Source organism: Streptomyces sp. 8N706 (genome assembly GCF_052245415.1).
Taxonomy (GTDB): Bacteria; Actinomycetota; Actinomycetes; order Streptomycetales; family Streptomycetaceae; genus Streptomyces.
The window spans coordinates 1-45471 of sequence record NZ_JBQQBW010000056.1; the positions used below are offsets into that span (position 1 = coordinate 1).

General features: G+C 69.9%; 30 protein-coding genes and 1 pseudogene. 15 read left to right on the top strand and 16 right to left on the bottom strand.

The annotated features are described in order from the left end of the window. Positions 1–151: 151 nt before the first annotated feature. Together ACTWQE_RS20910 and ACTWQE_RS20915 are read right to left on the bottom strand one after the other, a co-directional pair. Positions 152–724, bottom strand: a complete 573-nt coding sequence (locus ACTWQE_RS20910; RefSeq protein WP_443330525.1) for a MarR family winged helix-turn-helix transcriptional regulator — start codon at positions 722–724, stop codon at positions 152–154. A 368-nt stretch (positions 725–1092) separates the two neighbouring features. After that, a complete protein-coding gene (locus tag ACTWQE_RS20915) occupies positions 1093–1719 on the bottom strand; it encodes a QsdR family transcriptional regulator (RefSeq protein WP_443330526.1) in 627 nt (208 codons plus the stop codon). A gap of 152 nt (positions 1720–1871) precedes the next feature. Between ACTWQE_RS20915 and ACTWQE_RS20920 the strand changes: the two genes are divergently transcribed. Beyond that, positions 1872–3584, top strand: a complete 1713-nt coding sequence (locus ACTWQE_RS20920) for a carboxylesterase/lipase family protein (RefSeq protein WP_443330527.1) — start codon at positions 1872–1874, stop codon at positions 3582–3584. A 91-nt stretch (positions 3585–3675) separates the two neighbouring features. Further along, a complete protein-coding gene (locus ACTWQE_RS20925; RefSeq protein WP_443330528.1) occupies positions 3676–4347 on the top strand; it encodes a TetR/AcrR family transcriptional regulator in 672 nt (223 codons plus the stop codon). An 88-nt stretch (positions 4348–4435) separates the two neighbouring features. On the opposite strand, the gene ACTWQE_RS20930 is transcribed toward ACTWQE_RS20925, so the two are convergent. Together ACTWQE_RS20930 and ACTWQE_RS20935 are read right to left on the bottom strand one after the other, a co-directional pair. Continuing rightward, positions 4436–5242, bottom strand: coding sequence for an SDR family NAD(P)-dependent oxidoreductase (locus ACTWQE_RS20930; RefSeq protein ID WP_443330529.1), 807 nt, complete (start codon positions 5240–5242; stop codon positions 4436–4438). Continuing rightward, on the bottom strand, positions 5235–5858 hold the full coding sequence (locus ACTWQE_RS20935; protein ID WP_443330530.1) for a carboxymuconolactone decarboxylase family protein: 624 nt from the start codon (positions 5856–5858) through the stop codon (positions 5235–5237). The genes ACTWQE_RS20930 and ACTWQE_RS20935 overlap by 8 nt, the downstream gene beginning before the upstream one ends. Positions 5859–6038: 180 nt before the next feature. Between ACTWQE_RS20935 and ACTWQE_RS20940 the strand changes: the two genes are divergently transcribed. Further along, a complete protein-coding gene (locus ACTWQE_RS20940; protein WP_443330531.1) occupies positions 6039–6983 on the top strand; it encodes an MBL fold metallo-hydrolase in 945 nt (314 codons plus the stop codon). A 78-nt stretch (positions 6984–7061) separates the two neighbouring features. Here the strand turns inward: ACTWQE_RS20940 and ACTWQE_RS20945 are convergent, their stop codons facing one another. Beyond that, entirely contained in the window at positions 7062–7838 is a 777-nt protein-coding gene (locus ACTWQE_RS20945) for a TylF/MycF/NovP-related O-methyltransferase (RefSeq protein ID WP_443330532.1), read from the bottom strand. 336 nt (positions 7839–8174) lie between these two features. Here ACTWQE_RS20945 and ACTWQE_RS20950 point away from each other — a divergent pair, with 336 nt between their 5' ends. After that, a complete protein-coding gene (locus ACTWQE_RS20950; RefSeq protein ID WP_443330533.1) occupies positions 8175–8864 on the top strand; it encodes an MFS transporter in 690 nt (229 codons plus the stop codon). A gap of 354 nt (positions 8865–9218) precedes the next feature. Here ACTWQE_RS20950 and ACTWQE_RS20955 read toward each other — a convergent pair whose 3' ends face one another. The 3 genes from ACTWQE_RS20955 to ACTWQE_RS20965 all read right to left on the bottom strand — a co-directional run bounded on the left by ACTWQE_RS20955 (position 9219) and on the right by ACTWQE_RS20965 (position 11161). Further along, complete coding sequence (locus ACTWQE_RS20955; RefSeq protein WP_443330534.1) at positions 9219–9722, bottom strand: TIGR00725 family protein; 504 nt, start codon at positions 9720–9722, stop codon at positions 9219–9221. A 215-nt stretch (positions 9723–9937) separates the two neighbouring features. Continuing rightward, on the bottom strand, positions 9938–10531 hold the full coding sequence (locus tag ACTWQE_RS20960; RefSeq protein ID WP_443330535.1) for a TIGR03086 family metal-binding protein: 594 nt from the start codon (positions 10529–10531) through the stop codon (positions 9938–9940). Positions 10532–10639: 108 nt separating this feature from the next. After that, positions 10640–11161: a hypothetical protein gene (locus ACTWQE_RS20965; RefSeq protein WP_443330536.1), complete on the bottom strand. Its 522-nt coding sequence runs from the start codon at positions 11159–11161 to the stop codon at positions 10640–10642. 1620 nt (positions 11162–12781) lie between these two features. Here ACTWQE_RS20965 and ACTWQE_RS20970 point away from each other — a divergent pair. From ACTWQE_RS20970 to ACTWQE_RS20995, 6 genes are all read left to right on the top strand, one after another. Continuing rightward, complete coding sequence (locus ACTWQE_RS20970) at positions 12782–13672, top strand: sterol desaturase family protein (RefSeq protein WP_443330537.1); 891 nt, start codon at positions 12782–12784, stop codon at positions 13670–13672. Between the two features lie 55 nt (positions 13673–13727). Then, positions 13728–23219: a non-ribosomal peptide synthetase/type I polyketide synthase gene (locus ACTWQE_RS20975; protein WP_443330538.1), complete on the top strand. Its 9492-nt coding sequence runs from the start codon at positions 13728–13730 to the stop codon at positions 23217–23219. Next, complete coding sequence (locus tag ACTWQE_RS20980) at positions 23209–24876, top strand: phytoene desaturase family protein (protein ID WP_443330539.1); 1668 nt, start codon at positions 23209–23211, stop codon at positions 24874–24876. The genes ACTWQE_RS20975 and ACTWQE_RS20980 overlap by 11 nt, the downstream gene beginning before the upstream one ends. Positions 24877–24942: 66 nt before the next feature. Next, complete coding sequence (locus ACTWQE_RS20985) at positions 24943–26640, top strand: phytoene desaturase family protein (RefSeq protein WP_443330540.1); 1698 nt, start codon at positions 24943–24945, stop codon at positions 26638–26640. Further along, entirely contained in the window at positions 26641–27696 is a 1056-nt protein-coding gene (locus ACTWQE_RS20990; protein ID WP_443330541.1) for an MDR family NADP-dependent oxidoreductase, read from the top strand. A 201-nt stretch (positions 27697–27897) separates the two neighbouring features. After that, complete coding sequence (locus tag ACTWQE_RS20995; RefSeq protein WP_443330542.1) at positions 27898–28812, top strand: serine hydrolase; 915 nt, start codon at positions 27898–27900, stop codon at positions 28810–28812. A 28-nt stretch (positions 28813–28840) separates the two neighbouring features. Here ACTWQE_RS20995 and ACTWQE_RS21000 read toward each other — a convergent pair whose 3' ends face one another. From ACTWQE_RS21000 to ACTWQE_RS21015, 4 genes are all read right to left on the bottom strand, one after another. Further along, positions 28841–29263 (bottom strand): YchJ family protein, encoded by a 423-nt coding sequence (locus tag ACTWQE_RS21000; protein ID WP_443330543.1) that lies wholly within the window; start codon positions 29261–29263, stop codon positions 28841–28843. 167 nt (positions 29264–29430) lie between these two features. Continuing rightward, positions 29431–30123 (bottom strand): hypothetical protein, encoded by a 693-nt coding sequence (locus tag ACTWQE_RS21005; RefSeq protein WP_443330544.1) that lies wholly within the window; start codon positions 30121–30123, stop codon positions 29431–29433. Between the two features lie 1148 nt (positions 30124–31271). Further along, on the bottom strand, positions 31272–34514 hold the full coding sequence (locus tag ACTWQE_RS21010) for a carboxyl transferase domain-containing protein (RefSeq protein ID WP_443330545.1): 3243 nt from the start codon (positions 34512–34514) through the stop codon (positions 31272–31274). A gap of 2 nt (positions 34515–34516) precedes the next feature. Continuing rightward, positions 34517–36427, bottom strand: coding sequence for an AMP-binding protein (locus ACTWQE_RS21015; protein WP_443330546.1), 1911 nt, complete (start codon positions 36425–36427; stop codon positions 34517–34519). A gap of 633 nt (positions 36428–37060) precedes the next feature. Here ACTWQE_RS21015 and ACTWQE_RS21020 point away from each other — a divergent pair. Then, on the top strand, positions 37061–37276 hold the full coding sequence (locus tag ACTWQE_RS21020) for a hypothetical protein (protein WP_443330547.1): 216 nt from the start codon (positions 37061–37063) through the stop codon (positions 37274–37276). Positions 37277–37358: 82 nt separating this feature from the next. Continuing rightward, entirely contained in the window at positions 37359–37571 is a 213-nt protein-coding gene (locus ACTWQE_RS21025) for a hypothetical protein (protein ID WP_443330554.1), read from the top strand. Here the strand turns inward: ACTWQE_RS21025 and ACTWQE_RS21030 are convergent. Continuing rightward, a pseudogene (locus ACTWQE_RS21030) lies at positions 37558–37670 on the bottom strand (LysR family transcriptional regulator); the annotation flags it as partial. The gene ACTWQE_RS21025 and the pseudogene ACTWQE_RS21030 overlap by 14 nt on opposite strands. A gap of 217 nt (positions 37671–37887) precedes the next feature. Here ACTWQE_RS21030 and ACTWQE_RS21035 point away from each other — a divergent pair. Next, positions 37888–40083 carry a hypothetical protein gene (locus tag ACTWQE_RS21035; RefSeq protein ID WP_443330548.1) on the top strand — a complete coding sequence of 732 codons (2196 nt, stop codon included), beginning with the start codon at positions 37888–37890 and terminating at the stop codon, positions 40081–40083. An 11-nt stretch (positions 40084–40094) separates the two neighbouring features. After that, positions 40095–41630, top strand: coding sequence for a hypothetical protein (locus ACTWQE_RS21040; RefSeq protein WP_443330549.1), 1536 nt, complete (start codon positions 40095–40097; stop codon positions 41628–41630). Positions 41631–41838: 208 nt separating this feature from the next. On the opposite strand, the gene ACTWQE_RS21045 is transcribed toward ACTWQE_RS21040, so the two are convergent. Together ACTWQE_RS21045 and ACTWQE_RS21050 are read right to left on the bottom strand one after the other, a co-directional pair. Further along, positions 41839–42951 carry a catalase family protein gene (locus tag ACTWQE_RS21045; protein WP_443330550.1) on the bottom strand — a complete coding sequence of 371 codons (1113 nt, stop codon included), beginning with the start codon at positions 42949–42951 and terminating at the stop codon, positions 41839–41841. Between the two features lie 149 nt (positions 42952–43100). Next, positions 43101–43544: a MarR family winged helix-turn-helix transcriptional regulator gene (locus tag ACTWQE_RS21050; protein WP_443330551.1), complete on the bottom strand. Its 444-nt coding sequence runs from the start codon at positions 43542–43544 to the stop codon at positions 43101–43103. A gap of 665 nt (positions 43545–44209) precedes the next feature. Between ACTWQE_RS21050 and ACTWQE_RS21055 the strand changes: the two genes are divergently transcribed. Then, positions 44210–44884 carry a dienelactone hydrolase family protein gene (locus tag ACTWQE_RS21055; RefSeq protein WP_443330552.1) on the top strand — a complete coding sequence of 225 codons (675 nt, stop codon included), beginning with the start codon at positions 44210–44212 and terminating at the stop codon, positions 44882–44884. Positions 44885–45338: 454 nt separating this feature from the next. Here the strand turns inward: ACTWQE_RS21055 and ACTWQE_RS21060 are convergent. After that, a partial coding sequence (locus ACTWQE_RS21060; RefSeq protein WP_443330553.1) for an acetyl-CoA carboxylase biotin carboxyl carrier protein subunit occupies positions 45339–45471 on the bottom strand: 133 nt, incomplete at its 5' end.

Sequence of the window (45471 nt, forward strand, 5' to 3'; positions counted from 1 at the left end):
AGAATCCCGGCGGTCAACGCGCCCGTGGCCACGACCTGGTGCCGGGCACCACTGTCCGCGGTCATCAGGACGAGCAGACCCGCCATGAGTGCGATGACCCCCCACGGCAGCCATGCCCGGCCCCCCGGAGCGCCGTCGGGGCGGGCGGGAGTCATGTCCTCGGGCGTCGGCCACTGCGCCGCGGGACCGGCGGCGCCCCGTCCAGGAGCTGCAGCCGTCTCTCCTCGCCGTGGGTCTCGACCTGCACCACGATGCGGCGCAGCGCGTCGGCGGCCTGTCGGCACTCCTCGTCGCTGAGCTGCTCGGCCACAAAGGCCTCTTCGGCGTTGAACGCCGGGAAGAGGGTGTGCATGAGCGTGTCGCCCTCCGGCGTGAGGCCGAGCAGTACACGCCTGCTGTCAGTGGGGTGATCGGACCGCCTGACCAGCCCGCGTGACTCCAGGGTGCGGGCCACACCGGTCAGGGTCCCCTTCGAGATCCCTGCCTCTTCGGCCACCAGACGGGTCTCCATCTCGCCCCCGATCCACACGACCCACAGCACGACGAATCCGGTCCATGTCAGGTCGGAGCCGCGCAGTACGGAGTTCTCGACGTGCTGACGGACGGCGGCGGCGGCACGGTGGATATTGGCCACCATCGCCATTTGGTCATGCCGGATCGGCGTGTCGCCCAGCTTGGCCTGGACCAGCCTCTCGGTCTCGGTAATGGATCGCCGACCGGGCACGAGGCCTCCTTCGCACGGACAAAGCTGTTCGACCTCGAATTGTACGGGCGCACGACAGGCCGGACGCCCCGAGCTGCAGCCAGGGTCAAGGGGCCCGGCGGACCACGGAATCGCACCTCCAGGACAGGCCACCGCCGGGCGGAGCGGGGCTGCGCCGGCCCGCCCACCGGCCGTGCGGCATGGCCGGCCCGCCGTGTCGGGCGCCCTTGGCGAACCACGCCGCGTCGAGCCGCGCGGGCAGCATCATCGGCCCGTACAAGTCGGTCATACAGGAGTAGACCGGCAGGAAACCGTCGCATGCGTCGTTCTCGGTGGGGCCGACTTCGATGGTGAACTGAGGCCCCGGCCGGTTCAGGACAGAGGCGGTGTCAGGTGATGAGCAGATACAGCACCGCGAGGGCGTTCTCCACGTCGGGCTCGACCGCGGCCACCGTGTCGTTGTAGAGGAACCCCTCGGTCGCCCTGACCATCGCGAACGCCAGGGGGCCGATCTCCGCACGCGGTACGAAGGCTCCGGTCGCCGCCTCCGCGCTCAGCAACTCCGCGACCACGCCCACCATGCGCCCCTGCACGCCCGCGTCGCGACCGGTCAGAACCCGCAGCGCCGCATGGGTTTCCTGGCGCAGGAAGGCGCGCAGCGCCGCGTCGTCCGCCACCACGCGAAGGAAGTGCCGCACCACCGCCATGATCCGGTCAGTTCCGGCCAGCTGCTCCGCGTCCCGGACCGCGGCATTCCAGATGTCCTCGGTGAGCGACCAGATGACATCCGCGAGCAGTTGCTCACGCTGCCCGGTCCACCGGTACAGGGTCGCGCGGGAGACCCCGGTCTGCGCTGCCAGCGCCTGCATGTCCAGGCGGGAGCGGGTGAGGAACATCCTCCTCGCCGCGGCGAACACACCCGCCGGTGTGGCCCGTACCCGTGTCAGGCCGGCCTGCGGCTCCAGCGAGGCGAGATAGGCGGCCGAACCACCGGTGGTGCGCGGCCGCCACGGCACTGATCGGCCACAAGAGGGTTCAGTCGGCGAGTTTCGCGTCACATCCGCAGCGTACAAGAATGGCGTGTGCCTTCCCTGAGACATTATCAGAATCTGTGTTACCGTCGGTCGCGCTCCATTGCCCTTGTGTCCCACGAGCGACCAGGAGAGCGATGCGAACCCACAGCGCGCGCCGCTTGGCGCGCCACACCATCACCCGCACCGCGGCTGTCCTCATCTGCCTGTTGGTGTCGGTCCCCACGTCCCCCACCCCGTCGGCTGCCGCGTCCGCGGAGCGCCGACCCACCGCGCTCACCCCGGGCTCCCTCACCGTCGGCACGGCGTCCGGTACGGTGCGCGGCACGGCCGGACAGGACGGCGGGCGGGTCTTCCACGGCATCCCCTACGCGGCTCCGCCGACCGGTGCCCTGCGCTGGCGGCCACCGCAGCCCGCCCGGGCCTGGTCCGGCGTACGGGACGCCTCCACACCGGCCGACCCCTGCGCGCAGCTCCCGCTGACTCTGCTCCCCGACGGTGGCCCGATCCTGCCCGGAGAGTCCAACCGGACCGGCAGCACCTCGGAGGACTGCCTCTACCTCAATGTGTGGACCCCGCCCCCGACCGCGGCCAGGAACCCGGCCCCCAACCCGGCCCACAGCAACCGCAGAAAGCTGCCGGTCTTCGTCTGGCTGCACGGCGGAGGCAATGTCTACGGCGCCGGCAGCGACTACAACGCGGCGGCGCTCGCTGCCAAGGGCATGGTCGTGGTCACGGTCAACTACCGTCTCGGCGCACTGGGGTTCCTCGCCCACCCGGCCCTGTCGGGCGAGAGCACCGGCGCCGCGTCGGGCGACTACGGCCTGATGGACCAGCAGGCCGCACTGCGCTGGGTCCAGCGCAACGTCGGCGCGTTCGGCGGTGACCGCGACAGGGTCACCCTCGGCGGCCAGTCCGCCGGATCGGTCGACACCTGCCTCCACGTTGCCTCACCCACCGCGAAGGGCCTGTTCCACCGGGCGATCCAGCACAGCGGAAGCTGCGTCTCCGACGGCGCGCTCACCCCGCTCACGCTCCCCGCGGCCGAGAGGAACGGTCAGGACTTCGCGGCCTCGGTCGGTTGCGCCGACCCGGCGAATGCGGCGGCCTGTCTGCGATCCGTGCCCGTCACACGGCTCCTCGGGAGTGCCCAACGGCCGGCGGCGCTCTGGACTCCGAACACCGGGCCGGCCGTACTGCCCCTCCCACCCCGCGAGGCGTGGGCCTCGGGACGGGTGAACGCGGTGCCCGTGCTGGGCGGCAGCACCCATGACGAGTACCGCTACTTCACCGCGGTGTACGTGGACCTGCTCGGAGGCGGCCCGCTCACGCCCGCCACGTACGCGGCGCTGATGCACCAGCAGCAGCCCGACCGGGCGGATGCCATTCTCCGGGAGTACCCCGCCGCCGCGTACCCCTCGGCCGGCCTCGCCTACTCCGCCGCCGCGACCGATCAGCGGTTCGCCTGTCCGGCGCGCGGGGACCGCCGCCTGTACGCCCACCGAGTCCCCGTATATGCCTATGAGTTCAACGATCCGCAGGCACCGCCGTTCATCCCGGCGCCCCATACGCCGCAGGGGGCGTTCCACGCCTCGGAACTGGCGTACCTCTTCCCGACCCGGGCACTGCCGCCCCTGACCGACGCCCAGCTGCGCCTTTCCCGGGCGATGACCGACTACTGGGCGCGGTTCATCGCCACCGGCGACCCCAACGGGCCGGATACGCCGCACTGGCCGCGGTACACCCCAGGCAGCGACCGTATCCAGGTGCTGGCCCCTGACCGCCTCTCCCCCACGACCGGCTTCGCGGCCGACCACCACTGTGGGTTCTGGAAGGCCGACGGCGCCTGACGCGGGCCGGACACGGCGGTCGCCACCTGGTGTGGCGACCGCCCCTTCCCCGCGGCCGGCCGGGCGGGGTCAGTGGCATACTGCGCTGGCGATGAGCGATTCGACAGCGGCGGCCGGACGCCGCCCGACCAGGCGCGACGATCAGCGGGAGGCCTCGCGGCGCAGGCTGCTGGACGCGGCGCTGGAGATCCTCGCCGAGGAGGGCTACCGCGGGCTGACGGTGAAGCAGGTGGGTGACCGCGCCGGGGTCAGCCGCGGCATGGTGAACTACCACTTCACCTCCAAGGCCGGGCTCGTCGAAGCCGTCGTCACCGACATCCGCGAGGTCTTCGTCGACCGGCTGCGCGCTCTCCCCGGGTACGACCGGATGAGCGGACTCGAAGCCGTACTGGCCAAGCTCGACCAGTTCTTCGTACGCCTGGCGGAGCCGGAACCGGCGGTACGGGCGCGGGCCCTGCTGGTCCTTCTCGTCGAGGCCGTGGGCGGGACCGGCGGGACCGGCGAAATGAAGAGCACCATGGCCGGCCATCTCAACCTGGTCCGTACGGCCGTCGAGGACGACATCCGCCGGGGGATGGTGGACGGGAGCATCCGGCCGGATGCCGACGCCGTCGCGCAGGCGTTCCTGGTCGAGAGCATCGCTCGGGGCGTACTGCTCCAGTACCAGCTGGACTCGGCGCGCACCCGGCTGGCGAAGATCGGCCGCGCCGCCCACGAGATGCTGGTCCTCGGGCTCGCTCCCGACAGCGCGGGACCCGGCTGACGCGGCACGGCCCGCCGCGGCCCGCACCGCGGACAGCAGGAACCGCGGAAGGGACCGGGCAGGCCGGATCCGGCGTGGATGCCCGTCGTCAGACCGCGTTGAGGCCCCCGTCCACCACCAGGCTCTGGCCCGTGATGTAGGAAGCGCGGTCGGAGAGCAGGAAGGTGACGGCCTCCGCCACCTCCCAGGCGGTGCCCTGGCGGCCGAGCGGGATTCGCTCGAAGGAGGCGCTCCGGGATGGTCGCCCGGCCGAGGCCTGACGGCCCATCGGCGTATCGATCAGCCCCGGGACCACCAGATTGGCCCGGATCCCGCGCGCCGCGCCCTCCTTCGCGACATGGCGGGTCAGACCGAACAGACCGGCCTTGGAGCTGTCGTAGGCGGGGGAATGGGTGGCGGCGCGCAGTCCGGCCACCGATCCGATGAAGACGATGGCACCACCGTCGTCCATGGCCGGGAGCCCGTACTTGGCGGCGAGGAACGGCGCCCGCAGGTTGAGGGCGAGGACCCGGTCCCAGTCCTCGGGGGAGGAAGCGGCCAGTCCGGCGCCGAGGCCGATGCCGACATTGACCACCAGCGCGTCCAGTCCGCCCAGTTCGCGGGCCGCCTCCTCGACCATGGCTGCCGACTGCCGGGCATCCGTGGCGTCACCCACCACGGTGACGCCCGCACCGCCCTCGCCGGTGACCAGCCCGGTGGTCGCGGCGGCGGCCTCCTCGGCCACATCCGCGCAGGCCACACTCCCGCCCTCCCGGGCGGCGAGAACCGCAATCGCCCTGCCGTTGCCGACGGGCGCCGCCGGATCGCCGTCGGGGCGGGTCCCCGCGCCGATCACCAGTACCCTGCGGCCGGTCAGGCACCGGCCCGACGAACCCGGCTCCGGCCTCTCACCCATGCCTCCGAGCTCCTTCCGTTTGCACGGCATCCACGCCATCCATGGCCTCGAAGCCCGCGTCCAGCTCCACGCCGGCGGTGTTCAGGAAGAACGCCACCATGTGGTACTGGCCCACCAGCATGGTGATTTCGATCAGTTCCGCGGCGCTGTGGTGCACGGCGAGGGCCTGCCAGGTGGAGTCGGACAGCCGGGCATCACGGTTCAGCTCGTCGGCGGCCCGGAGCAGATACCTCTCGGGCTCGGCCCATCCATGAGCTTCCGGGCCGTGCGGAACGCGCTCGATTTCGGTATCCGTGACGCCCGCGGCCCTGGCCAGCGGGACATGGCGCCCCCATTCGTACGCGGCGCCGGTGTTGTACGAGGTACGCAGGATCAGCAGTTCGCGGACCCTCCCCGGCAGCCTGCCCGCGCGGAGCAGCTGCCCTCCGAAGGGCATGAACCGCTCGTACAGCTCGGGATGGCGCACCAGGGTCGTGAAGATGTTGGGCACCCGCCCTCCGGGGTCCCGCGGAGCGTGGGCGAGCAGCTCACGCGTCCGGGTATCCCACTCATCCTCGGACAGCGGCAGAAGCCGGGGGCGGGCGCCGCTGTGTGCGGCGCGGTTTCTCTCGGACATGGAGACCTCCAGCCGCCCACCGTAGAAACTGGCTGAACGCTTGGCAAGCCAAATGGCGAGGTTGTGCCGTGCTCGTCAGAGCCGGCCCGCCCGGGAAGCACAAGTACCGGCCGCCCTTCCCCTTTTCCTGCGGCGCGGGATACCTCTGGAGGCAGGCGTTCACACCGGGAAGGAACCACCATGGAAGACCGTCCGCCCTCCCAGCCGACGGCAGACCGGGACACGGCCCCCGGCGAGACAGGCGCCGGCCAGGAGCACGGCGGCTGGTACGTCGACTCCCGCTGCACGAACTGCGATGTCGCCCGGCAGCTCGCCCCTGAGCTGATACGCGAGGTCGCGGGCCGGTCCGAGATCGTCCGGCAGCCGCGCGACAGCGCGGAGACCGGCCGGCTCCACGCCGCCGCGTTCGCCTGTCCCACCCGGTCGATCCGCCGTCCCGGCCGGCGACTCGACCCCGCCTTCGACCCCTTTCCCCTGGCCCTGGACGACGACGTCCTCCTGTGCGGGCACAACTCCCCCCGCACCGCCGGGGCCAACTCCTACCTGCTGCGCCGGCCGTCCGGCTCCCTGATGATGATCGACACGCCACGCTGGAACAGCGCGCTGGCGGCCCGGTACGAGGCGTCGGGCCCTGTCACCGATGTCCTGCTCACGCACCGCGACCATGCCGCCCACGGCCGCCGTTACGCCGACCGCTTCGGAGCCCGGCTGTGGATTCACGAAGGCGATCTCGAGGCCGCTCCGGACGCCGACCATGTGCTGCGCGGCACGGACCCGTTGGAGATCGCTGACGGCGTGACGGCGCATCCGCTCCCGGGCCACACCCGGGGCAGCGTCCTCTACGTCGCCGACGAACGCTACTGCTTCAGCGGCGACAGCCTGTACTGGTCGCGCACCACAGCGGACGTGGAGGTGGCCGAGAGCGTCACCTGGTACTCCATAGAGGAACTGGGCGCTTCCCTGGCCCGGACGGCCGACCGGCTCCGCTTCGAGTGGCTGCTGCCGGGGCACGGCGACCGCAAGCGGCTCCCCGCCCCGGAGATGACCAGGCGTCTACGGCACCTGACGGCCCGCGTCCGGATGCTCCGGCCCCGCCCCATCGATTTCACCGCCATGCGCTATTAGCCGCTCAGGGCCGCTCATGCCCACGCCGTCAGGCGTTCGCGGTCGTGCGGGCAACTCGGCCTCGCTGCCCTGGCAGGGTCAGGGCTTCACCGCAATGCGGCCCTCGTCCATGCGCAGCAGGAGCAGCCGGGCACCGGTCTTCTCCAGGAACTCGTCGACCGCTTCGCGGGAGCCCTGCCACCAGCCGTAGTCGTCGATGAGGAGAACGCCGCCGCTGACCAGCCGCGGGTAGAGGTACTCCAGTTCATGGCGGGTCGAGGCGTACCAGTCGGTGTCCAGCCGCAGGATCGAGATCTCCTCCGGGGCGCCGTCCGGAATGGTGTCCTCGACCCTGCCCGGGACGAAGTGCAGGCGCTCCTGCGGATAGGGCACCTGCGCGAAGCCCTCCCGGACATCGTCCAGCGTGGCAATGGCCCAGATGGGGGCGTCCTTGCTCCGGCGCGCCAGGAGGTCGGCCGCGCTCTCGCCGTCCCGGCGGCGGTCCTTCTCCGTGGGCGGGGGCATGCCCTCGAACGTGTCGAAGAGATAGAGGTCGCGACTGGTGTCCCCGGCCGACAGCAGTGTGTGGGCAACCGCCTGCATACTGCCGCCCCGCCAGACACCGCACTCGACCACTGCGCCCGGCACGCGGTGCCGACTGACGTAACGGGTGGCGAGGATGAGGGCGTTCAGCCGTTCGGGTGAGGTCATGGTGAACGGCCTGACGGAATGGATGACGTCGCGAGCCTCGTCGTCGTAGTCGGCCGGCAGGCTCCTGCCGCGCGGCGGCGGGGGCGGTGGCGGCGGCAAGGGACGGCGCAGCTCATAGCCCGTCGTCCGCTCCAGGGTTCGGTTCACCATCTTTCTCCAGCCCATACACCTGAAGCTAATGCCACCCTCCGCGACCCGCGCGGGGAAGCGATCGCCTCCTGGCATGAGCCGCGCCGGATCGAGCGGCGGTCCTCACCGGCCCCGCAGGCAGTCCGAGCCCGTCGGGCCCGGTCGCCCGGCCGTCCGCGAGGGGCAGGAGCAGGGGGCCGCGGGCGTCCACCGCCCCGAGCCGGCGGCACGGGCGCTCATCCGGTGATCAGGCGGGTCGGCTTGTGTGCTGGTCCTGTCGTCAGGTGATCCGTTCTTCTGCTGGTGCGCTGATCCGGTGGTGTGGTGGTCCGGTGGTGTGGTGGTCCGGTGGTGTGGTGGTCCGGTCGTCAGGTGGTGGGTTGGTCGGGTCGTCAGGACGATGTGACACCGGAGGGCCAGCGCTGGAGTGCCCGCAAGACGGTCCTCATCCTGATGATCGCGTGGGGGCTGGCCGCGATGCTCTGCGGGCTCGTGCAGACCAAGGCGCAGTTCCATCTCGCGCGGTTCGTGCTTGGGCTTCTTCGAGGGGGCGTGTGGCCGGCCGTGCTGATCCTGCTCGCCTCGTGGTTCCCGCTGCGTGAACAGGCCCGCGCCAACGCGCTGTGGATCGCCTGTCTGCCCATCTCCTCCATCATCATGGCGCCGCTGTCCGGCTGGATGCTGGACCACGCGAGCTGGCGCCGGGTGCTGGTGCTCCAGGGCGTACCGCCGCTGCCGTGGGCCCTCCTGTGGTGGTTCGCCGTCGCCGACCGGCCCGCACAGGCGAAGTGGATCTCGAGCGTGGAGGCGGACCATCTGGGGCCGGCGGCGCGACGCGGGGCCGTACCACTGGTCGTGGGTATCGCGGCACTGCTGCTGGGCCAAGCCGCGGACGGCGCGTTGGTACCGATGGTGCTGTTGTGTGTGACCGCCGTCGCGGTGTGCGCGCCGTACGGGCCGTTCTGGACGATCCCCGGGGAGCCGCTGCGCTTCGAGGCGGTGGCCGTGGCCATGGGGCTGACCAACGCGCTGGGCAATCCGGGCGGATTCGCCGGACCGTAGCTCGTGGGCTGGCTGACGGATGCCACCGGCTCCAGCCTCACGGGCTTCGCCGTCCTGGCCGCTTTCCTGGCGGTGGCGGTGGTCCCGGTGACCGTCGGACTTCGGCCCACCACGACAAATGGCGCCGAGCACGACCCTCACGGCGCCGGAAGGAGTCTGACGACGTCGACCCGCCCGGCGCCTGAAGGACATCGCTGATGTCCCCCTGGTGCATCAGCGGTGCTCCCGTGCTTTCGGTCCATGGAACACGTTACGTGTCATGGTCCGCTGCCACGGACCGGAGCCCACGCAAGGAGCCTGCGGGCTACCGCGCCGTGGTATCGGCCGCCGGTGCCCCTCTTCGACACCTGCCGGTCACGACAGCAGGATGCGTGACAGTGCCTCCGCTACGGCATCCTCGGCGGAGGCCACCTGGACGAAGATCTCCCCCACGGGACCTGTCCGCACGCCCCATCCGTCGATGACGATCGTGGGCTTGCCCGCACGCATGGCCAGCGCCACCTCGCTCAGGGTGCCCCAGCTGCCCCCGACCGAGATCACGGCATCACTGGTGTTGACGATGAGCCCATTGCGGAGCTCTCCCAGACCCGTGGCAACAGCCACCGAGAGGTACGGGTTGCCGACGTGGCGATCGAGTCCCGGCAGCAGGCCGACGGTGGTACCGCCTCGTTGGTGAGCGCCCTCGCAGACGGCTTCCATCACCCCTCCCAGACCGCCGCAGACCACAACGGCACCACGCTCGCCGAGGAGTTCACCGACCCGGCGGGCACAGCGCCTTTGGGGATCCGTGGCGTTCTCAGGGCCGACAACAGCGACGTGGAAGGGACGACGGGCCGAAGACCGGGGGGAGGACGCCATGGCTGCTCCTGGTCCGCTGTTACCAACACCTCGCCCCCTGTGACAAGGTCCCAGTGTCCTGGCAGGAGCCGAGCCTCATGGGACGGCGCGCGGTAGCACATGTGCGGCCCTGGCCGCCGTTCGAACTGGACCGCCATTGACGGCGCGCACTGTCCCGTCGGGACCGCTGTGCGTCGCGACCTGGGTGCATAAGGTACGTAAGGGTCGGGGTGGGCTCAGGTCGAGGTCCACGCGGGGTTGCGTCCGCTGAGACAGATGACGCGGTCGAGGAGCGGGGCGTCGGCCGGGACGTCGACGACCGGGCCGAAGAGCCCTTCCCGCCCTGCCTCCTCCCCCGGCCCGGCCATCAGCGACACGAACTCCATGGAGGCGTCGAGCGCCTGCGGGTCGCAGTCGTACGGCAGGCCGCTGCTGCGGGCGACGTCCCAACCGTGAATGACCAGCTCGTTCAGCGCGATCGTGCCTGCCAAGCCGCCGGGCAACTCGACCCCGCCGGCCCGGGTCATCCCCTCCCAGGCCTGCGGGTCGCGCCAGGCCTCGGCGAGTCCGGAGAGCTGCCCGGCGATACGGGCCCGCCAGTTCTCTCCCAGACGAGCGGCGTCCCAGGAGGGAGCCTGGGAGGAAGCCGGGCCGAGGTCCTTCAGAGCGGCGTCGGTGAAGGCCCGGGACAGCCCGCTCACGTGATCGATGAGGTCCCCGAGGGAGTAGCCCTCACACGGCGTCGGTGCCCCGAGCTGGTCATCGGTGATCCGCTCCAGCAGGTCCGTCATCCGGCGGGCCGCAGGGCCGAGATCGAGCATCGCGTTCATCGGGGCTCCCTTCGGTGCGCACATCGCCCCGACCACACCCTGCCACGAGGGACCGACAGTCCCGTCGCAGGGCGCGTTCCCGCCCGGAAGCGCGTCGCCTATTCGGCCTCAGCCGCCGAGCAGGCTCCCCAGGCCGTCGTCCACGCCGTCCAGCACACCGCTGACGGTGCCGGTGAGCGGGCCCTTGTCACGCGCGTTGTCCTTGTCCGCGGGCTGTGACGGTGTGCTGGTCGGCTCCGCCGACTTCGTCGAAGCCTGCGTCGGGGCCTGGTCGGACGCGGAATCGCCGGAGGTCTGGTCCGGGCGCGCCGGTGCGCTCTCCGGAGCCTGATCCGCGGACGTGGCTGCGGGTCGCGGCGACCGCGCGGTGTCCTCCTGCGAGGGCGCGGCCTGGGAACGGGGCGTGGCCTGGGTGTCCTGTGCGGTCGGGATGACCTTCGGTTCGGCGGAGGACGTGACGGCCAGGCCGCCGTCCTCGGGCTTGTCCGCGTTGCCGGTACTGCCCTGCCCTGAGGCGGTCGATCCGGGGAGATCGGCCGTCGGGTCGTACCGGGAGCCGGACTCCGCCTGTACCGCGGTCTCATCGTCGATGGACTGGAAGGCGAACGCCAAAGCGCCCACCACCCCCATCGCGGCCGCTGTCTTGAATATCGCGGAATATGCGCGACTTATCCGGTGGGGTCGCCTGTGCCTGGCCATTACGACTGCCTCCGAGTCGTTCCGCTTACTGTGCCGCACCATTAAACCTTGGCCGTACGGCCGCACTGACGCCTGATGCCCACTCGTTACGCAGCGATATCAAAATCCGGAACATTTTGCTCGCGAGGTGGTCTCAAAGCGTTGTTTTCGGATGCTTCACGCAACCTGCTCGGCATCCGGTCATATGGCGCCTCCCCACGCGCTCCTCTTGCGACCAGACGCCCCTGCCCCCGTTCTCAGCTGCTGTCGGAGCGGCGGCCATTGGTCTCCTCCACCACCAAAGGGCCTGACCTTGCAGTGTTTATCCTTTTGAGCGGAACTGCCTCTTATTGCGGGATACTGCGGCACGAGGGCGGAGTTCATGTCCGGAATCGATCACCTTGGGTGGCAGTGGCCGAAGCGGAGGGCTCACCCCGTGCCGAGCAGTCCCGACGGATGCGGCCGGGGCCGCCCCGGCTCCTCCGGCAACTCCCTGCGGCGGTTGAACGCCGCCGACGGGGGGACCCCTGCCCGGCGAGCCACCCCCCGACCATGCCCTCCCGCATACCTCGCTGTGCTCGATGACCTCGGGGAGCGGCCGCTCCTTCGATCCGACGTGGCAGGACAGCGTGCCCAAGGCCGGGCGAGGACGGGCGCCGGCCGGCGCGGGGACACGTCGGAGAGTCCTGCCCCCGACGACCTCGCCACCACGACGAACGCGAACAGCTCCCGCTGACGACCGGGGTTCGACTGACGGGTCCCTGCCCGCAAACCGTTGTCCGCAGGGGGCCTTGGGGCATCGGCTCCGCCCTCGAGCAGGCCGGGTACGGACCCTCCTGACCGGTCCCCGGCGGACGGCCGGGGCGCCGCCCGAGAGTCGCTCGGCCTTCTCGCCGCGGACGCCCGAGACCACCGCTCGCGGGAGTCGGCAACCCGTCGGCCAAAAACGTTTCACCGACTCCTGCACTTGGCATTCGGCTGTTTCTTATGCCCGCTCGACCACCGCAAGGGCGCGCGTAAACGTATGCGGCACTTACGAGTGAACATGGTTGCTTTCTGGTGCGCCGAGTAGCGGTGAGCGGCAGTCTTATGCCTGGCTCGTTCGGTTCGTTGGGGGGAGGGCGGCGGACGGTGGCGTTGAACCCGTATCGCTGGTTGGGACATCGGCGTTTTTTCGGATTATTCTATAGGCTGGGGAACTCTTCCATAACCGCTGTCCCCACCGAACTCCCTTGCCGTGAATCGCGGTTAGGGCGTGTTTCACAAGTGGCGGCGTCCGTCCGAAGGGCGGGGTCCGCGGCTCCCCCAGCTACCGCTGGGCGGTGCCCCCAGGTGCGTGCGATCGCAAGGCGGTGGGAATACCCCCGGCCGGAGGCTGGGGGAGGTCGTCCTCGTACTGGGGTCCCCCATACCGAAGGCCAGGGGAGTACTCGGACGAGCCCGACAACGCAGCGTGGGGGCACTCCCCCAGCCTTCGGCCGGGGGGACCCCCACCCGCGGCAGCTGGGGGAGTGCGTGTCAGGCACCGCGGGCCTGGGGGCACCTCCCGGACGGAGTCTGGGGGAGGCACTTGTGAAATCCGCCCCAGGGCCGCTGCGCCTGGTCCTGCGGCGTATCGCCCACCCAGTCCTGCTCGTTGCGGTGGCTTCGGTCATCGCGGCGACGTTGCGTTATGGCTGGGACACCGGCGTGGTCAGCCTTCTCTTCCTGCTGGGCACCTTTGCCTATCTTGCGGTGCTCGAGCGCCTGATCCCCTATGAGCGCGCCTGGCATCCCAGCCCGGGTGAATGGGGCTGGTACGGCGTCTACTTCCTGCTGACCATGGCCGGTGGCGGTCTGGCGCAGCTGGTGGTGACGGCCGTCGTCCGCGTGGTGTCACCGCCCCATCCGGTACTCGGCCTGGGGTCGGAACTTCCGTCGGTCCTGTTGCTCGGCTCTCTGGCCAGCTATCTGGTGCACCGTCTGGGGCACAGCCATCCGTGGCTGTGGCGTCTGCACGGTGTGCACCATGTGCCGGACAAGGTCAACGTGGCCAACAACGGCGTCAATCATGTCTTCGACATTGTGCTGGCCCAGGGCACCGCCCAATTGACGCTGGCGCTGATGGGGTTCTCCAAGGAATCCGTCTTCGCTCTGGGACTGTTCGTCGTGGCACAGGGCTATTTCGTCCATGCCAACATCGATGTCCGCCTCGGCTGGCTCAACCACATTTTCGCGAGCCCCGAACAGCACCGCCTGCATCACAGCACGGACCTGTCGGAAGCCGGCCACTACGGCTCCGATCTGTCGATCTGGGACCGGGCCTTCGGAACCTTCACCTGGCGTCCCGACCGCCATCCGGTTGCGGTCGGGCTGAAGGATCCCGGGTCATTTCCGATAACCGGCGCTGTCGTCGCCAGCTTTCTCCATCCCTGGCGTCGGCAGCGAATGCCGGCCGACAGCCCCCTGGACACACCCAGCTAGCAGCATCTCGCCATCCCCTGCTCGCGCCGCAGCGCCATGACACAAGGATTCGACGTTGACGGACTCATTGAACGCCGCCTCCCGCGACACCGTAGCGATCATCGGGATGGGTTGCCGACTGCCCGGTAGTGCGTCCGACTACCGTGCGTTCTGGCAGAACCTGATCAACGGCAGGGACTGCATCACGCCCACGCCGGCCGACCGTTACGACGTCGCGACCCTCGGCAGCCGGGACAAGGCCAAGCCCGGTCGTCTGGTCGGTGGCCGCGGTGGCTACATCGACGGCTTCGACGAGTTCGATCCCGCCTTCTTCGGTATCAGCCCGCGCGAGGCGGAGCACATGGACCCGCAGCAGCGCAAGCTGCTGGAGGTGTCCTGGGAGGCGCTGGAGGACGGCGGACAGCGCCCCTCGGACCTGGCGGGCCGTGACGTCGGGGTCTTTGTGGGCGCGTTCACGCTGGACTACAAGATTCTGCAGTTCTCCGACCTGAGCTTCGACACGCTCGCCGCACACACCGCGACCGGCACCATGATGACGATGGTGTCGAACCGTATCTCGTACTGCTTCGACTTCCGCGGGCCCAGTGTCTCGATCGACACCGCATGCAGTTCGTCGCTGGTGGCCCTCCACTTGGCGTGCGAGAGCCTGCGTCGTGGCGAGACCGGCCTCGCGCTCGCCGGAGGCACGCTGCTGCACATGGCGCCGCAGTACACCATCGCCGAGACGAAGGGTGGCTTTCTCTCCCCCGAGGGCCGGTCGTGCACCTTCGACGCCTCGGCCAACGGCTATGTGCGGGCCGAGGGCGTGGGCATGGTCGCGCTCAAGCGCCTGGAGGACAGCCTGCGGGACGGCGATCCCATCCACGCGGTGATCGTCGGCAGCGGCGTCAACCAGGACGGCCGTACCAACGGCATCACCGTGCCCAACCCGGACGCCCAGGTCGCCCTGATCGAGCGCGTCTGTGCCGAGGCGGGCATCGAACCCGGCAGCCTGCAGTACGTCGAGGCGCACGGCACCTCGACGCCGGTCGGGGACCCCATCGAGGCAGAAGCCCTCGGCCGCGCCCTGTCGCTCGGACGGAAGCCGGGCGCCAAGTGCTACGTCGGCTCGGTCAAGACGAACATCGGACACACCGAATCGGCTGCCGGCATCGCCGGCTTGATCAAGACCGTGCTGTGCCTCAAGCACCGGAAGATCCCGCCCCATATCAATCTGCGGAAGATCAATCCCGCGATCGACCTGGCGTCGTTGCCGTACGAGATCCCGACCCGGCCGACCGACTGGCCCGAACATGAGGGGCCCGCCCGCGCCGGTGTGAACTCCTTCGGCTTCGGCGGGACCAACGCCCACATCCTGCTGGAGGAAGCGCCCGTCCGCGAAGGGACCACGGCGCCCGCGGAGGCGGAGGCCGCGGCCCAACGCCCCACCCCCCGCGCCGGTTACACGATCCTGCCGCTGACGGCGCGCAACCCGGCCGTCCTCCCCGAGGTGGCCGGAGCCATCCGCCAGGAGCTGGCGGGCGTCGACGGCACGGCCGTACCGCTCTCCGACCTCGGCTTCACGCTGGCCCACCGCCGCCAGCATCTGGAGTCGCGGCTGTCGATCGTGTACGCGTCGCCCGCCGAGCTGGAGGAGGGCCTCGACGCGTATCTGCGGGCCGAGGCACATCCGCATGTGCTGCTCGACCAGCAGCGTGACCGGGAACAGCGGCGTCTGGTCTGGGTCTTCACCGGCATGGGGCCGCAATGGTGGGCGATGGGGCGCGAGCTCTTCGAGACCGAACCGGTCTACCGTGAGGCGGTCGAGCGCTGCGACCACGAGATCGGCAAGCTCACCGGCTGGTCGCTGGTCGAGGAGCTGGCCGCCGACGAAGCCGGTTCGCAGATGAGCGAGACCTGGCTGGCCCAGCCGGCCAACTTCGCCCTGCAGACCGGACTGGCAGCGCTGTGGCGCAGCCGCGGCGTGCGTCCCGACGCCGTGGTCGGACACAGCACCGGCGAGGTCGCCGCGTTCCACGAAGCCGGGGTCTACACCCTGCGGGACGCGGTCAAGGTCGTGGTGCACCGCAGCCGCCTCCAGCAGAAGCTCACCGGCACCGGCACCATGCTGGCGGTGAGCCTCTCGGAGACCGAGGCGGTACGCCGTGTGGAGCCGTACGGCGACCGCGTTTCGGTCGCCGCGGTGAACAGCCCGACCGGGATCACCCTCGCCGGTGACGAGGACGCGCTGGCGCAGCTCGCTGCCGAGCTCCAGGCCGAGCAGATCTTCGCCAAGCCTCTCGCCGTACGGGTGCCCTACCACAGCGCGCGGATGGACCCGATCAAGGAGGAGCTGCTGAAGTCGCTGGCGGGGCTGGCGCCGCGTTCCGCGCGCGTGCCGCTGTACCTCACCGGCGAACAGGGTGTCGCGCACGGCACCGAGCTGGACGCCGGCTACTGGTGGAAGAATGTCCGGGGCAGGGTTCACTTCCGCGCGGCGGTCGACCGACTGGTCGACGACGGCCACAGCGTGTTCCTCGAAATCGGCCCCCACCCCGTACTCGGCCATGCGATCAAGGAATGCCTCGACAGCCGGGGTGCCGAAGGGAGAACGCTTCCGTCACTCCGCCGCCAGGAAGACGAAGCCGAGCGCTTCACCCTGTCATTGGCCGGGCTTCACAACCTGGGAGTCGACATCGACTGGGAGGTGCTGCATCCCGCCGGCAGGCCGGTGCGGCTGCCGCGCTATCCATGGAAGCGGGACCGTTACTGGGTGGAGCCGAAGCCGGTGGAGCAGATCCGGCTCGGCCGGCGCGACCATCCCCTGCTGGGCCGCCGTACCGCTCACGCCGAGCCGACATGGGAGGTGCGGCTCGACGTCGAGACGATGCCGTACCTGGGTGATCACCGGATCCAGGGCAGCGCGCTGTTCCCGGGGGCGGGTTATCTGGAGATGGCGGCGCAAGCGGTCCGGGCGCTGACCGGCGGCACCGAGGTGACGCTGGCCGGCATCGAGCTCCGGAAGGCGCTCTTCCTGCCCGACGGGGAGGCGAGGGCGGTGCAGCTGTCCTTCTCCTCCGAGCGGGCCGCGTTCACCGTGGCGACGGTGCCGGGTGCCACCGAAGAGAGCATCGTGCACGCGAGCGGGGTCGTACGCACCGGTCAGCGGCGCGGGTTCGGCACGACGTTCGACGCCGGGGCGATCCGCGCCCGCTGTGAGCGTCAGCTCGACGGGGCAGGCTGCTACGCGGCTCTGGGAGCCCTGGGCTACCAGTACGGGCCCGCGTTCCAGGGCATCGAGGAGGTGTGGATCGCCCCTCGCGAAGCGCTCGCCCGGATCCGCCCAACGGAGATCATCGGTGAGGACGCCGCCCGCCACCATGTCCATCCGGTACTCCTCGACGCCTGCTTCCAGTCGCTGCTGACGCCCCAGATCCTGCAGGAGAACGGGGACCCGCGGGAGAGCGGTATCCGCCTGCCGCTGTCGATCGACGAGGTGCGCTGTGATCCGGTGGGCGATCAGCCGTTCTGGGCGCACGCGACCGTGTCACAGGACGAGGGGGGCGAGCTGACCGGCGACATCGCCCTGTACTCCGACACCGGCGAGCCGCTGGGCCGCATCAGTGGTTTCCGTGCGGCGGATATCGAGAAGGCGTCGACGGCGGTCGGCCGCAACACCATCGACCACTGGCTGGCCGACATGGCCTGGGTGGAAAAGCCGCTCGAGGCGGGCGGCGGCAATACCGCGGACGGCCCCGTCGCGGACGATGCCCCGGCGCGGGCCGCGGGGGGCGGAGCGGCCGGGAAGTGGCTGGTCTTCGCCGACGCGCAGGGGGTCGCCGACGCGCTGGCGGCGATGGTGGCCGCGCGGGGCGGGCACTGCCACCTGGTGCGCCCGGGCCAGGGCTACCGCCTGGCGTCCGACCGTCGGCAGTCCACGGTCACGCCCGGCTCGACGGCCGAGCTGAGGCGCCTCTTCGCCGAACTGCGCAAGGAGGGCGGCGAGCCGTTCACCACCGTCGTGCACCTGTGGAACCTCGATCTGCCACCGATCGACGCGACAGTCCCGGACGACCTGGGGCGGCACACCGGCGTCGGGGCGTACTCGCTGATCGCGCTCGCCCAGACGCTGCAGTCCGAACAGCCCGGCAGCAGGCTGCATATCGTCACGCGCGAAACGCAGGCCGTGGCCTCCGGCGATACGGTCGAGCCACTGGGTGCGCCGGCCTGGGGCATCGGCCGGGTGCTCTGGTACCAGGAGCTGATGGCCCATCGCGGCAAGCTGATCGACCTCGGACCTGACGGGGGTGACGCGTCGGCGCGCCGGGCCGAGGCCGAGGCCCTGCTGCGCGAGGTGTCGGCCGACGACGAGGACGAGGTCGCCCTGCGGGGCGGCCGCCGCTACACCAGCCGGCTGAAGCCGGCCAGCGGTCTCACCCGCCCGCTGCCGTTGCGCCTGCGCCCCGACGGCAGCTATCTGGTGACCGGCGCCTTCGGTGCCCTCGGAAGGCTGCTGTGCCGCACACTCGTCAAGCGTGGTGCGCGCCGGCTGATCCTCGTGGGCCGTACGAGGATGCCGGAGCGCAGCCGGTGGAGCACCCTGGATCCCGGCACCCCGGCAGGCCGCGCCGTGGGCTTCCTCAAAGAGCTGGAGGCCCTCGGAGCTCAGACGATCCTGGTGCCGCTCGACATCACCGACGAGGCGGCCCTGACGGCGTGGCTGGAGGAGCACCGCGCGCAGGAGCCGCCGCCGATCCGTGGTGTGTTCCACCTCGCCGGCCATGTTCACGACACGCTCCTCCCGGAGATGGACCGTCCGACCTTCGACGCCGTGCACGACCCCAAGGTCGCCGGCGCCTGGCTGCTGCACCGCCATCTGCGGGACGAGCCGCTGGAACACTTCGTCCTGTTCGCCTCGATCGCCTCCCTGCTGACGACCGCCGGCCAGACCAACTACGCCGCCGGCAACGCCTTTCTCGATGCACTGGCGCACCACCGTCGCGCGCAGGGCCTGCCGGCGCTGAGCCTGGACTGGGGGCCGTGGGCGACCGGCATGATCGAAGAGCTCGGGCTGATCGACCACTATCGCAACAGCCGAGGGATGAGCTCGCTGTCGCCGGACGCCGGAATGGCGGTGCTCGAGCGGGTCATCGGTCAGGACCGGGCCCAGCTGCTGGTGGCGACCGTCGTCGACTGGCCGGTCTTTCTGGCCTGGTACGCCTCGCCGCCGCCGCTGGTGAGCGACCTGGTCCTCACCGCCGGCGGCCCGTCGCCCACCGAGAACAGCAGCTTCCTGGACACCTTCCGCGACGCCGGGGCGGAGGACCGCCGACTGCTGCTGGCGGAGCGGTTCGGCGCGCTGGTCGCCGGCGTACTGCGCGTTCGGTCCGACCAGGTCGATCCCGGCGTCAGCCTCCCCGCCCTCGGGCTCGACTCGCTGCTCGCGATGGAGCTGCGGGCCCGGGTCCACACGGAGCTGGGTGTCGCGTTGCCGGTGGTGACCCTGCTGAGCGGCGCTCCCGTCGGTGAGCTGACCGAGCAGCTGCACGACGGCGTGGCCGGACTGGTGGCGGCCGATGCCGGCGCGGGCGCCGACGCCGTGGAGGTCGAGGTCTTCCGTGACGAGCGGCAGCACCCGCTGACCCAGAACCAGAAGGCGTTGTGGTTTCTCAAGCAGCTCAACCCGGAGGGCTTCGCGTACAACATCGGTGGTGCGGTCGAGGTGCGCGCCGAGCTCGAACCCGAGCTGATGTTCGAGGCGTTCCGTGCTCTGACCGAGCGCCATCCCAGCCTGCGCGCCAACTTCGTACTCGGCCCGCAGGGTCAGGCGATGCAGAAGGTCTCTTCCGGGACCGCACAGGACATCGCCCTCTTCGACGTCCAGGGCCAGGAGTGGGACGCCATCCACCGGATGATCGTCCACGAGTACCGCAAGCCCTACGACCTCGAGCGCGACCCGCTGGTCCGGCTGCGCCTGTTCAAGCGGGGCACGGACCGCTGGATCATCATGAAGGCCGTCCACCACATCATTTCGGACGCGATCTCGACGTTCACCTTCATCGAGGAACTACTCGCGCTCTACGAGGGGCTGCGCCAAGGACGCCGTACCGAACTGCCGCCGGTGTCCGGGCGCTACCTGGACTTCCTCAACTGGCAGAACCAGTTCCTCGCCGGCCCCGAGGCGCAGCGGATGCTCGACTACTGGCGGAGCCGTCTGCCGGCCGAAGTACCGGTGCTCAACCTGCCCACCGACAAGGCCCGCCCGCTGGTCCAGACCCACAACGGTGCGTCGGAGTTCTTCGTGCTCGACGCCGAGCTGAGCGCACGGGTCCACGCCCTGGCGCGCGAGCACAACGTCACCGTGTTCATGGTGCTGCTGAGCGCCTACTACCTTTTGCTGCACCGCTATTCCGGGCAGGACGACATCATCGTCGGCAGCCCGGTCACGGGCCGGACGCAGAAGGAGTTCGCCTCGGTCTACGGCTACTTCGTCAATCCGCTGCCGCTGCACGCCGACCTCGCCGGGGGGCCGTCGGTCGCCGAGCTGCTGGGGCAGGTGCGCGGCGTGGTGCTGGGTGGCCTGGACCATCAGGAGTATCCGTTCGTACGGCTGGTCGAGGAGCTGGGCCTCCAGCACGATCCGAGCCGTTCCGCGGTGTTCCAGGCGATGTTCATCCTGCTCGTCCACAAGGTGGCGACCGAGAAGTACGGCTACCGGCTGGAGTACATCGAACTGCCCGAGGAGGAGGGCCAGTTCGACCTCACGCTCTCGGCCTACGAGGACGAGGCGGACCAGCGCTTCCACTGCGTCTTCAAATACAACACCGACCTCTTCCTTCCGGAGACGGTGCGGCGGCTGGCGTCGCACTACGTCAATCTGCTCGACGGGCTGACCAGCGCGCCGTCCACGCAGCCGATCACCCGGCTGGAGATGCTCTCCCCCGAGGAGCGCGAGGGCATCCTCAGTGCATGGAGCGGGGCCCGGCAGGAGCTCGTACGGCCCGGGGGCGCGCCAGGGCCACAGGACCCCGGCGAGGTGCCGGTCCATCAGCTGATCAGCGCCGCCGCTGCCGAGCATCCCGAGGCGACCGCCGTATCGGCCCCGACGGAAGCGGGCGGGACCGTGCGGCTGACCTACGGCGACCTCGAGGACCGCTCCCGCCGGCTGGCGCACCGGCTGCGCGGGCTGGGGGTGCGCGACGGCGCGGTCGTGGCCCTGTGCCTGGACAAGTCGCCCGCACTGATCGTCACCGTGCTGGCGGTGCTCAAGGCCGGTGGCGCCTATCTGCCGCTCGACCCCGAGTACCCGGCCGAGCGCCTGGCCTTCATGGTGCGCAACGCCGGTGCCACGGTCGTGATCGCCGACGGAGCCGGCCGTGAGCAGCTGGCCGGGCTGCCGATCGAGATGCTGGCCCTGGAGGACCTGTACGCGACCGACGCGCCGACCGACGCTCCCGATCCGGCCATGGACGGCCCCGACGGTGATGCCACCGTCGACATGAACGCGCCCGCCTATGTCGTCTACACCTCCGGTTCGACCGGCCGGCCCAAGGGAGTGCAGGTCAGCCACCGCAATCTTGCCTCGGCGTACGGGGCCTGGCGCGAGACGTACCGCCTCGACCACGAGGTGCACACGCATCTGCAGATGGCCGGTTTCCCCTTCGACGTCTTCACCGGTGATCTGGTCCGCGCACTGTGCTCCGGCGGCCATCTCGTGCTGATCAACCGGGAGCTGCTGTTCAACACGGCGCGCCTGTACGAGACGATGCTCGCCGAACGGATCGACTGCGGAGAGTTCGTGCCCGCGGTCGTACGCGGCCTGATGAGCCACTGCGAGAGCCACGGCCTGCGTCTGGACTTCCTGCGCCTGCTCATCGTCGGCTCCGACGCGTGGAAGGTCGAGGAATACCAGCGGCTGCGCGGTCTGTGCGGGCCGCGGACACGCCTGGTCAATTCCTATGGGGTCAGCGAGGCGACCATCGACAGCGCCTACTTCGAAGGGCCGGTCGACGGGCTGGAGCCAAGCCGTATGGTGCCGATCGGACGGCCGTTTCCGAACAGCGCGCTCTATATCCTCGACGACCACGGCGAGCCGGTGCCACCGGGCGTGGCGGGCGAGCTGTGGATCGGCGGCGACGGCGTCGCGACCGGCTACACCGGCGATCCGGAACAGACCGCGCAGCGCTTCGTCACGCTGACGCCGAGCCACGAACCGGGGGCCGCTGCCCTGCGCCTGTACCGCACCGGCGACCTCGCGCGATGGGACTCCCACGGCGGTGTCCATCTGCTCGGACGGACCGACACGCAGGTCAAGGTGCGCGGTCACCGCGTCGAGATCGGCGAGATCGAGTCCCAGTTGGCGGACTGGCCGGGTCTGGCGCAGGCGGTGGTCACCGCCCGCCCGGACGCAGGTGGCGACAGCGTGCTGTGCGCCTACGGCGTTCCGGCCGCCGGTGGCAGCCTGGACTGGCGGGAGCTGCGCCGTCATCTCGCCGGCTCCCTGCCGACGTATCTGATTCCTTCGTACTTCGTCGAACTCCCCGAACTGCCGCTCACACCGAACGGCAAGGTCGATCTGGCCGCACTGCCGGCGCCGCGGTTCGACGGGGGCGAGGAGGGCTACGAGGAGCCGGTGACGCTCTACGAGGTCCGCATGGCCGAGCAGTGGAAATCTCTGCTCGGCCTCGAACAGGTGGGTCTGCACCATGACTTCTTCGAGGTGGGCGGAAGTTCGATCAAACTGATCGAGCTGATCCACCACCTCCAGTCCGAGTTCAACATCACCATTCCCGTCAGCCGGCTGTTCAAGGTGACGACCCTGCACGGTATGGCCCTGACGGTGGAGCACATCATCACCGGTAAAATCGCCGGAGCCCAGCCCTATCTGCGCTTCAACGCCGACAACGAGCAGACTCAGACGATCTTCTGCTTCCCGCCGGCAGGGGGGCACGGCCTGGTCTACCGCCAGTTCGCTGCACATCTGCCGGAGTATCAGTTCGTCGCCTTCAACTATCTGTCCGGCGACGACAAGGTGGCCGGCTATGCCGATCTGATCGAGTCCATCCGGACCGAAGGGCCGTGCATCCTGTTCGGCTATTCGCTCGGCGGCAACCTCGCGTTCGAGGTGGCCAAAGAGCTGGAGCAGCGCGGACGCGAGGTGCCGAACGTGGTCATCATGGACTCGTACCGGATCCATGACTCCTTCGAGCTCGGCAGCGAGCACTTCGAGGCCTTCGAGCGTGAACTCGGCGAGCATCTGCGCAAGCACACGGGCTCGGAGATCGTCGCCCAGGAGACGCTGAACCAGGCCAGGGAGTACATCCACTTCTGCAGCCGTACACCGAACCACGGGGTGATCAGTGCTCCGGTCAGTGTGATCTCCGACGAGGAGAAGGTGGCGCTGTACGCCGCTGAGGAGCGTGGCAGCTGGCACGGCAGTACGACGACCCGTACCGCGGTGTTCCGTGGCTTCGGCACCCACGCCGAAATGCTCGACCAGGAGTACATCGCGCTCAACGCGAACCTGGCACGCATCATCCTGGCCGGAGGTGAGACGCATGTCGCATGAGCCGGGCCCGGACTGGAGCATCCGCGACCGCACTCCCGGTGGCAGCCCCCGCGTGATCATCATCGGCGCGGGCGTGAGCGGCATGGCCACCGGCTGCTATGCGCAGATGAGCGGGATGGAGACCCGCATCCTCGAAAAGCACGTCCTGCCCGGAGGCTGCTGCACGGCGTGGTCACGCGAGGGCTTCATCTTCGACTATTGCATCGAATGGCTGATCGGCACCGGCGCGGGCAACGACGCGAACCAGGTGTGGCGCGAACTCGGCGCGCTCGACGGCAAGACGATGACGAATTTCGAGATGTTCAACCGGGTCGTCGACGAGAACGGCCGGTCGGTGACGTTCTACAACGACCCGGACAGGCTGGAGCGGCATCTGCTGGAGGTCTCGCCGGCCGACGCGCGGCTCATCCGCTCGTTCTGCCGTGACCTGCGGCGCTTCCTCCGGATCGACCTGTATCCCTTCCTCACGCCGTCACCGCTGAAGACACCGCGGGAGAGGCTCCGGACCCTGTTCACGGTCCTGCCGGCGTTCCGTCTGTTCTGGCGGACCGCCGCCACACAGATGCACACCTTCGCCGACAAATTCCAGGATCCGCTGCTGCGCCGGGCGTTCCGCAATATCTTCTTCCAGGATCACGAGGTCTTCCCCCTGCTGCCGTATCTGTTCAACATGGCCGGGGCGTACCACCACAACGCGGGTTTTCCGCAGGGCGGATCGCTGGGACTGTCGCGCTCCATCGAGGAGCGGTACACGTCGCTGGGCGGCAGCATCACCTACCGTGCGCGTGTCGAGAGAATTCTGGTCGAGGACGGCCGTGCCATCGGGGTGGAGCTCAGGGGCGGGAAGCGGCTCTACGCCGACCACATCGTCTCGGCCTGCGACGGTTACACCACCATCTACGGCCTGCTGGGCGGCCGGTACACCGGTCCGCGCATCGACAAGCTCTACGGCTCCCTGCTCACCGAGCCGGGCGTCCTGTACCCGGGCGTGGTCTCGGCCTTCGTCGGCCTCGATGGCGAGGCGGGGGCACAGGACGCCCACAGCACGACGTATCTGCTGTCGCAGGAGCAGAGCCGTCAGCTGCCGGGGGCGTCGCAGAAGAGCCTGGTGGTGCAGCTGCGCTCGCGTTACTCGGACGGCTTCGCGCCGCCCGGCACTTCGGTGATCCACTGCACCTACTTCAGTGACTTCGCCTACTGGACGGCGCTGCGCAGCGCGAATCGCAGAGAGTACTGGGCCCAGAAGCGCAAGGTCGCCGACTTCGTACGGGACTTCCTGGAGTGCCGCTATCCGGGCATCGGTGAGCGTATCCGCGTTGTGGACGTGGCCTCGCCGGCGACCACCAAGCGGTACACCGGCAATTTCAACGGCAGCATTCTCGCGTGGAAGTCCTTCACCGACGCCGATGACCTGGTGACCAAGGTGGTGAACAAGGACCGTATGCGACTGCCGGGGCTGCGCGGTTTCTCGATGGCGGGGCAGTGGGCAGCCGGGGGCGGACTGATCCGTGCCGCGTCGAGCGGCCGCTTCGTCACCCAGTATCTGTGCCAGGAGCTGGGCCTGGAATTCCGCGCCTGGGAGAGCCCGGGCCGTGAGCCCTGGCACCGCGACAAGCTCGGTCCTCTCCCCCAACTCGATGCGTGGCCCGTGCGGTAGAGGACCGCGGGCCCACCTACCGAGGAGGCAGGAAGCATGCCGCGCCCGAAGCGGAACAGAGAATCAATGATCATCATTGGTGCGGGCCTCGGTGGCCTGTCCACCGGCTGCTACGCGCAGATGAACGGGTACCGCACCCGCATTTTCGAGATGCACGACATTCCCGGAGGTTGCTGTACGGCATGGGACCGGGGTGACTTCACACTCGACTGCTGCATCAGCTGGTTGCTCGGCAGTGGTCCGGGTAATGAGATGCACCGGATCTGGCTCGAACTGGGAGCCCTGCAGGGCAAGCAGATGCGCCATTTCGATGTGTTCAACATCGTGCGCGGCGGGGACGGGCGGGCGGTCCACTTCTACTCCGACCCGGACCGGCTCCAGGAACATCTGCTCGGCCTCTCGCCCGCCGACGCCGGACACATCCGGGATTTCTGCAACGGCCTGCGTAAGTTCAGAAAGTGTCTGGCCGTCTACCCTTTCCTCAAACCGGTGGGCCTGATGGGTACGTTCGAGCGCTGGCGCATGCTGGCCTCCTTCGTCCCGTACGTCAATGTCATCCGTCGATCGCTCAGTGTGCTGATGACGGACTACTCCTCGAAGTTCAAGGACCCCCTGCTCCGCGAGGCGTTCAATTTCATCCTCTACGAGAAGCACCCGGCGTTCCCGGTGCTCCCGTTCTATTTCCAGCTGGCCTCGCATGCGAATCTGTCGGCCGGTGTACCCGAAGGCGGTTCGCTCGGCTTGTCCCGGTCCATCGAGCAGCGCTACCGACGCCTCGGCGGTGAGGTCACCTACAACGCCAAGGTCGAGGAAGTGCTGGTCGAGGACGACCGTGCGGTCGGTGTGCGTCTCAGCGACGGGCGCGAGTTCCACGCCGACATCGTGGTCTCGGCCTGCGACGGTCACACCACGATGATGAAGTTTCTCAAAGGCCGGTATCTGGACGTAAAATACCGTCATCTCTACACCAGGACCATCAAAGAGCCGGGCATGGTGTTCCCCGGCTACGTCACCCTCTTTCTCGGTCTCAAACGTCCCTTCCCCGAAGGGGATCCGTGTACGACCTATCTGCTGACCGACGCCGAGGCAGCCGGGCTGACCGGCATTCGCCATCCGAGCATCAACGTTCAGTTCCGCAATCTGCACTACCCCGAGCTGTCTCCGCAGGAGACGACCGTCGTCTACGCCACCTATTTCTGCGACATCGCCCCGTGGCGCGCCCTGAACCAAGGGCCGGAGCAGGCGAGTCGGCTGCGCAGGGGCGAGGAGCTGCATACCCTGCCGGTGCGGCGCGGACGCGACTACTACACCGCCAAGCGCCGAGTGAGAAACGTGCTCACACGATTTCTCGACGCGCGCTTCCCGGGAATGGCGGACGCGATCGCCGTACGCGATGTGTCGAGCCCGCTCACCCAAGTCCGCTACACCGGCAACTACGACGGCACCGTCCTGGGCTGGCAGCCGTTCGTGGAGAGCGGTGAAACCCTGGAAGCACTGGTCAAGAAGCACGGTCCGGGGCTGCCCGGCCTGGAGAACTTCTATCTGTCGGGCGTGTGGGCGACCACGGGCGGACTGATCCGCGCCGCGGCCGCGGGACGACATGTCATGCAGTTCATCTGCCGCGACGACGGCAGGACCTTCACCGCCGGGATCGACGAGACGGGGCCGCCGCCGACGCACGTCGTCATCCCGGTCGGAGCACGTCCGCCGTCCCCCGGCCCGGCCGCCGGGTTTCCTCAACCGTCCTATCGACAGGAGACATGAATGAAAATCCAGAAGTGGGTGGTGCGCGAGCATCTCGACGGTGTTCCCGACGTCCGCAGAATCTACGAGAAGGTGGTGGAGGAGGTGGACGTCGATCTCGAGGACGACGAGATGCTCCTCGAAACCTTGTATGTGTCGGTCGATCCCTATCTGCAGGGCATCGCCCTCGATACGCCACTCGGCCATCACATGGGCGCCGATTCCATCATGGAGGTCGTGGAGGCCGGACCGCGCGCGGCATTCTCGCCCGGCGACCTGGTCCAGGGCTTCGGTGGCTGGCGCAGCCATGTCATCAGTGACGGCGCGCCGATGGCCTGGAAGACCGGGACGTTCCCCATGGTGTTCCCCGCCTATCGCAGGCTGGATCCGCGCCATTACGACGCCGCGCTGCCGCTCTCGACCGCATTGGGCATCATGGGCGGCCCGGGCATGACGGCCTGGGGCACCCTGACGAAGTTCATGACGGTCCGGCCCGGCGACACGGTCGTCATCAGCGGCGCATCGGGCTCCATCGGAACGCTCGTCGGACAGCTGGCCAAGCGCGCCGGCGCTCGCGTCATCGGCACGACCGGTTCTCCGGAGAAGGCGGAGTATCTCACCGGGCTGGGCTTCGACCGGGTCGTCCCCTACCGCCAGGGCGACGACGTGGACTCGGTGCGGCAGGCGCTCCGGGAAGCGGCACCGGACGGCGTCGACAAATACTTCGACAGCATGGGCGGCGCCGTGACGGACGCGGCGTTCTCCCTGCTCAACGTCGGCAGCCAGGTGGCGGTCTGCTGGCAGTGGGCCACTCAGGTCGGCAACGACCACACCGGGCCACGGCTGTTGCCGTACATCATGTTTCCGCGCACCACCATCCGCGGCATTTTCGCGCCGGAGTGGTTCACCGAGCAGAACTGGAACGCGCTCCACGACGAGCTGGGCGGCTTGGTCCGCCGGGGGGAGATCGCCTACGACCAGACCCTCCGCCGCGGTTTCGACGACATCCCGGCCGCCTATCAGAGTCTGTACGTCGACAGAGCGGCGAATCGGGGCAAGGTACTGGTCGAACTGTGAGTCACCTCACCCGCGGCGGAGCGTGGCCCCGCGTGGCATACCTCCGCCCACAGCAAACCCGAACAATACAGATATTTGCACCCTTTCACGACTCGGCGCCCTCACCCGTATCACGTAGAGTCGCCCGGGCCGCCGGTCGCGGAGAGACGGCCGGGCGGAGGGCAGCAGAAGCCGCGGGAACGGAGCTGGACGGAACACGTCATGGAGAGATCGCACGCGTCGAGCCGTCTCCGCCGTACGGTGGCCGCGGTCGCAGCCGCCGGGTCGGTGCTCACCGTGCTCGCGACGGCGGGCCCGGCCGGGGCGAGCACCGCCAGGGCCGCGGTCGGCGATGCGCAGGTCGTCTGCACCTCACGGCAGCCAGGGCTGGCTGCCCGGCTGTCCCAGGACATAGCGGGCTCGCTGCGCGGACGCCAGGGCTCCTCGGCGCTCGCTCTCTACGACCGGCGCACCGCCACCACATGCGACCTGAAGTCGGACACCGCTTTCGACTCGGCCAGTGTGGTGAAGGTCACGGTCCTCGGTGCGCTGCTGCGACAGGCCATGGAGGCTCACCGCGGACTGACACCACGCGAAGTGACCCTGACCACCGCGATGATCACCGAGTCCGACAACGCCTCCACCTCCGCTCTGTGGCGCCAGGTCGGAGACCAGGGCATCAGCCGGTTTCTCTCCCTCGCAGGCATGCGGGACACCGTCCCCGGGGCGGACGGGCGCTGGGGGCTCACCCAGATCACCGCCCGTGACCAGCTGACGCTGCTGCGCCTGCTCACCTCGGACAACGCGGTCCTGGACCGGACGGCCCGCGACTACGCCCTCGGCCTGATGCGGCGGGTCGTCCCGGAGCAGCGGTGGGGCGTACCGGCCGGAGCTCCCGGCGCGGCGGCGGTCCATGTGAAGAACGGCTGGCTGCCGCGCCCGGCCGGCGGCTGGCGGGTGCACAGCATCGGCACGTTCACCTGCCACGACGGCGTCGGCGACTGCGCCGGCGACAGCGACAGCGACGACGGGATCGTCGTCCTCTCCCAGGGCAGCCCCACGATGGAGTACGGGATCGCCACCATCCAGGGCGCTTCCCGCGTACTCCACCGCGACCTGGCCGCGGCCGGCATGTGAGGGTCGTGGGCCGGGGACAGGAACGCACTCACTGCGTGACGAGCGCCTCCACATAGACCCACGCACCCTCGTGACGTACGAAGCGGCTGCGCTCGTGGAGTTCCCCCGGGCGGCCGCCGTGGGTCCAGCGGGCCCGGAAGGTGACGGTCCCCGTGGTGTGGAAGGCGCTTCCCCCGGTGGTGTCCAGGATCTCCAGGCCCAGCCACCGCAGACCGGCGTCGAAGTCGATACGGCGCGGCCTCGTGCCGGGATGCCAGGTCCGCAGCAGATACGTCTCGTCCTGGACGGCGAACGCGCTGAAGCGGGAACGCATCAATGACTCAGCGGTGGGGGCGGAGGTCTGCCCGGCGTGCAGGCGCCCGCAACAGTCGCCGTACGCGGCGGACAGCCCGCAGGGGCAGGCGGAGACGGAGGCCGGTGACGTCTGCGGGTGTGAACGGCGTCGGGACATGACGCCATTGTCTCCCGCGGGAGAGCGGCTGCTCCACGCCCCCGGCAAGGGGGGCGTGGAGCTTCGGAAGCGCGACACCGTGCAGGGCCGTCCGGTGTCGCGCCCGCCTCCGGGCGCCGGTCGCCGATCGGTCGTCGGCTCGTCGGCCCGGTCACCGGTGCGGGTGCCTACTTCTCGCAGTTGGCGACAGACACCAGCTTGACCTGCATCTCGTCCGAGTCGGCGTCGGCCTTCTTGAGTTCGAGCTCCACGTCATCGATCTCGATGTCATCGATGTCGATGACGTTGTTCACCGCGATCTGGCCGAAGGCCGCCTGGAGGTTCTCCAGACCGTTCGTGTCGGACCAGACCTTGGCCAGACTCTCGTTCACCGCAGCCAGTTGTGCGTTCATCTGTCCAAGGTCGGCATTCGGGTTGGCCTTCGCGTATGCCTTGGGCTTCTGCTGGTTGAGGGACTTGACCTTGACCTGCGGAGCTTCGTCACTACCGACCTTGATGCCCTCGATCAGGACACCGGTGTCGCTCGCGGGGATGGCCCGCAGGGCTTCGTCCAGGCTCTGGAGACTGTCCGGCTGTGCCCCGGCCGCGGCCAGCAGGCCGGCCATTTTCCCGTCCAGCTGCGAGAGGCTGAAGGCGCCTCCCTCCTTCGCCTTGGTGACCGCCTTGGTGACGGCCCCGGACGACTGTTCCTCGGCTGATGAGCACTTCTTGGACTGGCCAGGGTTCGCGGCGGCTTCGGACGATTTTCCGCCCTCTCCCGCCATGGCGGCGCCCGTGGCGACCGCCCCCGTGATCAGGGCCGCACTTACCAGTCCGACCCCCAGAACACGACGCTTGTTGGTGCGCCTTGCTCGAGACATGCGTTCACCTCGCAGATGAAGGAAATGAGGACGTGGGAGCCGCGCCTCCGGTCAGCGGTCATGACCCTTCCGCACCGGCACCGTCACCCGTGGGGATGTGCCGCACCTGTCCGTCGGTCTCTCCCGGCTGTGACACCGCGCCGGGCACGGGACCCAAGTAATGCCCGCTGCGGTATCACGCCGATGAGTACGGATCCGACGGGGACATGACTCAGCTCACGACAGACACGTCCGCAACTTCTGTTTTATCCAGCGATGCAGTGACGCACCGATGCCCGGGTCCGGGCCCTGGGAGGAATCACGCCGACGTCCCATCACCACCGTCCAGCTGGGAACGCGACGCCATGAAGGGTGCGGTAGGCGGCAAACGGCGGTGAGGCACCGCGCAGCAGCTGAGGGGTCGACCCGGTGGACCGCCACTCCGATCGGATGGCAGACCTCGAGAGGGGCGTGCGCCCCCTGGCCCCACATCCGTATGGACAGGTCGCGACCGGGCAGGTGGACAGGGCACACAGCGTGTCCCGTTCGAGCGAGGCCGGGCGCTCGGCCGGGCCCGTGGTGTCATCCGCCGCGGGACCGGACGCGGGCCGGTCGGGCCGAAAGCCGGAAATACCGGGGAAGCGCCACGGTGAACGGCGGCTTCAGACGAGCATGTCCAGCAGCATGGCGAAGCAGGCGTCGTCACGCTCGTGCAGGAGCACGGCTCCGCGCCCTCCCCAGGCTGCCAGGGCACCCGGTCATGGACGTTGCCCGGGTGTGGATACGAGATCTTCACGACAGCGGGCGCGAGGTCGTCGCGCCGCACGGGGACGACGATGGCGATCTGTCCGTGCAGCGGCGATGCCACCGGAGTGCAGTTCCAGCGCTGAGAAGCTCCTCGACCAGACCGGGAAGGGCAGCAATCCAGTCACGGCCGCGTTCACCCTCCCGTGCCGCCGTGCTCCGCACCAAGCCCTCGGGTATCTCGATCATGCCGGCACCTCAGCGACGCTGCACATGCCCCCGGACGCACCGGCGCGGACCCGGTGGGGCGTCCGGGGGGGGCGGCGTGCGCGTTGACGTCCCGCGGCGCGGTTCCGGGGGCGGCCTGCTGTTGTGGCCCTCGCCCGAGCGCGCCCGAGGGCTGTGTCAAGGCCGGGGCGGCCGGTTCACCAGGTGTCGACGCAGGGCCGCGATCCGCGGACGTGAGGCGCCGCCTCACGCAGCAACGTACTGATCCAGCGCCGCGAGTCGGCCGGGTCGATCACATCGTCGATCTCGAACACCGAAGCGACGTTGAGGGCCTTGCCCTGTTCATAGGCCGCGGCGACCCGGCGGGCGAACTCGCGCTCGCGCTCCTCCGCGTCCTCCATGGCCTCCAACTCCTTGCGGAAGCCCAGGCGTACGGCGCCCTCCAGGCCCATCGGCCCGAACTCTCCGGTCGGCCAGGCGACCGAGAAACGAGGGACCTTGAACCCGCCTCCGGCCATCGCCTGCGCCCCGAGCCCGTATCCCTTGCGCAGCACGATCACTCCCAGGGGAATCGTCAGCGCAGCGGCGTTGACGAACATACGGCTCACATGCCGGACCGTGGCGGTCCTCTCGGCGTCGGGGCCGACCATGAACCCGGGGGTGTCGCACAGCGAGACCACCGGGAGCCCGAACGCGTCGCACAGTTGCAGAAACCGGCTGGCCTTGTCGGCGGCGTCGGAGTCGATGGCCCCGCCGAGATGCCGCGGATCGTTGGCCACAACGCCGCACGGCCGGCCTTCCACCCGTACCAGCGCGGTGATGATGCCCCGCCCGAAGCTCCGGCGGAGTTCGAGCACGGAGTCCACGTCGGCGAGCGTTTCGATGACGGCCCGTACGTCGTACGCCCGCACCCGGTTCTCGGGTACGAGATGGCGGAGCCGTCGCTGGTCGGGGCACTCCCACGTCTCCGCCGGCCCCTGGAAGTAGGACAGATACCGCTGGGCGAGCCGTACGGCGTCCTCGTCGTCCGCGGCTTCGATGTCGATGACCCCGTTGGCGGTCTGTACCTCGACCGGGCCGATGTCCTCGGGGGCGAACCGGCCCAGACCACCGCCCTCGATCATCGCCGGACCGCCCATGCCGATGTTCGCCTCCGGTGTGGCGATGATGACGTCACAGCAGCCGAGCAGCGCGGCATTGCCGGCGAAGCAGCGTCCCGAGCCGATGCCGACCAGGGGCACCTGCCCGCTGAGCCGGGCGAACAGCCAGAAGGCCATGCAGTCCAGGCCGGAGACCGTGTCCCCGTCCACATCGCCGGGACGGCCGCCGCCGCCTTCGGCGAACAGGACGACGGGCAGCCGGGCCTGTTCGGCGAGTTCGAAGAGCCGGTCCTTCTTACGGTGTCCGTGCAGGCCCTGGGTTCCGGCGAGCACGCTGTAGTCGTAGGACATGGCCACCACACGCGACACGTCCGGGCCGAACCGGTCCGCCCCGACGGTGCCGACTCCGCCGACCAACCCGTCGGCGGGGGTCCGCCGGGCCAGGTCGTCCAGGCTCCGGCGCGAGCGCTGGGCGGCGATGGCCAGACCGCCGTACTCCACGAAGCTGCCCGGGTCGCACAGGCCGAGGATGTTCTCCCGCGCGGTACGCCGTCCCTCGGCATGCCGGCGCTCGACCATCGCGGGACGCTCGGCGTCCGTACCCCATCGCCTGCGCGTCAGCACCTCCTCCAGATCGGGACGCGGCACATCCAGATCCAGCCGCTCCTCGGCCGCGGACTCCCCCGCCGCCGCCTCGACCGCCTCCATCACGACCAACGGCTGTCCGAGTCCGACCAGGCCGCCGGGCTCCACCCTGACGTCGAGGACGACGCCGTCGCACGGCGCCTCGACGAGGTGCTCCATCTTCATGGACTCCAGCACCACCACGGTGCCGCCCGCCCGTACCCGCCGGCCCTCGTCGACGACGACATCGACGACCGTGCCCGGCATGGTGGCCGCGATGGTGAGCGTGTCCCCCGTGGCCGGGACGCCGGAGGCGTCGGGCACCGGATCGTGCGCGGGCACCAGCCCCGGCAGCAACTCCTCGAGCAGCCCGGTGTGCAGCCGCCCGGCGACGATCTCGGGTGCGTCGAGCAGCCCCCGCAGCAGAGCGACGTTGGTGTCGACGCCCCCGATCCTCAGCTCGGCCAGGGCCCGCCGGGCGCGAGCGAGTGCTTCCGGCAGCCGTCCCGAGCCGTCGTGGACGACCAGTTTGGCCAGCAGCGAGTCGAACCGCGGGTTGATGCGCGCCCCCGGGTACGCCGCCGTGTCCACGCGGATACCGGGGCCGGTCGGCGGCCAGAAGGACTCCAGCGTGCCTGCCCCGGGCAGCACCGTCCCGTCCGGGAGCAGTGTTTCGGCGTTCACCCGCAGCTGGACCGCGCACCCTCGCGGAGGCGGCGCCTGCTCGGCACCCAGCTGGGCGAGCGTGCGCCCGGCGGCCACGTGGAGCTGAGCCTTCACCAGGTCGGTTCCGCTGACCTCCTCGGTGACGGTGTGCTCGACCTGGACCCGTGGGTTGGCCTCCATGAAGTAGTACGCGTCCCTGCCGCCGGAGGTGTCGACCAGGAACTCGACGGTGCCCAGGCCCCCGTAGTCCACCTCCCGCGCCAACCGGAGCGCCGCCTCGTGCAGTTGGGTGCGCGTCGTCTCGGCCAGGTTCGGGGCGGGTGCCACCTCGATGACCTTCTGCCGGTGGCGCTGCAGGCTGCAGTCGCGGTCGCCGTGGCAGACGACCGCGCCGGTGCCGTCGCCGAGTACCTGTACCTCGATATGGCGGGGCCGGGACAGCAACCGCTCGACGTAGACCGCGTCCGAAGCGAAGGCGTGGGCCGCCTCGGAACGGCAGCGCCGGAGCGCCTCCTCCAGCTCCTCCCCGGCGTACACCGGGCGCATCCCCCGGCCGCCGCCGCCGGCGACCGCCTTGACCATCACGGCGGCGCCCGGGCCGAGGCCGTCCAGGAACGCGCGGGCCTCCTCCAGGGTGGTGTCGCCCCGGGTCGCCGGGAGCACGGGCACATCGAGGCGCGCGGCGAGCGAGCGGGCCGCGCTCTTGTCCCCGAAGACCTCGAGCACCTCGGGGCGCGGGCCGACCCAGGTCAGTCCGGCGTCGATGCACTGCCGCGCGAAGTCGGCGTTCTCGGCGAGCAGGCCGTAGCCGGGGTGCACGGCGTCGCAGCCGGCGCGTACGGCGGCCGCGGCCACCGCCGCCCCGTCGAGGAACGCGCCCGGCCCCTCACCGTCGAGCGCCACCGCCTCGTCGGCCAGCCGGACGTGGAGCGCGTCGGACTCGTCACGGGACCGCAGTGCCACCGCTTCGAGACCGAGTTCATGGGCGGCGCGAATGACCCGGACGGCGATCTCGCCCCGGTTCGCCACGAGTAGTTTGGCCATTCCCATGGTCAGGCGCCCTCCCGGTCCGGTCCTGTCACAACGGTGCCGCTGACCGCGGCCTCCGGGGCGCTCGCGGCGGCCCGGGACGTCCGGGCGGCCCTCTCCAGCAGCTCCCCTTTCTTCACCTTGCCGGTCGTGGTCATCGGCAAGGCGTCGACACAGACCACCACCGGCACCTTGTAGGGAGCCATGTTGTCGCGCGCCCATGCGCGCAGCGCGTCGGGACTGAGCGTGACACCGGGCCGCGGCTGCACGAACGCCAGCGGTACCTGGCCCTTCGAGGAGTCGTCCATGGGCACCACCGCGGCGGTGAGCACATCGGGATGGCGCGCCAGCAGCGCCTCGAGCTCCGACGGGAACACGCTCATGCCCGAGACCTTGATCATCTCCTTGTTGCGGCCCAGATAGTGCAGACAGCCGTCCTCGTCGATCAGGCCCACGTCCCCCGTGTGCAGCCAACCGTCCCGCAGGGCACGGGCCGTGGCCTCCGGCTGCTGCCAGTAGCCGGTGAGCAGCGAGGGTGAACGCACCACGATCTCGCCGCGCTCGCCCAGCGGCAGAGGCTCGCCCGTCGTCTCGTCCACCACCATGAAGTCGGTGCCCGGCACGGGCAGTCCGCAGAACACGGGCTCGGTGAGAAGGTCGTGATCGGCCTCCTGGAACCCCGTGGTGAACGAGTCCGCGGTGTGGGTCTCCGTCATGCCGTAGGACGCCTCGCGCAGCACGCTGTGTGCGCCGGCCAGCGCCCGCCACCGGGCTCGGATCCGGGGCGTGAGCTTGCGGACGAAGGACATGGCCCGCGGCTGCACCAGGCTGGACAGATCGGCGTCGGGGAAGCGCGGATGCTCCATCAGTTCGACGTAGTTGTCGACGGTCCCGAGCATCAGCGTCACGCGGCACCGCCCGACCGCCTCCAGGACGGCCTCGGGGTCCCACCTGGTCAGCAACACCATGGTGCCGCCCGTGAGGACGGGGAGCAGGATTCCGAAGTCCTCGCCCGCGATCCAGAACACCGGCACGTAGATCAGCAGGACGTCCGGCTTCTCACCCGTGAGGTCCAGTCCGTAGGCGGCCGCGGCGGTCGCGGCGGTGTAGAGCATATGTCGCTGGGTGTGCTCACAGCCCTTGGGCAGCCCGGTGGTCCCGCCGGTGTAGTTGAGGGCCGCGAGCGCGTCCAAGTCGGCCGGGTGGTCACGTCCACGAGCTCCACCGAGCGCGTGGTCCCAGGCACCGACGGCTTCCCTCACGGTATCCGCGGCCTCTACGGCGTCTACGGAATCCACGGCTTCTTCGGTGCTTGAGGGGTCGGTGCTCGAGGGACCGGTGCTCGAGGGGCCGGTGCTCGAGGGGCCGGTGCTCGAGGGGCCGGTGCTCAGGAGGCCCGGCGGGACCGGCAGGCTCGGGCGCGTCGGCATCATGTCCCCCGGCCGGGTGAGGAGCACCTCGCGGAGTGAGGTGTCTGCCCGTACCGCTTCCACCAGCGGCTGCAGGGAGTCAGCGGCGACCAGGACTTCCACTCCTGCGTCGGCCAGTTCATGCCGCAGCTCATGTTCGCGGAACATGGGGTTCACCGGTACGTGGACGGCTCCGGCCCGGAGAATGCCGAACATCGCGATGATGAACTGGGGGCAGTTGGGGAGCAGCACCCCGACCCGGTCGCCGGGGCGCACCCCGGCCCGTTGCAGCCATCCGCAGAACCGCGCCGTGAGGTCCTCGAGTTCCGCATAGCTGATGCGGCGGCCGTAGAAATTGATCGCGACGCGGTCGGGGCAGTGCTGGGACCAGTGGACGAGATGGTCCGTGATGGGACGCTCCCCCTGCGGATACACCACCTGCTTCGGCACCTCGGCCGGCCAGACCCGGCTCTGGCGTGCACGCACGTCCGTCAGGTAGTCCTCCACACGGCTGCTCTGTGTCACGACACCTCCACCCTCGCCATACCGACCAGTCGGCAGGTGCCTCAAATTAGATGACCCCCGCGGACGGGGACAAGAGGCCGGACACGGTGGAATCCGCCCCCTGGTACGGCGTGGCCGCGCGACCGCCTGACCAGCGGCTTATGAGCCGGGGGCGCACGGGTCCTCCGGATCGGGGCCTGCCCTGCGGTCGCGGCCCGCGCACAGAGAAGCCGGGGCGGAACGCCGCTCCGGCCGTACGAGGACGCCTACGGGTGGCTGCGGGGGCCGGGCAGCCGGGAAGCCGTGGCGACAACGGTTCGAGGGGAAGGCGCCGGGACGATCCGGCGGAGTGCCCCGGGTACGCCCGCGACGTAGGGGCTCGGTCCGGCTGGGCAGCCCGGCCCGAGCACCGGATCAGGCAACCGGCCCCTTGCCCTGTCCGGCCTTCTTGGCCATACGGCGCCGCTGGCGCGCGGTCAGTTCCTTACGGCCGGTCTGCCGGAGGTACGCGGCCCTGCGCTCCTCATTACTCATGACGCGCCCCTTCCGTTCCACCCCGTGCAATGGCGCGGGCACGGAGCGTATTAGCAGCAGCTGCTGCCCTGTCAAGCGGTCGGGCAACACCCGATCGGGTGAAAGACATAGGCTTCTCTCGTGCCATTAGACGACGAGGTCGAACAGCTCGCCAGAATTCGCATGCAGGTCACCGGTGAGACCTTCGAACAGGCGCTGGCAGCCCTGCAGGGGCAGGGCGAAGGCGAGGACGGCACAGACGAGGCCGAGGCCGCGGCTCCGGGACAGACCGACGAAGGCGGCAGGGACGACCCCGAGCCCCCGGACGACGGACGGCGCTTCCGGGTCGTGGAGTGACCCGCGTCCAGGCGGCGCACCCCTCAGCCCACGCCGAAGCGGGCCGTGGGCTTGATCAGCCGGCGGGGCGGCCGAGATCAACATGACCCGCCCCGTCAACGGACACTCACTGGTCGACCTGCAGGAGCAGGACTGGCCGGACGACAACGACTTCCTCGGCAGGATCGCCATCCGCGAGTCGGAAAAGGGGCAGGGTATGAGGCATCAGACCTTCACCCTGGAGGATGCCCCATGCAGACCGGGCAGCGGCCGGAAACTCATCGGTGCCAACGCAGGGGCCAAGGCAGCACCGTGACGCCGAGGCCCTCCGCGACCATGAGCTTGCCCGTCTCCGCGCCGTCGGTCGAGTAGGAGAAGGAGGGGTCCGCCCTTCGAGCAGGCGGTGGACGTAGCGGCACGGCGGGCGGGCGCACGGCGCGCGCATCCAGCGGACACCTGTCCGCCCGTACAGGTCCCGCGCCCGCGGGCCCGTCCCACCGATGCCGAATTGTGAACCACCGGAACGGCAAAGGTCGTTGCCGCCCTCCCCGGAGTCGCTCTAGCCTCCCCTTACTCAGCGGGAGCGGGCGTGCGCGGTCCGTACGCGCAGCATACGGGGGAACGGGGGCGGGATGAGCCTGCACAATCTCGATGCGGTGGTCGAGCGCCTGGTTCCGACGATGCTGCATATGCCGCTGGGCGGCGGGGACTGGCAGCCCTCGGCGTTCCCCGACGGCGATCCTGTCGTGGAGATCGTCGGCGGCCGGGCGACCGGAAAGTCCGCGCTGCTGAAGGTCCTTCGTACGGGCTACCGCACGCTGGTCCCCACCGCGTTCGTCGAGCTCGCGGGGAGCCCGTACTCGGCCGACGGCCCGGAGGACCGTGAGCGGCTCGACGCGGTGAACGCGTCGCCGGTCACCAACCTTCTTTTCACGCTCTCGCACGAGCTGGAGGACATCCCCGCCAAGTACAGACCCAAGCCGAGCTTTTCCCGGCTCTCCCCGGCCCTGATGCTGATCACGGCCTGGCGCCCCGACATCCAGGGTCCTCAGGGGCCGGGGCCGGTGGTGGCGCCCGCCGAGCTCGTGGAGGCCGAGTGCGAGCTGCGCGATCTGCTGGAGCAGCGGCAGCCCGCGCCGCCCGCCGCGCGCGACGACGCCATCCGCCGCTGGGGAAAGGCGGTGAACGGCGTCGTCGGCGGCCTGCTTCCGCAGGCGCCCGGCCTGGCAGGCATTCTCGATGCCGCACTGGAGACCCTGCTGGGCCGCAGGGGCAGCACCCCGCTGGAGTGGTGGCGCGACCGGCTGGGACGGGACGACCCGGTGAAGGGCCTGTTCGGACTCGTACGGCAGTTCCGGCGGCGCGGTGCCGACCGCAGCGAGGTCGAGGCGCATCTGATCGGCGCCCTGCTGGCGGACATCGACGACGGGTACGGCACGTGGGCCCGCAAGACCACGCACCCGCCGCTCATTCTGCTCGACGACGTGGACGACGCCCTCGGGAAGCGCTTCCTGGCCCCCTTCGTCGAGCAGTACGCACTGCTCAGGCAGCGGCGGCGGTGGGCGGGGCGACCGCTGCGCCCCGTCGTGATCGCCACGTCCCGGGGGCGCGGCACCGACGCCGGTCACGCGAGCCGGCTGATGTCCGCGACCGAGACGGAGCCCTGGACGAAACCGGAGCACCGCCCGCCCACGACGTGGCTGTTACGGCTCAGGGTGCCCTCCCTCACGGCCGACGAGATCCGGCCCATGCTGGACGGCTACAACTATCCGACCTCCCTGCCGGAGATCATCGCCCGGCTGAGTGGCGGACGTACGGGCAATGCCCTGCTGCTGGCGGAGGCGTCGAAACAACAGCTGCGCGCCAACGGCCCGTTCGACTGCCTGGGCCTCCTCGCCCTTCCCCTGGCGGCACAGGGAAGCGGGCCAGGGGACTCGGGGCAGGAGCGTCCCGTTGCCGAACTGCTGCTGGAGCAGCTGCTGCCGGACGCCACGGTACGGAATCAGCTGCTCGATCTGGCGCCCGCGCTCGACGAGGAGGCGGCCGCGTCCCTGGCGCACCGGCTGCCGTCGCGACCGGAGGGCTGGTCCGCGGCGCTGCATGTACGCAACCTCGTGGACAACACCCTGTCGCGCAAGCTCTGGAACCACCACCCGTGGCCCACCACCGACGGCGCCACACCGCTGATCACCGACCGGGGAATGCGCGCCGTACTGCTGCATGTGCTGCGGGAGGACGGGGACGGACAGCGGTGGTCCCTGGGCCACCGGCGCCTCGCCGACCACTACGACAACCGTGATCTGCCCGCTGATTCGGTGGAGCACGGTCTGCACCATCTGCACCACGCGCTGGCTCTGGGGCAGCTGGACACCCTGGTCGTACGCGCCCTGCACCACCACTATCTGGAGGCCGAGCCGCGCGCATGGCTGCGCACGGTGAATCTGCTCGCCGCGGCGCCCCGCCCCCGCGGCGGCTTCCCTCCGTACCAATTCCGCCGGGCCCCCCTTTCGGCGTCCGGCGAACCGCCTCCGTGCCCCGGCTGCGCCGACGGGGACCCACGGGGTGTGCACAGCGCGATCCGTCAGGTGCTCGGCATGACGTGGCGGCTGTCCGACCCCTCGGCGGAGCGGCCGTCGGGGCATTCCGACCCGGCTCTCGTACGGCTGAAGAGCGGCCTGATGACGCTCAATTCGGATTACGACGAGCGTTCCCGCCAGGACGCCCGGCACAGCCATGTGCACAACGCCTATGTCGACGCCCTCGCCACCGACGGCTGGATCGACGCTCTTCTGGCAGGAACGCAGGCCCCTGAACTTCCGGTGACCTGAGGAGGTTGTCGATGGCCCACCTGTGGCACTGGCACAGGGCCAAGCCGCCGCTCGTCCGGCTGCTGCACTACGCCCTCGTGGTGGTCCTCCTCGGCCCACCCGCCGGTTATCTCATCTCCCTCCCCTTCGACACCTCCTGCGCGAAGGGCGTGGAGCGGCGCGAGGGTGACAGCGAATGCACCGGCGTCACGGACGGCGGTTACGCCTTCTTCGACGGACTGGGGCCGGTCTTCGAACGGATCAGGAAGGAGAACGACCGGGTCGAGGACAGCGGCAAGCCGTACGCGACCATCGCTTTGATGATCCCGATGCCGGAGGAGGACAACGACGTCGAGAGGGAGCGGGCCCTGCGGGAGGTGCAGGGTGCGCATCTCGCCCAGTACCGGGCGAATCACGAGGAGAAGCACAGCCCGCAGATACGGATGGTGCTCGCCAACCCCGGCCCGGACAACAAACGCGGAAAGGAGGTCGCGGACCAACTCGCGGACATGGCCTCCGGCGACGACCGGCTGCGCGGTGTCTTCGGGTTCAACCGGAGCGTCACCTCGACTCTGGAGACCATCACCTATCTGACGCAGACCAAGGGGATACCCGTCGTCGGCGGGTCCATCACCTCCGTAGGCATCGACCCCGGCAAGCTGCCGGGCCTCGCGAAGGCCGTTCCGCCCGACCGGGACCAGGCGGAGGCCCTCACCAAGTATCTGGACGTCGAACCGCGGGAGACCTTTCTCGTCGAGGACATCAGGTCGGACGATCTCTACACCCGATCGGTGCGCGAGGCGTTCCGGGCGGAGACGATTGAGAGCAGGAACGCGAGGACGCCCTACGCACCGGAGCAGTTCGACTCCTCCAATGTGCTCCCCAACGACTTCCGGCAGATGGTGAACAACCTCTGTGACTCCCGGGCCACCACGGTCTATTTCTCCGGCCGCGTGCCCGAACTGGCGCAGTTCGTACGGGCCCTGGGCCGCCGAGGCTGCATGGACAAGCACTACACCGTGGTCACCCTCTCCGGAGGATCCCTGCTCGCGCTCGATCCGGCCATGAAGGCCTCCTGGGGCGACTTCGAGCGCGGCAAGGGAATCGACGTGAAGTACGCGACAGTGACCCACGAGGACGCATGGACGACCAATGGCCCGCCCCCCACCGGCGGTTCGGCCGAGGACTTCCACGGGCTCAGCCGCTTCATCACCGGCCCGAAGCGCACGGAGGTCGGCGACATCGGCCCTACGGACCTCACGGACGGTCATACGGTCACGGCACACGACGCCGCTCTGACCATGATCGAGGGCATCCGGAACCGCCAGGTCGCCGGAGGCCGGGTTCCCACCCTCGCCGACGTCCGGGAGGCCTGGCGCCGGCTGCACGGCGACTCCAAGGTCAGGGGCGCAAGCGGCTGGATCTGCCTGGACAACGACGGCAACGCCTACAACAAGGCGGTCGCCATCGTCCGCCTGGACCCGGACCCCCCGCACATCAGATTCGAGAAACTCGCCTGGCCGACGGGCAAGCCCCCCACCACCGAGTGCAAGGCCCACGCCGGCTGACCGGAAGCGTCCGCGAACGGCGGTCCGTACCGCTCGTGGACGCTCGCTCATCCCGGGATGCCGGGCAGGTGCGCCACGGACGCACCTGCCCGCATCGGGACCCGGAGCCCGTCGGTCACCGTACGGTCGCCGGGCCGGTGTCCGCCTCGCGGCCGGTTGTGGGCGGACCGTCGGCAGCCGACGGGGCGGGGCCGCGGTGGGGGCGAGCTCAGCCCAGGAGTTCGGCGCTGGCCGCCGGTTCCTTCCGGGGCTGGCCGTTGATGCGGTGCCGCTCGATCGAGGAGCGCCGGTAGACCTCCTCGCGGACCCGCTGGATCTCCCCGATGGGCCGGTGCTCCTCCCGCGAGCGCCAGGGGGTGATGGACGTGCCGTCCGCGGCGTCGAGGTTCTCCTCTCCCGAGATGTCCTGCCGGGGGATGTCGATCCGGGCCACGGTGACCCAGGGGGAGAGGCTTTCGGGCCACTCCACGGAGGTGTTGTCGACCGGCATCCGGCCGAGGTCGGTGTTCAGCTGCACCTGGAGGTCGAAGCTGTGGTCCCGCGCACCGGCCTCACCCACCAGCGTGTTGCGGAACGCCTCCCCGTCGGACTGCACATCGACCTCGCCGTGCTCGATGCCCTCCAGCGACTCCGGCGTCGGCACGGACCGCACCTTCGCGATGTAGGCGCCATAACGGAAGGCGCCCATGCTGTTGTACGTGTACGACAGCAGGTTCTGCCGGGGGACCGCGGTGAACGACATCATCGCGAACAGCTCGTCCCACAGCCACTCCTCCGGCGTCCGCAGCGTTCCCTGACGGGTGAGGAAGTCACCCAGCCACTGTTTGCGCGTCGCGGGATTCACCAGTGCGTCCGGCAGTTGCGCGAACAGCGGCTCGATGGCCAGGTAGTCGTGCACGGTGTTGGCGAAGAAGGTTCGGTTGTTGATCAGATTGAGGTCGAACGTTGTTGCGTGCGCTTCGTCGGTCAGCAGCGAGGCACCCGGCACTCCGAACATCTTGATGCCCATCCCGCAGGCCGCCCCGAGGAGTGAGTCGGCCCGCAGATGCCCGAGCCCGTTGGAGTAGCGCACGATCGCGTCGTAGGTTCCCGGCTCGGCGAAGATGCCTTGGGCGTACTCGGGCCGTAGTGCGCCGACCGTCACGGTGGCCTTCACCAGACCGTAACTCTTGCCGTGGGCCGTGCGGATGGCCCGGCCGACCCCCTGCCGCTCATACGACTCGCGGGTGCGCTGCGCGACATTGCGCACGACCTCGTCGAGCTCCTCCTGGTAGCCGGGGCGCTCGACGGGGCTGTACTCCTCGTACCTGACAAAAGACATGACCGTCTCTTCTCTACGCGATCCACGGCGTCGCCGCCCGGCCCGATGGCTGCCGGGCGGTCCGCCCTCCCGGGCTTAAAGCTAGCGCGCAATTCCATTGTGCACGATTGAATTGGCCGTGATGCCCGCCACTCCCCAGGGCCCTGCGCTCACCCCAGGCGGTCCACCAGCTCCCGGAGCTGCCGGCGCAGCCGGTCCGCATCCCCGGCTGTCAAGCCGTACGCCTGCCCCATGGCCCCCGGCACCTGCTCGGCTCGCGACCGGAGCTCGGCGCCCTTCTCCGTCACCGCGACAGCGACCAGCCGTTCGTCGTCCGCCTGCCGCTCTCTCCGCAACAACCCGGCCGCCTCCAGCCGCTTCAGCAGCGGCGACAGCGTTCCGTAGTCCAGACCGAGCGCGCCGCCGAGCTCCTTCATCGGCACCTCGCCCCGCTCCCAGACGGCCAGCATCACCAGGTACTGCGGATACGTCAGGCCCAGCTCCGCCAGCACCGGCCGGTAGGCCGCCGTCACCGCCCGGGAGGCGGAGTACAGCGCGAAGCACAGCTGGTCGTCGAGCGCCATGGAAACCGGCGGAGCCTTCATCTCACCCATGCCCCCATTCTCCGTCCGGGGCCACGACCCCGGGCTCCGGGGACGGCCGTACGCAGGGCCGCGCGGGCCGTAACCCCTCGTGATTTCCCGGCGCCCCGTGGCCGCCGGTCCCCGCTCCGGGGAGCAGCCGCCTACTGTGGAAAGGCACAGCACCTTCCCCGTGTCCTCCTCCCCGGAGACGGATCCACGGGGAGGTACGGACCAGCAGTCCGGGTGAGGCGGGTGACCACCCATGGTGGGGTCGGCACCTTCGGCCCGTTGCCTCCGCTGCCGACGGCGCCGGGCGGGTCCCTTCGGCTACGGGGCGGTCCTGGGGGTCCCTCAGCCAGTGCGGCAGGTGCGACCAGCCGCCGGCGGACGGCGTCCGGGGCCTAGGAACCGGCCACGGTGTGCGGCGGCCAGGAGTCGGAAGGGCGTCGGCGCCTCGCCGACGCCCCGCTGCCCGTCACCGTCACTGGACAGCACGTACGCACCCGGCCGGGAGAGAGGCGAGGCTCCCGAGACCTATCCGTTCACCGTCCGAGTGCTCTCGGGAGAGCGGCGGGCCCGCCCCCCGGCCCGGCAGGCCGGGAGCGAGGACCCCCAGGGCGGGAGGCAGGACCGCACCGACGGAGAAGCCGCCGGGAAGGACCGTACAGGCAGGAGAAACCTCGAGGGAGGATGCCATGGAAGCCGTCCAGCAGAGTGTGCGCATTCCTGCCGCCGGCGTCGTACTCGATGCCGACCTCGCGGTGCCGCAGACCGTGCGGGGAGCGGTTCTCTTCGCCCACGGCAGCGGCAGCAGCCGCCACAGTCCGCGGAACCGCTATGTGGCAGGCGAGCTGCAGGAGGCCGGGCTGGCCACGCTGCTCGCCGATCTGCTCACCCCGGAGGAGGAGCGGACCGACGCGGTCACCGGCGCCCTGCGGTTCGACATCGGACTGCTCTCGCCCCGGCTTGCGGCTCTGACCGACTGGCTCGTGGAGAACCCGCCCGGAGGTGCCGGTGTGGACGTGGGCCTTTTCGGCGCCAGCACCGGGGCGGCGGCCGCGCTCGTCGCCGCGGCCGAACGGCCGGATCCGGTGAAGGCCGTGGTGTCCCGCGGTGGCCGCCCCGACCTCGCCGGTGACATCCTCACCTCCGTGCGGCAGCCCACACTGCTGATCGTCGGACAGCGCGACACACAGGTCATCGAACTCAACCGCAGGGTCATGCCGCTGCTGAAAGGCGCGACCCGCCTGGAACTGGTGCCGGGCGCAACCCATCTGTTCGAGGAGCCCGGCACGTTGGAGCAGGTGGCCGAGCTGGCCCGGAGCTGGTTCCTGCGATATCTCGCCGGCACTCCCCGTTCCGGGAGCTGAGAGCCCTCACCCGGCCCGACGCACCCGGAACGGGCACCTCATGACCATCGGGCCTCGCGTCCCGGTGTGGGCGCGCGATCTCCCGGTGCGGTGGTGGCGGGGGTGGGCGGATGAGCGATGACGGATCGAGGCGGCCGGACACATCCGAGGACCGGCGGCCCCATCACCGTCGCGTGCGCGGTCACTCATCGCCTCCCATGTCCTCGAGGGCCGGCTGCATCACCTCGTCGGCTTCGGTGACTGTCTGTCCATGTCTGGGCCGTCACCTCTCTGACGACGCTCGGCGGGGCGCTGGGAGCGGCGATGGAGAGTGACCTCGCGGTGCGGGAGGCGGCCTATGGCTACCGTCCGAGCGAGCGGAGCGGACCCCGATGCCGGGCGCGGCGGCAGAAGAGCGAGGCCCGTACCTGACAGCGGCCGGCTCCGGCCGAGTCGTCCGCCGACGACGGCGGTGTCAGTTCTTGATGTCGCAGATGACGGCGCCGGAGGAGATGGAGGCGCCGACTTCGGCGGTGAGGCCCTTGATGGTGCCCGAGCGGTGGGCGTTGAGGGGTTGTTCCATCTTCATGGCTTCCAGGACGACGACG

Excerpts from the sequence above, each read along its gene's own strand:
- ACTWQE_RS21050 (WP_443330551.1), bottom strand. The coding sequence starts at position 43,544 with ATGGGTGAGATGAAGGCTCCGCCGGTTTCCATGGCGCTCGACGACCAG.
- ACTWQE_RS21035 (WP_443330548.1), top strand. The coding sequence starts at position 37,888 with ATGAGCCTGCACAATCTCGATGCGGTGGTCGAGCGCCTGGTTCCGACG.
- ACTWQE_RS21005 (WP_443330544.1), bottom strand. The coding sequence starts at position 30,123 with ATGTCTCGAGCAAGGCGCACCAACAAGCGTCGTGTTCTGGGGGTCGGA.
- ACTWQE_RS20955 (WP_443330534.1), bottom strand. The coding sequence starts at position 9,722 with ATGGCGTCCTCCCCCCGGTCTTCGGCCCGTCGTCCCTTCCACGTCGCT.
- ACTWQE_RS20945 (WP_443330532.1), bottom strand. The coding sequence starts at position 7,838 with ATGGGCTGGAGAAAGATGGTGAACCGAACCCTGGAGCGGACGACGGGC.
- ACTWQE_RS21055 (WP_443330552.1), top strand. The coding sequence starts at position 44,210 with ATGGAAGCCGTCCAGCAGAGTGTGCGCATTCCTGCCGCCGGCGTCGTA.
- ACTWQE_RS20925 (WP_443330528.1), top strand. The coding sequence starts at position 3,676 with ATGAGCGATTCGACAGCGGCGGCCGGACGCCGCCCGACCAGGCGCGAC.
- ACTWQE_RS20995 (WP_443330542.1), top strand. The coding sequence starts at position 27,898 with ATGGAGAGATCGCACGCGTCGAGCCGTCTCCGCCGTACGGTGGCCGCG.
- ACTWQE_RS20980 (WP_443330539.1), top strand. The coding sequence starts at position 23,209 with ATGTCGCATGAGCCGGGCCCGGACTGGAGCATCCGCGACCGCACTCCC.
- ACTWQE_RS20990 (WP_443330541.1), top strand. The coding sequence starts at position 26,641 with ATGAAAATCCAGAAGTGGGTGGTGCGCGAGCATCTCGACGGTGTTCCC.
- ACTWQE_RS21045 (WP_443330550.1), bottom strand. The coding sequence starts at position 42,951 with ATGTCTTTTGTCAGGTACGAGGAGTACAGCCCCGTCGAGCGCCCCGGC.
- ACTWQE_RS20985 (WP_443330540.1), top strand. The coding sequence starts at position 24,943 with ATGATCATCATTGGTGCGGGCCTCGGTGGCCTGTCCACCGGCTGCTAC.
- ACTWQE_RS21040 (WP_443330549.1), top strand. The coding sequence starts at position 40,095 with ATGGCCCACCTGTGGCACTGGCACAGGGCCAAGCCGCCGCTCGTCCGG.
- ACTWQE_RS21025 (WP_443330554.1), top strand. The coding sequence starts at position 37,359 with ATGACCCGCCCCGTCAACGGACACTCACTGGTCGACCTGCAGGAGCAG.
- ACTWQE_RS21000 (WP_443330543.1), bottom strand. The coding sequence starts at position 29,263 with ATGTCCCGACGCCGTTCACACCCGCAGACGTCACCGGCCTCCGTCTCC.
- ACTWQE_RS20935 (WP_443330530.1), bottom strand. The coding sequence starts at position 5,858 with ATGTCCGAGAGAAACCGCGCCGCACACAGCGGCGCCCGCCCCCGGCTT.
- ACTWQE_RS21010 (WP_443330545.1), bottom strand. The coding sequence starts at position 34,514 with ATGGGAATGGCCAAACTACTCGTGGCGAACCGGGGCGAGATCGCCGTC.
- ACTWQE_RS20930 (WP_443330529.1), bottom strand. The coding sequence starts at position 5,242 with ATGGGTGAGAGGCCGGAGCCGGGTTCGTCGGGCCGGTGCCTGACCGGC.
- ACTWQE_RS20965 (WP_443330536.1), bottom strand. The coding sequence starts at position 11,161 with ATGGGGGTGGTGGGCGCTTTGGCGTTCGCCTTCCAGTCCATCGACGAT.
- ACTWQE_RS20940 (WP_443330531.1), top strand. The coding sequence starts at position 6,039 with ATGGAAGACCGTCCGCCCTCCCAGCCGACGGCAGACCGGGACACGGCC.
- ACTWQE_RS20960 (WP_443330535.1), bottom strand. The coding sequence starts at position 10,531 with ATGAACGCGATGCTCGATCTCGGCCCTGCGGCCCGCCGGATGACGGAC.
- ACTWQE_RS20920 (WP_443330527.1), top strand. The coding sequence starts at position 1,872 with ATGCGAACCCACAGCGCGCGCCGCTTGGCGCGCCACACCATCACCCGC.